The sequence below is a fragment of the Burkholderia sp. PvR073 genome, assembly GCF_054055695.1.
The window spans coordinates 224,383-282,053 of record NZ_JBSRXO010000009.1; the positions used below are offsets into that span (position 1 = coordinate 224,383).

General features: G+C 67.3%; 43 protein-coding genes and 1 pseudogene (2 of these 44 only partly in view). 22 read left to right on the top strand and 22 right to left on the bottom strand.

Going from position 1 to position 57,671, the window contains the following annotated elements:
- Positions 1 to 1,133, bottom strand: the 5' portion of a protein-coding gene (locus ACVK00_RS25175; RefSeq protein WP_284898679.1) for a phosphatidylserine decarboxylase family protein. It extends 118 nt beyond the left edge of the window; the window shows 1,133 of its 1,251 coding nt (coding positions 1-1,133); it begins with the start codon at positions 1,131 to 1,133; the stop codon falls past the left edge of the window.
- Between the two features lie 128 nt (positions 1,134 to 1,261).
- Between ACVK00_RS25175 and ACVK00_RS25180 the strand changes: the two genes are divergently transcribed.
- The 6 genes from ACVK00_RS25180 (at position 1,262) to arsN2 (ending at position 5,103) form a co-directional block, all read left to right on the top strand.
- Positions 1,262 to 1,513: a hypothetical protein gene (locus ACVK00_RS25180; protein ID WP_284898676.1), complete on the top strand. Its 252-nt coding sequence runs from the start codon at positions 1,262 to 1,264 to the stop codon at positions 1,511 to 1,513.
- Positions 1,514 to 1,903: 390 nt separating this feature from the next.
- Entirely contained in the window at positions 1,904 to 2,239 is a 336-nt protein-coding gene (locus tag ACVK00_RS25185) for an ArsR/SmtB family transcription factor (RefSeq protein WP_354123318.1), read from the top strand.
- 22 nt (positions 2,240 to 2,261) lie between these two features.
- Entirely contained in the window at positions 2,262 to 2,756 is a 495-nt protein-coding gene (locus ACVK00_RS25190) for an arsenate reductase ArsC (protein WP_284896024.1), read from the top strand.
- Between the two features lie 66 nt (positions 2,757 to 2,822).
- The gene (gene arsB / locus ACVK00_RS25195; protein ID WP_284896021.1) at positions 2,823 to 3,893 is read left to right on the top strand and encodes an ACR3 family arsenite efflux transporter; all 1,071 of its coding nucleotides are present in this window, start codon (positions 2,823 to 2,825) and stop codon (positions 3,891 to 3,893) included.
- A gap of 20 nt (positions 3,894 to 3,913) precedes the next feature.
- Positions 3,914 to 4,636, top strand: a complete 723-nt coding sequence (arsH, locus tag ACVK00_RS25200) for an arsenical resistance protein ArsH (protein ID WP_354123319.1) — start codon at positions 3,914 to 3,916, stop codon at positions 4,634 to 4,636.
- Positions 4,637 to 4,674: 38 nt separating this feature from the next.
- Positions 4,675 to 5,103, top strand: coding sequence for an arsenic resistance N-acetyltransferase ArsN2 (arsN2, locus tag ACVK00_RS25205; protein ID WP_284896016.1), 429 nt, complete (start codon positions 4,675 to 4,677; stop codon positions 5,101 to 5,103).
- A gap of 65 nt (positions 5,104 to 5,168) precedes the next feature.
- Here the strand turns inward: arsN2 and treY are convergent, their stop codons facing one another.
- From treY to ACVK00_RS25240, 7 genes are read right to left on the bottom strand one after another with little or no spacing between them, the layout of a single operon-like run.
- Complete coding sequence (gene treY, locus ACVK00_RS25210; protein WP_284896013.1) at positions 5,169 to 7,943, bottom strand: malto-oligosyltrehalose synthase; 2,775 nt, start codon at positions 7,941 to 7,943, stop codon at positions 5,169 to 5,171.
- A complete protein-coding gene (malQ, locus tag ACVK00_RS25215) occupies positions 7,940 to 10,171 on the bottom strand; it encodes a 4-alpha-glucanotransferase (protein ID WP_284896010.1) in 2,232 nt (743 codons plus the stop codon). The genes treY and malQ overlap by 4 nt, the downstream gene beginning before the upstream one ends.
- On the bottom strand, positions 10,168 to 12,051 hold the full coding sequence (gene treZ / locus ACVK00_RS25220; RefSeq protein ID WP_284896007.1) for a malto-oligosyltrehalose trehalohydrolase: 1,884 nt from the start codon (positions 12,049 to 12,051) through the stop codon (positions 10,168 to 10,170). Before treZ ends, malQ begins: the two co-directional genes overlap by 4 nt.
- Before the next feature lie 9 nt (positions 12,052 to 12,060).
- Complete coding sequence (gene glgX / locus ACVK00_RS25225) at positions 12,061 to 14,175, bottom strand: glycogen debranching protein GlgX (RefSeq protein WP_284896004.1); 2,115 nt, start codon at positions 14,173 to 14,175, stop codon at positions 12,061 to 12,063.
- Positions 14,176 to 14,209: 34 nt separating this feature from the next.
- Positions 14,210 to 16,411: a 1,4-alpha-glucan branching protein GlgB gene (glgB, locus tag ACVK00_RS25230; RefSeq protein ID WP_284896002.1), complete on the bottom strand. Its 2,202-nt coding sequence runs from the start codon at positions 16,409 to 16,411 to the stop codon at positions 14,210 to 14,212.
- The gene (gene treS / locus ACVK00_RS25235; RefSeq protein ID WP_284896031.1) at positions 16,408 to 19,818 is read right to left on the bottom strand and encodes a maltose alpha-D-glucosyltransferase; all 3,411 of its coding nucleotides are present in this window, start codon (positions 19,816 to 19,818) and stop codon (positions 16,408 to 16,410) included. Before treS ends, glgB begins: the two co-directional genes overlap by 4 nt.
- Positions 19,818 to 23,210: a maltotransferase domain-containing protein gene (locus ACVK00_RS25240; RefSeq protein ID WP_284896000.1), complete on the bottom strand. Its 3,393-nt coding sequence runs from the start codon at positions 23,208 to 23,210 to the stop codon at positions 19,818 to 19,820. The genes treS and ACVK00_RS25240 overlap by 1 nt, the downstream gene beginning before the upstream one ends.
- A 410-nt stretch (positions 23,211 to 23,620) precedes the next feature.
- On the opposite strand from ACVK00_RS25240, the gene ACVK00_RS25245 reads away from it, so the two are divergent.
- From ACVK00_RS25245 to ACVK00_RS25260, 4 genes are all read left to right on the top strand, one after another.
- Positions 23,621 to 27,226: a type VI secretion system Vgr family protein gene (locus ACVK00_RS25245; protein WP_284895997.1), complete on the top strand. Its 3,606-nt coding sequence runs from the start codon at positions 23,621 to 23,623 to the stop codon at positions 27,224 to 27,226.
- 94 nt (positions 27,227 to 27,320) lie between these two features.
- Entirely contained in the window at positions 27,321 to 28,634 is a 1,314-nt protein-coding gene (locus ACVK00_RS25250; protein WP_284895994.1) for a hypothetical protein, read from the top strand.
- A 1-nt stretch (position 28,635) separates the two neighbouring features.
- On the top strand, positions 28,636 to 28,923 hold the full coding sequence (locus tag ACVK00_RS25255; protein ID WP_284895992.1) for a PAAR domain-containing protein: 288 nt from the start codon (positions 28,636 to 28,638) through the stop codon (positions 28,921 to 28,923).
- 26 nt (positions 28,924 to 28,949) lie between these two features.
- Positions 28,950 to 30,389: a hypothetical protein gene (locus ACVK00_RS25260; protein WP_284895989.1), complete on the top strand. Its 1,440-nt coding sequence runs from the start codon at positions 28,950 to 28,952 to the stop codon at positions 30,387 to 30,389.
- A gap of 94 nt (positions 30,390 to 30,483) precedes the next feature.
- Here ACVK00_RS25260 and ACVK00_RS25265 read toward each other — a convergent pair whose 3' ends face one another.
- From ACVK00_RS25265 to ACVK00_RS25285, 5 genes are read right to left on the bottom strand one after another with little or no spacing between them, the layout of a single operon-like run.
- Positions 30,484 to 30,972, bottom strand: coding sequence for a phage protein NinX family protein (locus ACVK00_RS25265; RefSeq protein ID WP_284895987.1), 489 nt, complete (start codon positions 30,970 to 30,972; stop codon positions 30,484 to 30,486).
- Between the two features lie 22 nt (positions 30,973 to 30,994).
- Positions 30,995 to 31,795, bottom strand: coding sequence for an endonuclease/exonuclease/phosphatase family protein (locus ACVK00_RS25270; protein ID WP_284895984.1), 801 nt, complete (start codon positions 31,793 to 31,795; stop codon positions 30,995 to 30,997).
- Positions 31,786 to 34,011 carry a VTT domain-containing protein gene (locus ACVK00_RS25275; protein ID WP_284895982.1) on the bottom strand — a complete coding sequence of 742 codons (2,226 nt, stop codon included), beginning with the start codon at positions 34,009 to 34,011 and terminating at the stop codon, positions 31,786 to 31,788. The genes ACVK00_RS25270 and ACVK00_RS25275 overlap by 10 nt, the downstream gene beginning before the upstream one ends.
- Positions 34,008 to 34,346: a hypothetical protein gene (locus ACVK00_RS25280; RefSeq protein WP_284895979.1), complete on the bottom strand. Its 339-nt coding sequence runs from the start codon at positions 34,344 to 34,346 to the stop codon at positions 34,008 to 34,010. The genes ACVK00_RS25275 and ACVK00_RS25280 overlap by 4 nt, the downstream gene beginning before the upstream one ends.
- Entirely contained in the window at positions 34,343 to 34,558 is a 216-nt protein-coding gene (locus ACVK00_RS25285) for a hypothetical protein (RefSeq protein WP_284895976.1), read from the bottom strand. The genes ACVK00_RS25280 and ACVK00_RS25285 overlap by 4 nt, the downstream gene beginning before the upstream one ends.
- 213 nt (positions 34,559 to 34,771) lie before the next feature.
- Between ACVK00_RS25285 and ACVK00_RS25290 the strand changes: the two genes are divergently transcribed.
- A complete protein-coding gene (locus ACVK00_RS25290) occupies positions 34,772 to 35,014 on the top strand; it encodes a DUF6566 family protein (protein WP_228910763.1) in 243 nt (80 codons plus the stop codon).
- A 119-nt stretch (positions 35,015 to 35,133) separates the two neighbouring features.
- Here the strand turns inward: ACVK00_RS25290 and ACVK00_RS25295 are convergent, their stop codons facing one another.
- Positions 35,134 to 35,808, bottom strand: coding sequence for an HAD family hydrolase (locus ACVK00_RS25295; protein WP_284895972.1), 675 nt, complete (start codon positions 35,806 to 35,808; stop codon positions 35,134 to 35,136).
- A gap of 193 nt (positions 35,809 to 36,001) precedes the next feature.
- Between ACVK00_RS25295 and ACVK00_RS25300 the strand changes: the two genes are divergently transcribed.
- Entirely contained in the window at positions 36,002 to 37,186 is a 1,185-nt protein-coding gene (locus ACVK00_RS25300; RefSeq protein ID WP_126223715.1) for a sugar transporter, read from the top strand.
- Between the two features lie 53 nt (positions 37,187 to 37,239).
- On the opposite strand, the gene ACVK00_RS25305 is transcribed toward ACVK00_RS25300, so the two are convergent.
- The gene (locus tag ACVK00_RS25305) at positions 37,240 to 38,361 is read right to left on the bottom strand and encodes an AraC family transcriptional regulator (protein WP_456826963.1); all 1,122 of its coding nucleotides are present in this window, start codon (positions 38,359 to 38,361) and stop codon (positions 37,240 to 37,242) included.
- A gap of 260 nt (positions 38,362 to 38,621) precedes the next feature.
- Here ACVK00_RS25305 and ACVK00_RS25310 point away from each other — a divergent pair, with 260 nt between their 5' ends.
- A complete protein-coding gene (locus ACVK00_RS25310; protein ID WP_354123320.1) occupies positions 38,622 to 39,344 on the top strand; it encodes an OmpW/AlkL family protein in 723 nt (240 codons plus the stop codon).
- Positions 39,345 to 39,480: 136 nt separating this feature from the next.
- Here the strand turns inward: ACVK00_RS25310 and ACVK00_RS25315 are convergent, their stop codons facing one another.
- Genes ACVK00_RS25315 through ACVK00_RS25325 form a run of 3 tightly spaced genes read right to left on the bottom strand, consistent with a single transcriptional unit; the run spans position 39,481 to position 43,439 of the window.
- Complete coding sequence (locus tag ACVK00_RS25315; RefSeq protein WP_284895963.1) at positions 39,481 to 40,791, bottom strand: helix-turn-helix domain-containing protein; 1,311 nt, start codon at positions 40,789 to 40,791, stop codon at positions 39,481 to 39,483.
- 27 nt (positions 40,792 to 40,818) lie between these two features.
- Complete coding sequence (locus ACVK00_RS25320; protein ID WP_284895960.1) at positions 40,819 to 41,946, bottom strand: NAD(P)-dependent alcohol dehydrogenase; 1,128 nt, start codon at positions 41,944 to 41,946, stop codon at positions 40,819 to 40,821.
- A 14-nt stretch (positions 41,947 to 41,960) separates the two neighbouring features.
- Positions 41,961 to 43,439 (bottom strand): benzaldehyde dehydrogenase, encoded by a 1,479-nt coding sequence (locus ACVK00_RS25325; protein ID WP_284895957.1) that lies wholly within the window; start codon positions 43,437 to 43,439, stop codon positions 41,961 to 41,963.
- Positions 43,440 to 44,797: 1,358 nt separating this feature from the next.
- Between ACVK00_RS25325 and ACVK00_RS25330 the strand changes: the two genes are divergently transcribed.
- From ACVK00_RS25330 to ACVK00_RS25370, 9 genes are all read left to right on the top strand, one after another.
- A complete protein-coding gene (locus tag ACVK00_RS25330) occupies positions 44,798 to 45,790 on the top strand; it encodes a hypothetical protein (protein ID WP_354123321.1) in 993 nt (330 codons plus the stop codon).
- A 517-nt stretch (positions 45,791 to 46,307) separates the two neighbouring features.
- Complete coding sequence (locus ACVK00_RS25335; RefSeq protein ID WP_212119717.1) at positions 46,308 to 47,444, top strand: muconate/chloromuconate family cycloisomerase; 1,137 nt, start codon at positions 46,308 to 46,310, stop codon at positions 47,442 to 47,444.
- A gap of 34 nt (positions 47,445 to 47,478) precedes the next feature.
- Positions 47,479 to 47,769, top strand: coding sequence for a muconolactone Delta-isomerase (catC, locus tag ACVK00_RS25340; RefSeq protein ID WP_105830632.1), 291 nt, complete (start codon positions 47,479 to 47,481; stop codon positions 47,767 to 47,769).
- Between the two features lie 75 nt (positions 47,770 to 47,844).
- Entirely contained in the window at positions 47,845 to 48,789 is a 945-nt protein-coding gene (gene catA / locus ACVK00_RS25345; protein ID WP_284895952.1) for a catechol 1,2-dioxygenase, read from the top strand.
- A gap of 119 nt (positions 48,790 to 48,908) precedes the next feature.
- On the top strand, positions 48,909 to 50,267 hold the full coding sequence (locus ACVK00_RS25350; RefSeq protein WP_228910772.1) for a Rieske 2Fe-2S domain-containing protein: 1,359 nt from the start codon (positions 48,909 to 48,911) through the stop codon (positions 50,265 to 50,267).
- Positions 50,264 to 50,752, top strand: a complete 489-nt coding sequence (gene benB / locus ACVK00_RS25355; protein WP_105786849.1) for a benzoate 1,2-dioxygenase small subunit — start codon at positions 50,264 to 50,266, stop codon at positions 50,750 to 50,752. Before ACVK00_RS25350 ends, benB begins: the two co-directional genes overlap by 4 nt.
- 38 nt (positions 50,753 to 50,790) lie before the next feature.
- The gene (benC, locus tag ACVK00_RS25360; protein ID WP_166723856.1) at positions 50,791 to 51,813 is read left to right on the top strand and encodes a benzoate 1,2-dioxygenase electron transfer component BenC; all 1,023 of its coding nucleotides are present in this window, start codon (positions 50,791 to 50,793) and stop codon (positions 51,811 to 51,813) included.
- Complete coding sequence (gene benD / locus ACVK00_RS25365; protein WP_166723857.1) at positions 51,810 to 52,586, top strand: benzoate diol dehydrogenase BenD; 777 nt, start codon at positions 51,810 to 51,812, stop codon at positions 52,584 to 52,586. Before benC ends, benD begins: the two co-directional genes overlap by 4 nt.
- Before the next feature lie 116 nt (positions 52,587 to 52,702).
- On the top strand, positions 52,703 to 53,095 hold the full coding sequence (locus tag ACVK00_RS25370) for a RidA family protein (protein ID WP_284895949.1): 393 nt from the start codon (positions 52,703 to 52,705) through the stop codon (positions 53,093 to 53,095).
- On the opposite strand, the pseudogene ACVK00_RS25375 reads toward ACVK00_RS25370, so the two are convergent.
- From ACVK00_RS25375 to ACVK00_RS25390, 4 genes and pseudogenes are all read right to left on the bottom strand, one after another.
- Positions 53,095 to 53,193 (bottom strand): annotated as a pseudogene (locus tag ACVK00_RS25375) (SDR family NAD(P)-dependent oxidoreductase); the annotation flags it as partial. The gene ACVK00_RS25370 and the pseudogene ACVK00_RS25375 sit on opposite strands and share 1 nt — an antisense overlap.
- A gap of 34 nt (positions 53,194 to 53,227) precedes the next feature.
- The gene (locus ACVK00_RS25380) at positions 53,228 to 56,365 is read right to left on the bottom strand and encodes an efflux RND transporter permease subunit (protein WP_284895947.1); all 3,138 of its coding nucleotides are present in this window, start codon (positions 56,363 to 56,365) and stop codon (positions 53,228 to 53,230) included.
- Positions 56,362 to 57,471 (bottom strand): efflux RND transporter periplasmic adaptor subunit, encoded by a 1,110-nt coding sequence (locus tag ACVK00_RS25385; RefSeq protein ID WP_284895945.1) that lies wholly within the window; start codon positions 57,469 to 57,471, stop codon positions 56,362 to 56,364. The genes ACVK00_RS25380 and ACVK00_RS25385 overlap by 4 nt, the downstream gene beginning before the upstream one ends.
- A gap of 82 nt (positions 57,472 to 57,553) precedes the next feature.
- Positions 57,554 to 57,671 carry the 3' portion of a TetR/AcrR family transcriptional regulator gene (locus ACVK00_RS25390; RefSeq protein WP_166723862.1) on the bottom strand. Its footprint extends 500 nt past the window's final position, so 118 of the gene's 618 nt are visible here — the last part of the coding sequence; the start codon falls outside the window, past its right edge; its stop codon occupies positions 57,554 to 57,556.

Genomic DNA, 57,671 nt, shown 5'->3' on the forward strand with positions numbered 1-57,671 from the left:
CCGCCGTACTGGAAATAGCCGATCTCGTCGCCCTTGTCGATGCGCTGCCCCGGCACGACCTCGATCACGCACGATGACACGTCGCCCATCCCGACGAACACGCCCACCACGGTGCCGATCCCCGGATCGTCGCAGTCGATCGCGATCACCGCGCGCGCGGCGACCGCCGTCATGTAGCCCTGCGAGTCGTTGAGCCCGGCCGGATCCGGGCCTTCGGCTTCCGCGACCGAATAGTAGGTGCCGTCGACCCGGTACGCATGCGTGACGGTGCCGCGCACCGGCGCGTGCCAGCGGTGATAGTTGTACGCGCTCAGATACGCCTGATAGAGGTCGCCGCCGACGAAGCGTTCGGCGAGCGGCAGCCGCGCCGGCGTGAAGATGTCGCGCAGCGAATACGGCTGCCCCTTGATCCAGAACGTGTCGCGGATCTTCAGGTTGGACGCGGTGTGATACGGCGCGGCCTCGCACGCGCTGACGATCACGTGCGGATCGCCCGGCGCCGCGACGGGCCGCGCATCCGCGCGAAACCGGCGCGTGAAGAAGTCGTTCCACGAAGCGAAGCCCCAGTGCGGCTGATCTTCCTGGTACTGGAACTGCGACAGGCCCAGCCGTTCGCGCGCTTCGTCGCAGAACCAGCCGTCGGGCGCCGACGTGTCGAGATGCGTGCACGAATGCGGGCCGCCGAGGAAGTCGCACCACACGTTCAATACCTGCTTCAGGTGCGCATTGACCGCCGCGTCGCGAAACACCGCGTGGCCCGACGGCATGCACATCGGCCAGTCGAGGAACGCGTTCAGCGGGCACACGATCAGGCTCGATTCGCTGAACGGCGGCGTGTAGGTCATCAGGTGGTCGATCACGGTCATCAACTCGCCGATCGACGCGTACCCGAGCTTGCGACCCGATTCCAGCGCCTCGTCGATCGCGCGCGTGAGGCTCATGCGCAGCACGGCATTGTCGTCGAACAGCCGCGCGAGTTCCTGCACGGCAGGCGTGCGCAACCGTTCGCCGGCATGCGCGCGCGCTTCGCCCGCAATTTTTTCGCGATACGCGGCCATGTGCGCTTCCTCGCGGGTCATCCATCCGCCCAGGCGATGGCGTGTGGCCGGTGGCGTGCTGTGGTCTGTCGGCATGGTCAACTCCGGCGCGGGTTGGGGTACGAAACGGATAGCAACGAATAGCAAGGCGCTTGCCCGATGCGCGGCACCGAAATTGCGGCGCTCGGCCGACGGTTTCTTTCGATGCCAATAGGAGGGCAAACATGAGTGCGGATTCGAATGGACGACAGACCAACGACGCGGCTTCGACCGGCGAGCGCCGCGACGGCGAGCAGCGGACCGTGGCGCCGACCCGCACGCGGGCGCGGGTGCGCGCGGCGACGTCGCGTGACGTCAAGCGGCGCAGCGAGCGCGGCGGCGGAAACGGGCCGATGGCGACGAGCGGGAATGACGCGACGGCCAAGCCGCTTTGGGAAGACGACCGCGGAGAGATGCCGCCGGAAGAATGGTCGTGATGATGTAACGGGCGCCGGGCGGGCCGGCGCGGTGCCGCCCGATTCAACCGCTCGGTTCCGGCACGCCCCATGTTTTTTGCGATGCATGGGTGTGTGCCTTTCCCGCGCGTGCAAGGAATCACGAGCGGTATGTCTTCGTCCCGACACGCCCGACGCGCCCGACGCGCCCGACGCGCCCGACGCGCCCGACGCGCCCGACGCGCCCGACGCGCCCGACACGCCCGACACGCCCGACACGCCCGACGCGCCCGACGCGCCCGACGCGCCCGACGCGCCCGACGCGCCCGACACGCCCGACACGCCCGACACGCCCGACACGCCCGACACGCCCGACGCGATTAGCCCTCGACGGAAGTTCCATCATTTCCACATTTCGAGTATTATCGAAACATGGAAACGAACCAGACCATCGCCGCGCTCTCGGCGCTCGCGCACGAATCCCGCTTCGCCATCTTCCGCGCGCTCGTGCAGGCCGGCCCGTCGGGCTTGGCGGCCGGACAAATCGCGACGCTGCTCGACGTGCCGCCGTCGTCGCTGTCGTTTCATCTGAAGGAACTGGCCCACGCGCAACTCGTCACGAGCCGCCAGGAAGGCCGCTTCGTGTTCTATTGCGCGAACTTCGCGACGATGAACGGGCTCGTCGGCTACCTCACCGAGAACTGCTGCGGCGGCAATCCGTGCACGCCGGTGTCCGCCTGTTCTCCCGCCTGCCCCGACCCGACGTAAGTCCACCTTCACGCCCCCGCCGATGACCACCAACGTCCTGATCCTCTGTACCCACAACTCCGCGCGCAGCGTGCTCGCGGAGGGCATGCTCAATCACTGGGCCGCGAAGCTCGGCCGCGACGTGCGCGCCTACAGCGCCGGCAGTGCGCCGAGCGGCCGCCTCAATCCGTTCGCGCTGGACGCGCTGACGCGCGCCGGCGTCGACGTCAGCGGATACCGGAGCAAGAGCTGGGACGAATTCGTCGGCGACGGCGCGCCGGAAATGCGCATCGTCATCACGGTATGCGACAGCGCGGCCGCGGAGGCTTGCCCGTACTGGCCCGGCAGCCCGGTGAAAGTGCATTGGGGCTACGCCGATCCGTCGAACGCGGCGGGCGGCGATGCGGGCAAGCAGCTCGCGTTCGAACTGACGCGCGAGGCGCTCGGCTACCGGATGCTGCAACTGCTGGCGCTGCCGCTCGAACGCATGAGCAACGCCGAACTCCAGGCGGCATTGACCGCCATCGCGCGAAACTGAGCGGTCGTCCGGCGGCATGCGCGAACCTGCATGCCGCGCGCCTTTCTCCATCCCGAGTCCCGTCCGATGAACACGTCCAACGTCGTCCCGCCTCGCAATGCCGTCGCCAGGCCCGCGATCAACTTCTTCGAACGCTACCTGACGCTCTGGGTCGCGCTGTGCATCGTCGCCGGCATCGCGCTCGGCCAGATGCTGCCCGGCCTGTTCCAGCGGATCGGCAGCATCGAGTATGCGCAGGTCAACCTGCCGGTCGGGCTGCTGATCTGGGTGATGATCGTGCCGATGCTCGTGAAGGTGGACTTCGGCGCGCTGCATGAAGTGCGCCGGCACGTGAAGGGGATCGGCGTCACACTCGCCGTGAACTGGCTCGTCAAGCCGTTCTCGATGGCTTTCCTCGGCTGGCTGTTCGTGCGGCAGTTGTTCGCGCCGATGCTGCCGGCGGACCAGCTCGACAGCTACATCGCCGGCCTGATCCTGCTGGCCGCCGCGCCGTGCACGGCGATGGTGTTCGTGTGGAGCCGGCTCACGGGCGGCGATCCGCTGTTCACGCTGTCGCAGGTCGCGCTCAACGACAGCATCATGGTGATCGCGTTCGCGCCGCTGGTCGGGCTGCTGCTGGGGATGTCCGCGATTACCGTGCCGTGGGCGACGCTGCTCACGTCGGTGGTGCTCTATATCGTGATTCCGGTGATCCTCGCGCAGCTTTGGCGCAGGCGGCTGCTGAGGAACGGGCAGGCCGCGTTCGATGCCGCGATGGCGAGGATCGGCCCGTGGTCGATCGCCGCGCTGCTCGCGACGCTCGTGCTGCTGTTCGCGTTCCAGGGCGAAGCGATCCTCAAGCAGCCGCTGGTGATCGCGTTGCTCGCGGTGCCGATCCTGATCCAGGTGTTCTTCAATGCGGCGCTCGCGTACTGGCTCAACCGCGCGGTGGGCGAGAAGCACGACATCGCGTGCCCGTCCGCGCTGATCGGCGCATCCAATTTCTTCGAGCTCGCCGTCGCGGCCGCGATCAGCCTGTTCGGTTTTCACTCCGGGGCGGCGCTCGCGACCGTCGTCGGCGTGTTGATCGAGGTGCCGGTCATGCTGCTGGTGGTGCGCATCGTGAACCGGTCGAAGGGCTGGTACGAGCGCGTTTGAGCCAACCCGGGAATCCATCCATGACCGACCGACTGACCGACCTGCCGCAACTCGATCCCGCTTTGTTCCAGGTGCCGGACGCGGGCCGCTTGCGGCCGGCGTCGCCGTCCACCCATCCGCCGCGTTTCCTGCTGCTGTACGGTTCGTTGCGCGAGCGTTCGTTCAGCCGCCTGCTGGTCGAGGAAGCCGAGCGCCTGCTCACCGCGATGGGCGCGGAGGTGCGCGTGTTCAATCCGAGCGGCCTGCCGTTGCCCGACGATGCGCCGGAGAGCCATCCGAAAGTCGTCGAACTTCGCGAAGTTGTGATGTGGTCGGAAGGGATGGTGTGGTGCTCGCCGGAACGACACGGCGCGATGACGGGCATCATGAAGTCGCAGATCGACTGGATTCCGCTGTCGGTCGGCGCCGTGCGGCCGACGCAGGGCAAGACGCTCGCGGTGATGCAGGTCAGCGGCGGCTCGCAGTCGTTCAACGCGGTGAACCAGATGCGCGTGCTGGGGCGCTGGATGCGCATGCTGACGATCCCGAACCAGTCGTCGGTGGCCAAGGCGTTCATGGAATTCGACGAAGCGGGGCGGATGAAGCCGTCGGCCTATTACGATCGGGTCGTCGACGTGCTGGAGGAGCTGGTCAAGTTCACGCTGCTGACGCGCGACATCGGTCCGTATCTGGTCGACCGGTACAGCGAGCGGAAGGAAAGCGCGGAGGAATTGTCGAAGCGGGTGAATCAGCGCGCGATCTGACGCGCACGGTGCCGTCAATCCAATCGGGAGTCGATGTCATGCAACTTCGCTCGGCAGCGTTATCCGACCTGGCCTCGATCGAGGCATTGCTGCGCGCTTCGAACCTGCCGACTGCCGGCGTCGCGGAGCATCTGGAAAACTTCGTCGTGCTTGCCAATCCGCCCGACTTGATGGGATGCGGCGGTATTGAATACCACGAAGACTGCGCGTTGATCCGGTCGGTTGCCATCGTGTCGCACGTGCACGGAAACGGCCTCGGTAGCGCGATCGTGGAGCGGCTGATCGCGGCGTGTCGAGCACGCTCCGTCCGGTCGATCGGACTGCTGACGACGACCGCGGAAGACTATTTCGCCGGCTTTGGTTTCGTGCCCGTTGCCCGTCAGGATGTGCCGGCGCCGCTGCTGGCGTCCAGCCAGTTTCGTGGTGTGTGTCCGCAGACGGCCACGGCGATGTTGTTGGCGTGTTGAGCGGGTAGGCGGGACCGCCGTGTGAAGGTTGAGCTCGGGCGCCGGCCGCCTTTGCACGAAACCGATTACGGCTCGCGGCGCTTCGTATCGACTGCCACCAGCACCGCAACCGGTAACGCCGCCAGACAGCGAGCGAGCCGCATCACGCCGTCCGGCGCCTCGACTTCGCTCCCGTCATTCAACCAGTCGATCCATCGCTCGCTGGCGCCGCGCGGCAGCACCACGACCGTATCCCCCCATTCATGAGGCTCGACGCGCGGCAATTCCGGCGCTTCGCCCAGCCATCCGCACGCGAGCCGCGTGGCGATCACCACGATCGTCGCGCTTTCGTCGCACCGGGCGAACGCCACCGCATGCCGTCCGAGCCTGCCGCGCACGCGCAGCGGCACATAGGCGCCCTCCGCGAACGTCGCGGGCCAGCGCGTGCGCAGCGCGAGCATCCGCTCGACGAGCGCGCGCTTCACGCGCGCATCGGGCCAGTGCCGCAGATACGCGGCGACCGGTTCGTCGACCCGTTCGGCCGCGAGCGCGGCAAACGGCACGTCGCGCCGGTTGTCCGGATCGACGAGCGAGTGATCCCATGACTCGGTCCCCTGGTACAGATCGGGCACGCCCGGCGACGCCATTCGCAGCGCCGCCTGCGCGAGACTGTTGACGACGCCGGCCGGCGCGATCCGCGCGACGAACGCATGCAGCCGATGCACGAAATCGCCGGCGCCGTGCGGCGTCAGGATCGCGCGCACGAACTGCTCGCAAGCGCGTTCGTAGTCCGCGTCCGGCGCGAGCCAGTCCGTGTGCTGTTTCGCTTCGCGCAATGCCTTGGTCTGCCAGCGCACCACGCGCTCCGCCACTGCGGCAAGCCCGGTCGCGTCGTCGGGCGCGAGCCCCGGCGGCCAGCAGCCGACGAGCGTCTGGTACAGCATCGCTTCCGCGGCCGGCCCCGGCGCCCACGCGAGATCGCGATGCGCGCCGCCGCGGTGCGGCTGGTTCAGCGCGGACCAGTCGAGCGACACCGCGCGCCAGGCGTCGGGCATTTCGCTGAGCACCGCGAGCCGCACACGCGCATCCTCGCCGCGCTTGTGATCATGCGTCGCGGTCGCGATGAGCGTATGGGGAACGGTGCGCCCGCGACGCCGGTTGCGCGCATGGAACGCGCCGCGCGACAGGCTGAAGTCGCCCGCGTCGGCGCCGACCTCGTTGCGCGACAGCAATCGCCCGTACCGGTAGTTGGCCGTGTCCTCGACGCCCTTCGCGGCGAGCGGCGCGGTGAGCTGCGCGAACGCGACACGCGCCGCGTGCAGCAGCGCGGCATCCGCGCGCGGCACGCGCATGCCCGGCAGCCCGAGCCAGCCGGCGACGCGATCGAGCGCATAGCGGTCGGACGGATCGATCGCGGCGCACGCCGCGTCGTACGCGAGTGCCAGCACGCGACCATCGGCGCCGGCGGGCTCATCGCCTAGCGTCGGGTACATCCGGTATATGGGCAGGTGCACGACAAGTTCGCCCAGCACGCGATGGATCGCGATCCGGCTGACGTCGCGCGTCGCGGGCGCCGCGCGCGCGATGCGGTGCAAGGCTCGCGCGACGTGCGCGTGTTCGCCGGCGAGTTGCCGCTTCAGCACCCGCCGCTTGCCGGCCACCGCTTCCTGCGCGAACGACCGCGCGGACCCCGACACGGCTACCCAGTGCGCGGCGAGCGGCGCGGCGCCGGCCGGATCGTGCAGCAGCGCGGCGACGTCGTTCATGAAGTCGTAGCCGGTCGTGCCGTCGACGCGCCAGTCTTCGCGCAGCGTCTCGCCCGGCGCGAGGATCTTCTCGACGACGACATACGGCCGCTCGTCGCGCTGCGCGGCGAGCCGCGCATGCAGGCGCCGGCAATACGCGCGCGGATCGGCGAGGCCGTCGACGTGATCGACGCGCAGGCCGTCGATGTAGCCGGCCGCATGAAGCCCCAATGGCAGCGCGTGCACCGCGTCGAACACCGCGTCGTCCTCGACGCGCACGGCCGCGAGCGTCGCGATGTCGAAGAAGCGCCGCCAGTTCAATTCGTCGGCGGCCGTGCGCCACCACGCGAGCCGGTAGTGCTGGCGTTCGAGCAAGCGGTGCAGGCACGCGCGCGAGCGTGCGCGGCGCGGGTCGGCGCCGCGCAATATCGCGTCGAACGCATGCGGACCCTGTGCGGCGGCGTAGTCGCGCAGCGCCGTGTGCGCGGCCGCGACGTGCGGGCCGCCGCGCGCCGACGCGGCGGCGAAACGCTCGGCGAGCGCGTTCAGGTCCGCGCGGTTCGCGATGCGCAGGATCTCCGCGTAGGTCGCGATGGCGACCGGCAGCCGCCTGCCCGGGCAGGTGATGAAGAAGCGCCCGGCCGCTGGATCGGCACCGAGCGTGATGTCGCCGGACGCGAGCGCGTCGCCGTAGGGCGCGCCGAGGCAGGGCAGCAGCACCTTGCCGTCGAGCGCCGCATCGGGCGGGTGCCAGTCGATGTCGAAGTAGCGTGCGTACGGGCTCGCCTGGCCCCATTCGAGCACGTCGTTCCACCAGCCGTTCGACGCGCCGCCGACACCCATGTGGTTCGGCACGATGTCGACGATCACGCCGAGGCCGCGCGCACGCAGCGCATCGACGAGGCGCCGGAAGCCGGCTTCGCCGCCGAGTTCCGTGCTGATCGCGTGATGGTCGACGGTATCGTAGCCGTGCAGCGAACCGGGCTCGGCCGTCGTGATCGGCGACAGGTACAGGTGGCTCACGCCGAGGCGCGCGAAATAGTCGGCGTGCGCGGCCGCATCGTCGAACGTGAAGCCCGCGTGCAACTGCAATCGCAGGGTCGCGCGCGGCGTCATGCGTCGTCCTCCGGGGCTTGGCGCGCGTGCTCGATCGCCGCGATGCGTGTGCGCACGTCGGCATCGAACAGCGCGTCGACCGCGCGCGGCAGCCGGCGCAGCCAGTTCGGATGGCCGCACGGCGGGCCGGGGAGATTCGGTTGTTCGTCCAGCGCGAGCAGATCCTCGAGCGGCACGATCGCGAGCGGCGACGGGCTGCGCGCGACGTACGCGAGGACTGCGCCGACGGGCGGCCTGTCGGCGGGCGGGAGCGGATCGCCGGCCGGTGCGCAGCCCGCGTGCTGCAACGCGCGCCACAGCGCCGCGCGGTCGGTGGTGCGCTCGTCCTGGGCGGCGCGGAGGTCGAAAGAAGCGGGGGGCGGCGCGTCGCGGCCGTCATCCTGGGCGGGAGCATCGCTACGCAGGACCGGATCGATCCGTGCGTCGTGGCCGGTGTCGTGCGCGGCCGCGGCGCGGCCGACGTCGTCACCCGCATGGTGCGGCTTGGCCGGCGCCGCAGCGGCCTCAGCCGCCACCCGCCGCCATTCGAGATCGACACCCCGCCACCAGCCGGCCACGGTCGGCAGGTCATGCGTCGACGTCATCGCGATCGTGTCGCGATCCCACGCGGACGGCGGCCGAAACGCGCCCTCCGCGTCACGTTCGAACCACAGCACGCGCATTCCGGCGATGCCCTGCGCGCCGAGCCGCTCGCGAAAACCCGCCGGCACCGTGCCCAGATCCTCGCCGATCGCCACCGCCCGGTGCCGCGCGGCCTCCAGCGCGACGAGCCGCACCAGATCGTCGAGCGGATAGCGCAGGTACGCGCCGTCGCGCGCCGATCCGCCTTCCGGCACGATCCACATCCGCGCGAAGCCGAGCGCATGATCGATGCGAATCCCGCCGGCATGGGCGAAGGCCGCGCGCAACAGGTCGATGAACGGCGTGAAGCCGTTCGCGCGCAGCGCGGCGGGCGTCCACGTCGTCACGCCCCACGCCTGGCCGTCCGCATTGAACAGGTCGGGCGGGGCGCCGACCGACACGCCGCGCAACAGCGTCGTGCCGTGCGCCCACGCGTCGCTGCCCGCGCGATCGGATCCGACCGCGAGATCGGCGATCAGCCCGATCGCCATCCCGGCGTCGCGCGCCGCCTGCTGCGCGTCGCCGAGCGCGCGCGACGCGCACCATTGCAGGAATGTGTGGAACGCAATCGCGTCGGCATGGGCGTGCGCGAATGCGTCGACCTCGGCTGTGGCCGGCATCCGCCACTGCGCGGGCCATTGGCGCCAGTCCGCGCCGATCCCGTGATCGATGCAGAACGCCTGCAGCGCGTCGAAGCGCGCATGCGCGTCGAGTGCCGCACCGCCCGCCGCGCGAAACTGCTCGAACGCGTCGCGCGAGGGCTCGCCGTTCGCACGCCACGCATCGAAGCACGCGCGCAGGCGTCGCAGTTTCAACGGCAGCACCTGCGGCCAGTCGATCAGCGGCGTATCCGGCGCGGGTGCGACGTCCGCCGCCGCGCCGTTCGTGCGCCGCACGACATCGGCCCACGGTACGGCATCGCAGTCGAGATACGCGACGTTGTGCCAGCGCCGCGACGACGGCGAATACGGGCTGTCGTGCTCGGGCAGCGCCGGATAGCCGGCATGCGTCGGGCTGATCGCGACCGCGTCGGCGCCGTGCCGCGCCGCCTGCGCGGCGAGGCCCGCGAGCGCGGTGTAGTCGCCCGCGCCGTCGTCGCCCGTGCGCCGCAGGCCGTAGAGCTGGGCCGAGACGCCCCAGCGGCGCGGCGCTTGCGGCAGGCCGTCGCCGGCAGCGAACGGCCGCGCGCGCGGCGGCGCGATCGCGAGCCCGATGCGGTGCTCGCCGATGTCGAGCGCGTGATAGCCGGGCAGCGCGAGTGGCGGCAGCGTGCCGTTTTCGCCCGCGCCGGCCACGCGCCCGTCGACGTGCTCGCCCGATTCGAGCGTGATCCGCAAGCGCGCGCCAGGCGGCGCGACGGTGCGCGGCAGCGTCAGCGGCACGCCCGCATCGCCCGTGACGACCGGCGGCGTGGCGTCGTGCGCGTCGGCGAGCGCGGCCGCGCTGTCGACCCGCTCGATCGGTGTGCCGCAGGGCCAGCCGAGCGCATCGACGAGCGCGACGAGCGAATCGTCGGCCACCCGCCGCGCGACGCCGCCCGCGTCGATCCAGTCGGGTTCGAGCCCGGCCGCGCGCGCAAGCTCGGCGATCGGTACGTCGGTCGTCATGGTCGCGTGTGCCCGTTCGCGCGGTGTTTCAGCGCATCGTGGTTGACCGCGCCGTCGCGCCACGCGATGCAGCAGTGTGAGGGCAGCCGCTGGTCGGCGAGCCGGTCGCGCGCGCGCGGCGGCGTCTCGAACACGATCTTGCCGACCGGCAGCGCGGGCAGCACCGCGTCATGCGAGCCGGGATTGAACGCGATCGTGAGCGTGCTGCCGTCGCCGAGCCGCCAGCGCGCGACGAGCGCCGCCGCGTCGCCGTTGTCGTTTCCGCTTCTGTTCCTCGTTAGCAACTCGACGCCGAGCGCGCGCGCGCCGGGCAGGTGCGGCGTCACCAGCGCCGCGCGCACCGTCAGCGCGCTGCGGTAGAAGTGCCGCCATGCGTCGGCGTCGGGCCACGCATCGTCGTCCGCGTGGGTCGGCGACGAACGCACGAACGTGCCGACGTCGTTCGGATCGGGGATCGCATCGCGATGCGCGGCGTCGGCGAACGCGGAAAACGCGGCGAACTCGCGGCGACGGCCTTCGCGCACCGCATCGGCGAGTTCGCCGCGATAGTCGGTGAAGAACTGGAACGGTTGCGTGCTGCCGTCTTCCTCGCCCATGAACAGCAGCGGGATCTGCGGCGCGAGCAGCATCAACGCGGTCGCGGCGCGCACCGCGTCGTCGTTCGCGAGCGCGCGCAGCCGTTCGCCGAACGCGCGGTTGCCGATCTGGTCGTGGTTCTGCAGGAACGTGACGAACGCGGTCGGCGGCAGGTGCGCGCTCGACTCGCCGCGCGCCGCGCCGCCGTGCAGCGGCGACGGCTCGCCCTGATACGCGAAGCCTTCGCCGAGCGTGCGCGCGAGACGGCGCAGCGGCGCATCGGCGTACGCGCGGTAGTAGCCTTCGTGCTCGCCGGTCAGCAGCACGTGTGCGCTGTTGTGGAAGTCGTCGTTCCACTGCGCATCGAAGCCGTCGGGCCCGAGCAGGCTCGCCGTATTGCGTTCGTTCTCGAGCACCAGATGCACGTGGCGCGCCTCGCCGAAATGGGTGCGCACGCGCCGTGCCAGCTCGCGCAGCCACGCATCGTCGTCGATCGCATGCGCGGCGTCGATGCGCAGGCCGTCGAAACGGAATTCGTCGAGCCAGTACAGCGCGTTGTCGAGGAAGAACGCGCTCGTCTGCGCCCGCGAGAAATCGATCGCCGGGCCCCACGCGGTCTGCCGGTCCGCCCGGAAAAATTCGGGCGCATAGCGTGGCAGCAGGTTGCCGTCGGGGCCGAAGTGGTTGTACACGACGTCGAGAAACACCTGCAGTCCGAGCCCGTGCGCGGCGTCGACGAGCGCCTTCAGCTCCTCGGGCCGGCCATATGACGCATCGGGCGCGAACGGCAGCACCCCGTCGTAGCCCCAGTTGCGCGCACCGGGGAACGCGTTGACGGGCATCAGCTCGAGCGCGGTCACGCCGAGCGCGGCGATGTCGGGCAGGCGCCGCTCGACGCTCGCATAGCCGCCGCAGGCACCGACGTGCAGCTCGTACAGCACCGTCTCGTGCCACGGCCGGCCGCGCCATGCGTCGTTGCGCCAGCGGTACGCGGCCGGATCGACGACCTGGCTCGGGCCGTGCACGTCGGACGGCTGGAAGCGCGACGCGGGATCGGGCACCGCGAGACCGTCGTCGAGCAGGAAGCGGTACAGCGTGCCGGGGCCGCAGCGCGCGACGACCTCGAACCAGCCGTCGCCGGCGGCCCGCATCGCGATGCGCTCGTCGCCGTGCAGTTCGACCGCGGCCGTGCGGCTCGCGGGCGCCCATAACCGGAAGCGCGTGTGCTCCGCGTCGAGGCAGGCCGCGCCGAACGACGACGCGAACGCGTGCGTGCCGGGCGGATGAGCGGTACGTGACGACATGGCGGTTCCTCACGAAGGCAGGTCGGGTGGCACGGCCGCGACCGCGATCACGGCCGTGTGCGCGGCGACGTCGAGGCCGGCCTCCGGCCACGAGCGCGGGCCGGAGTCGGGCGTCGCGGTGTCGAGCAGCACGCGGTAGTCGAGCACCGGTGCGGGCGGCTTGAACTTGATGGTGCCGGCCGACGCGTTCAGCATCACGAGCAACGCCTCGGTGCGCCCGGTGCGGCCGGCGCCGACGCGCCGCATCGTCAGCGCGCGGCGCTCGCCGTCTTCCCACGCGGGCACGCTCAGCTCGAGGCCGTGTTCGTCGAACCAGCCGATCTCGCGCATGCCCGGCGCGCCGTCGCGGTCGCCCGACGGATAGCGCGGCGCGGACATCACCGGGTACATGCGCCGCAGCGCGGCGAGCCGCGACACGAAACGGATCATCTGGACGCCTGCCTCGCTGTGCGCGAGGTCCCAGTCGAGCCACGATATTTCGTTATCCTGGCAATACGCGTTGTTGTTGCCGTGCTGCGTGCGGCCGAATTCGTCGCCGGCGACGAGCATCGGCGTGCCGAGCGCGGTAAACAGCGTCGCGAGCATCGAGCGCGCGACACGCGCGCGCAGGTCGAGGATCGACGCATCGTCGGTGGCGCCTTCAGCGCCCCAGTTCGCGCTGCAGTTGTCGTCGCGGCCGTCGCGGTCGTCCTCGCCGTTGGCCTCGTTGTGCTTGTGCGCATACGACACCAGATCGGCGAGCGTGAAGCCGTCGTGCGCGGTGACGAAATTGACCGACGCCCAGGTTCGGCGCCTTTGATGGTTGAACAGGTCGGCCGAGCCCGCGAGCCGCGCGGCGAGCTCCGGGCGCTGGCCCGCATCGCCGCGCCAGAAGCGCCGCACCGTGTCGCGAAAGCGGTCGTTCCATTCGGCGAAGCCGGGCGGATGACGGCCCAGCTGATAGCCGCCGGGGCCGAGATCCCACGGTTCGGTGATCAGCTTGCGCTGTGCGAGCACCGGATCCTGCCGCAACGCGTCGAAAAAACCCGCGCCCGGCTCGAAGCCGTGATCCTCGCGGCCGAGCGTCACGCCGAGATCGAAACGAAAGCCGTCGATGTTGAACGCGGTGGCCCAGTAGCGCAGCGAATCCATGACCATCTGCACGACGCGCGGATGCGACAGGTTCAGCGTGTTGCCGCAGCCGGTCTCGTCGACGTGGTAACGCCGGTCGTCCTGCCGCAGCCGGTAGTAGCTCGCGTTGTCCAGGCCGCGCCACGACAGCGTCGGGCCGAGCTCGTTGCCTTCGCACGTGTGGTTGTAGACGACGTCGAGCACGACCTCGATGCCGGCCGCGTGCAGCTGCCGGATCGCGATGCGCATTTCGTCGAGCCGCCGCGTCGTCAGGTACGACGGTTCCGGCGCGAAGAACGCGGCCGTGTCGTAGCCCCAGTAGTTGCGCAGCCCGCGGTTCACCAGCGCCCGCTGCTGCAGGAACGCATGTACCGGCAGCAGTTCGATCGTCGTCACGCCGATCGACAGCAGGTGATCGATGAACGCCGGATGCGACAGCGACGCGAACGTGCCGCGCTCCGGCACGCGCAGCCCGGCGCGGCGCATCGACGCGCCGCGCACGTGCGTCTCGTAGATCACGGTGCTGCGCCACGGCACGTCCGGGCGCCGGTCGTTGCGCCAGTCGAACGCCTCGTCGACGACCACGGCCTTCGGCATCGCGGGCGCCGAGTCGCGGCGGTCCATCGACAAGTCCGCGCGGTTCGAATGCACGCGATAGCCGAACAGCGCGTCGGACCAGCGGAACTGGCCGACCAGCTTGCGCGCGTACGGGTCGAGCAGCAGCTTGGTCGGGTTGAAGCGATGGCCGTGCTGCGGCTGGTACGGGCCATCCGCACGAAAGCCGTACACGGTGCCCGGATGCGCGTTCGGCAGGTAGCCGTGCCACACCTCGTCGGTGCATTCGGGCAGGTCGAGGCGCGCGAGTTCCTTGCGGCCGGTCGGGTCGAACACGCACAGCTGGATGCGCTGCGCATGCGCGGAAAACACCGCGAAGTTGGTGCCAAGGCCGTCCCACGTGGCGCCGAGCGGATAGCTGCGGCCGGGTTCGAGACGGGAAGGCAGGGCGGTCGGCATGGGGGGATTGTCTCCGTGTCGAGGGCGCCGGGCGTCAGGCCGGGCTCAGCCAGAGGGTCGCGAGCGGCGGCAGGCGCAAGGTGGCCGACCACGACTCGCCGTGCGAGGGCACCTCCTCCGTCCAGACGGCGCCGTCGTTGCCGGCATTCGTGCCGCCGTACACGGCGGCATCGGTGTTCATCAGTTCGCGCCAGTGCCCGGGCGCGGGCAGTCCGACGCGATAGCCGGGGCGCGGCACGGGCGTGAAGTTGCTGATCGCGACGACGAGGCGCCCGGTATCGTCGCGGCGCGCGAACGCGAACACGCTGTTGTCGCGATCGTCGCCGATCAGCCACGAGAAGCCGGCCGCGTGACAATCGAGCGCGTGCAGCGCCGGTTCGGCTGCATAGGCGCGGTTCAGGTCGCGCACGAGCCGCTGCACGCCGCGATGCGCGGGGGCGTCGAGCAGGTCCCAGTGCGGCGTCGCATCGTGCGCGAACTCGGCCCATTGCGCGAACTCGCTGCCCATGAACAGCAGTTTCTTGCCCGGATGCGCCCACATGAAGCCGAAGTACGCGCGCAGCGTCGCGAGCCGCTGCCAGGCGTCGCCCGGCATCTTCACGGCCAGCGAGCCCTTGCCGTGCACGACCTCGTCGTGCGACAGCGGCAGCACGAAGCGTTCGGAGAACGCATAGACGAGCCCGAACGTCATCCGGTCGTGGTGATAGCGGCGATGGATCGGATCCTCGCGCACATACGACAGCGTATCGTGCATCCACCCCATGTTCCATTTGAAGTCGAAGCCGAGCCCACCGTCGCCGGTCGACGCCGTGACGCCCGGCCACGCGGTCGATTCCTCCGCGAAGGTGACGACGCCGGGCGGCGCGAGCGCACCGTGCAGCGTGTCGTTGAGCGTGCGCAGGAACGCGACGGATTCGAGGTTCTCGCGCCCGCCGTGGATGTTCGGCACCCATTCGCCTTCGTTGCGCGAATAGTCGCGGTACAGCATCGACGCGACCGCGTCGACGCGGATGCCGTCGACGTGAAAGCGGCGCGCCCACGCGAGCGCCGACGCGACGAGGAACGCACTGACCTCGTTGCGCCCGAGGTTGAACACGCAGGTGTTCCAGTCCGGGTGCATGCCTTCGCGCGGGTCGGCGTGCTCGTACAGCGCGCTGCCGTCGAATTGCGCGAGGCCGTGTGGATCGTTGGGGAAGTGCGCGGGCACCCAGTCGACGATCACGCCGATGCCGGCCGCATGCGCGCGGTCGACGAAGCGCGCGAAGCCGTCGACCGGCCCGAAGCGCGCGGAAGGCGCGAACTGCGCGAGCGGCTGGTAGCCCCACGAGCCGCCGAACGGGTATTCGGAAATCGGCATGAATTCGACATGCGTGAAGCCCATGCCGCGCACGTACGGGATCAGCCGCTCGGCGAGTTCGTCCCAGGTCGCGCTGCGGTCCATCTCCTCGGGCACGCGTTGCCACGATTCCGGATGTACCTCGTAGATCGACCACGGCACGCGAAAGCGGCGCTCCGCGGGCGGGCGCGCGTGCAGCCAGCCGTCGTCGTGCCACGCGAACGCGTCGAGCGCCTCGGTGTCGGCGACGACGGATGCGGTGCGCGGCGGCGCTTCGGTCGCGCGCGCGCAGGGGTCGGCCTTGTGCGGCAGCACGCGTCCGTCGGCCGCGCGCAGCTCGTACTTGTAGTGTTCGCCGGCGCCGATGCCCGGCACGAACAGCTCCCAGACGCCCCACGGCCGGCGCAGCCGCATCGGGTGCCGGCGGCCGTCCCAGGTGTTGAAGTCGCCGACGACCGACACGCGCTGCGCGTTCGGCGCCCACACCGCGAAGCGCACGCCGCCGACGCCGTCGACGCACGTGGGCGTCGCGCCCAGGCAGTCGAGCACGGCGGCCGGGTCGCCGGCCGCGAAACGCGCGAGCGCCGCGTCGTCGAGCAGCGTGCCGAACGCATACGCGTCCTCGGTGATCTGGCGCGTGTCCGGCCAGTCGATGGCCAGCCGGTAGCGGCCGTCGTGCGCGAGCGTCCCCGCGAAGCAGCCGGCGTCGTCGACGCACGCGAGCGCGCCGAGTTCGTCGCCGTCGGGCGTCACCGCGCGCACGCGCTGTGCACCGGGCAGCAGGGCGCGCACGACGACCCGGCCGGCGTCCGCGTGCGGACCGAGGCACGCGAACGGGTCCGGATGGCGGCCGGCGAGCAGCGCGTCGATGTCGGAGCGGTCGAACAGCATGTCGGTCATCGGTTGCCTCCGTGGTCGGGCGCGCGGTCGGTATCGAGCAGGCGTTCGATCAGCGCGGCGAGGCCGCCAACCGGCACGCCGAGCCAGTCGGGGCGGTTCGCGGCTTCGTAGCACAGCTCGTACGACGCCTTGTCGATCAGGAACAGCGCGAGCAGGCGGTCCGCGTAACGCGGGTCGACGAAGCGCTCGGGCGCCTGATCGGCGGCCGCGCGATAGCATTCGACGAAGCGGTCGGCGGCGGCCTGCCCGAAGCGGTCGAACAGCGCACGCTTGCGGCCGGCCGTCTGCGGCGGCGCCTTCTCGATCGCAAACTGCGCGGTTGCGCTCACGTACGACAGCGAACGCAGCAGGCCGGCCACGTCGCGCAGCGGATGCGATTTCGCGCGGCGCCGGTCGAGCGGGCGCGCCGGTTCGCCTTCGAAGTCGATCAGCAGCGCGTCGCCTTGCACGTCGAGCACCTGGCCGAGATGGAAATCGCCGTGAATGCGCGTGCATTGCGCGTCGAGCGTGCGCGGCACGAGTTCGCCGATCGCCTGGACGGCCGCGTCGCGCGACGCGAGCAGCACGTCCGCCGCCGCGCGGTTGACCGGATCGAGCTTGTCGAGCTGCGTGCGCAGCACGTCGAGCGCGCGCTCGAACGATGCGATCGCATCCACGCACCAGCCGTCGACGTGCTCGGACGTCGCGGCTTCAGGCGCGAACGCGGGATCGTCGGACGGTTGCGCGAGCGCGACGTGCAACTGGCCGAGCCGCGTGCCGATGATGCCCGCGAACGCCGCGTAGCCGAGCAGCGCATCGGGTTCGTCGTCGACATCGGTCGCGTCGCCGTCGCCCGCGGCCGGCAGCGCGAGCTCGTCGATCGCGCGCCGCAGGAAGTCGAACGAACGCGTCCACGCGTCGCCCTGGTTGTCGACGTAGCGCTGCAGGATCGCGACCGTATGCGGCGTGCCGTCCGGATCGACGTGCACGACTTCGCCGGCGAGCGTCGCGGTGTTCGCGTAGCCGATCCGCGTCAGGTGTCGGCTCATCTCCGCTTCCGGATGGATGCCGTGCGCGACCTTGCGCACGAGCTTCAGCACGATCGCGTCGCCGATCACGAGCGAGCTGTTGCTCTGCTCGGCCGCGAGCCAGCGCACCTCCGCCTCGTCACCGGGATCGAGCCCGGCGAGCGCGTGTTCGGGCAGGAAGTCGAGGCGGCCGCCGTCGGACGTCGGCACCGTCGCGCCGTCGCGCAGCTTGCGCAGCATCCCGCGCGCGAACGCCGGCAGCGCGAACGCGTCGGTCAGGTAGCCGACCGTATGGCCGCGCCGCACGCGGGCGAGCGCGAGCTGCGTGAACAGCGGATGCGACGTCTCGCCGCCCCACGCGGTGGCGAGCGGCACGACATAGCGCTCGACGCGGCCGTCGCTCGCGGACACCCAGGCCTCCGCGTACTGGAACGGTTCGTCGGGCATCGGCGTGACGACGTTCAGCCACGCGTCGCCGATCTTGCGGTCCTTCGACGCGAACCAGCGTCGCCGCGTGAGCCACGACGCGAGCGCATCGTGCGCGAGCGTGTGCAGTTGCCCGACGTCGGGCCGCGCGTCGCCGCGCCGCATCACGATCGTCACGTATTCGGGCAGCGGCTCCGCGTGCGGCTGTCGCCACGACGGCTCGCGGCCGTGCTCGGACAGCACGAACCACAGGAACCCGTACGGCGGAAAGGTGAGCAGGTACGTGAGCTGCCCGATCGGCGGAAACGGCGAGTCCGACGTCATCTCGATCGGCACGCGGCCCGCGAATTCGGACAGGTCGAGCTCGACCGCCTGCGACGCGCGCGACAGGTTCGCCACGCACAGCACCGTCTCGTGGCCTTCGAGCTCGCGCAGGTACGCGAGCACCTTGCGGTTCTCCGGGCGCAGGAAGCGGATCGAGCCGCGGCCGAACGACTGCGTCGCGCGGCGCGTCGACAGGATCCGGCGGGTCCAGTTCAGCAGCGAATGCGGGTCGCGCGTCTGCGCCTCGACGTTGACCGCGTCATAGCCGTACAGCGAGCCCATCACGGGCGGCAGCACCAGCAGTTCCGGGTCCGCGCGCGAGAAGCCGCCGTTGCGGTCGGACGACCATTGCATCGGCGTACGCACGCCGTCGCGGTCGCCGAGGTGGATGTTGTCGCCCATGCCGAGCTCGTCGCCGTAGTAGATCACCGGCGTGCCGGGCATCGACAGCAGCAGCGAGTTGATCAGCTCGATGCGGCGCCGGTCGCGCTCCATCAGCGGCGCGAGGCGGCGCCGGATCCCCAAGTTGATCCGCGCCCGGCGGTCGCTCGCATAGGTCTGCCACAGCAGGTCGCGCTCCGAGTCGGTCACCATCTCGAGCGTCAGCTCGTCGTGGTTGCGCAGGAACACGGCCCACTGGTTGCTCGGCGCGAGCGCCGGTGTCTGCCGCATGATGTCGATGATAGGGAAGCGGTCCTCGCTCGCGATCGACATGTAGATGCGCGGCATCAGCGGGAAGTGGAACGCCATGTGGCATTCGTTTTCTTCGCCGAAATATTCCTGCACGTCCTCCGGCCACTGGTTCGCTTCGGCGAGCAGCATCCGGTTCGGATACTCGGCGTCGATCGTCGCGCGGATCCGCTTCAGGATCGCATGCGTTTCCGGCAGGTTCTCGTTGTTGGTGCCTTCGCGCTCGACCAGGTACGGCACCGCGTCGAGCCGCAGCCCGTCGATGCCGAGATCGAGCCAGAAGCGCATCACCTGGATCACCTCGCGCACGACGGCCGGGTTGTCGAAGTTCAGGTCCGGCTGGTGCGAGTAGAAGCGGTGCCAGTAGTACTGGCCGGCCACCGGGTCGTGCGTCCAGTTGGAGGTTTCGGTATCGAGGAAGATGATCCGCGTGCCCGCGTATTTCGTGTCGGTGTCGGACCACACGTAGTAGTCGCGATGCATCGAGCCGGGCTTCGCGCGCCGCGCGCGCTGGAACCACGGATGCTGGTCCGACGTGTGGTTGATCACGAGTTCGGTGATCACGCGGATGCCGCGCGCGTGCGCTTCGCGAATGAAGCGCCGCACGTCGGCGAGCGTGCCGTAGTCGGGATGCACGTCGCGGTAGTCGGCGATGTCGTAGCCGTCGTCGCGGCGCGGCGACGGGTAGAACGGCAGCAGCCAGATCGTGTCGACGCCGAGCTCGGCGATGTAGTCGAGCTTCATGATCAGGCCCGGGAAGTCGCCGATCCCGTCGTTGTTCGAGTCGTAGAACGACTTCACGTGCACCTGGTAGATGATCGCGTCCTTGTACCACAGCGGATCGTCCGCGCAGAGCGCGGGCGCGCGGCGCCGCGAACGGCGCCGGCGCGGCGTGCCGGCCGGTGCGAGGGACGGGAACTGCGCGCGACGCACGTCGTCGAGGGGATCTTCGCGTTTCATCATCCGTGTGCTCCGGAATGGCCCCGGGCATCGGCCGGGTCGGGCGCCTCCGCTCGCGCGGCGCCGGGAGACGGTGCGAGCCGCCAGATCGCGTACGGCCGCACATGCGGGTCGAGCGATACGTACTGGCGATGCCCGCGCCAGGTTTCGGCATGCGCGGCGTCCTGTTCGAGCACGTCGAGCGGTTCGCCGTCGACGAGCCCGAAGCCGCGCCACAGCGCCGCGTCGAGCGTGAAATTCGCGGCCTGCGGATGCCACGGGTCGAGGCTGATCGCGACCGCGACGACGCTGTCGTGCGCGGGCGTCGCCTTCACGAACACCAGCACCTGATCGTTGTCCGCATCGACGAAGGTGAGGCCGAGATGGGTCTGCAGCGCCGGATGATCGCGCCGCGCGCGGTTCAGCCGCGCGATTTCGGCGCCGATGTGCGCGGCCTTGCGCCAGTCGCGAACGCGCAGCTCGTATTTCTCCGCGTCCGCGTATTCCTCGCTGTCGGGCAGCGGCGCCGATTCGCCGATCTCGAAGCCCGAGTACAGGCCCCATGACCCGGCGAGCGTGGCCGCCAGCGCCGCGCGGATCACGAACTGCGAGCGCGGGGCGTTCTGCAGGTGGCGCGGATTGATGTCGGGCGTGTTCACGAAGAAGTTCGGCCGGAAGAACTCGCGCGCGGGGCCGGCCGTCAGCTCGGTCAGGTAGTCGATGAATTCGCGCTTCGTCTCGCGCCACGTGAAATACGTGTACGACTGCGAGAAGCCGATCTTCGCGAGCCGGTACATCATCCCCGGCCGCGTGAACGCCTCCGACAGGAACACGACGTCCGGATGCTTGCCGCGCACGTCCGCGATCATCCAGGCCCAGAACGGCAGCGGCTTCGTGTGCGGATTGTCGACGCGGAAGATCCGCACGCCGGCGTCGACCCAGAACAGCACCGCGTCGCGCAGCGCGAGCCACAGGTCGGGCAGCGCATCCGGCGCGTAGAAATCGGGGTTCACGATGTCCTGGTAGCGCTTCGGCGGATTCTCCGCATAGCGCAGCGAGCCGTCGGGCCGCCACGCGAACCAGCCCGGATGCGCGGCGAGCCACGGATGATCGGGCGAGCACTGGATCGCGAAATCCAGCGCGATCTCGAGCCCTTGCGCATGCGCTGCATCGACCAGCGTGCGGAACGACGCGAGCGTGCCGAGCTGCGGATGCACGGCCGTGTGGCCGCCTTCGGACGAGCCGATCGCATACGGGCTGCCGACGTCGTCGGGGCCGGCCTTCAGGGTGTTGTTGCGGCCCTTGCGCGCGGTCGTGCCGATCGGATGGATCGGTGGGAAATACAGCACGTCGAAACCCATGTCGCGGATGCGCGGCAATTGCGCGATCACGTCGTCGAACGTGCCGTGCCGGTGCGGGTCGTTGCTCGCCGAGCGCGGGAACATCTCGTACCAGCTCGAGAAGCGCGCGGCGCGGCGTTCGACCTCGACCGGGTAGACGGCGTCGTCGTGCGTGACGAACGGCCGGTAGCGCAGCGCCGCGTATGCGTCGGCGAGCGCGGGCGCGTCGAGCAGCGCGAGGCGCGCGTCGGGCGACGCGTCCTTGAAATCGGCGGTGAGCTGTTCCATCCGCTTGAGCGCGTGCCGATCGGCCGGATCGGCGTGCTTCAACGCGGTCGCGAGCAGCAGTTGCGCCTCGCGTACCTCCAGCGTCACGTCCTGGCCGGCCGCGCGCTTCTTCGCGATGTCGGTGACGAGCGACGCCCAGTCGTCGCGCCATGCGATCACGCGGAACACGTGGCGGCCGATCCGGTCGAGCGCGACGCGCGCGTGCCAGCGATCGTTCGGCTCCGCGACGAACGGCACTTCGCGCCACGTGTCTTCGTCGTCCGCCCGCCATTGCAGCGCGGCCGCGAGATGCGCGTGGCCGTCCGTGAAGATCGATGCGTGCACAACCAGCGTCTCGCCGATCACGCGCTTGATCGCGAAGCGGCCGCCGTCGACCGTCGGCTCGACGCGTTCGATCGCGATCCGGTCGGCCGCGAGCGCGGCCGACAGCGCGGTGCGCTCGCCCGCGGCATCGGCGCGAGCGAGCGCGGGCGGCGCGCGCCGCGCTTCGAGCAGCGCATAGCCGCCGGGCTCGAGCGTGAAGGCGTGCAGCGCGACCGGCGCGTGCGGGTGCGCGCCGTCCGGTGGCGAGACATGCGTGAAGCCGCCCGGCACGCCGGGCAGGATCGTCGCGGGATCGACGTGCGTCGGCGAATCCAGATCGGGATTCAGCGCGATCAGCAGTGCCGTGTCGTCGTATTCGAGCGACGGGCCCATGCCGCGCAGCAGCGCCGTCGCGCGCGCGCCCGGTGCGCTCAGTTGCGCGATTTCGCCGCGCTCGGCTGCGAGCGGTGTTGCGCGGCGCCATGCATTCGCGTCGGCGATTGCGCCGGACAGGTCGAAGCGCGCGTCGTCCAGCGCGGCGCGGTAGCGTGCGGCGTCCGCGTCGCGCGCCATCAGCGGCAACGCGACGCCGCGCTCGAAGCCCATCGGCACGAGCCAGCCGGTGCCGACCGCGGCGGAGGTCCACAACGCGCGGTGGTACGCGCGGGCGACCGTCTCGTCCGGGGCTGTATTCCAGTTGTCGGCGAGGCGCGGGCCGTCGATTGCGTCGGGAAACGCGATCGGCGAGCCGATGCGCCGTAGCAGCCGGTGTTCGTCGACGAACCACGGCGCGTGCAGGTCCCACCAGCGTACCGACGAGAACACCGCATCGAAGCCGGCCGCCTCGAGCTGGGCGAGCGCGTCGCGCGCATGGCCGGGTACGCCGGCCAGCACCGCGACGTCCGGGCGCGCGCGGCGCAGCGCCGCGCGCCAGCCGGGCCACCACGCGGCCGGCAGGCGATGCGGCGCGTCGAGCAGGAAACCCGACGCACCGGCGTCCGCGAACGTGGCGAGGTGCGTGCACCACCACGCGGACAGCGCGTCATGCGCGGCGTCTTCGCCGACCTGGGCATGCGCGATATCCATTTCATGGGCGGCGCTGCGCGGATCGATCAACGCGTCGTCGTGCGCCCGCTCGACGTACCAGTCCGGATGCTCGGTGCGCAGCGGGTTGTCGCGCGCGATGCGGTCCGGCACCACTTCGAGCAGCACGCGCAGCCCGTGGCCGTGCGCGAGCTGGGCGAGCCGCGAGAACGTCTCGAGCGCGCCGGCGCGCGTCGCGAACGTCGCGGCCGGTCGATGGAAATCGGCGACGTGGCGCGGGAAACCCGCGACGCTGGCGGCCCAGAAGCCGCCGATCAGCACGTGGTCGAAACCCATGCCGGCGATGTGCTGGAACGTGTCGGGCCATGCGTCGAGCGGGCCGACGAGGCGGGCGTCGCAGAAGTAGATGTGAGGCGCGAAGGGCGGTGTGGCGTTCATGGGGAGCATGTGCGGGCGGCGGCCGGATCGGCAACAGGTGTGCTCGCCGCAATGCGTGTTCCTGCCGAGATGGGTCAGGTGCGGCAAGCGCCGGCGCGAGTCGCGGCGGCTCAGGACGATCGTTTTTTGCATCCCCGGTGCACGATCTCGGCACTTTTATGCGGATTCGCGTGGTCGAGGAGGGGGGCCGACTCGTGAAATTTTTGCCAATGACGTCGAGGTATCGGTGAAAAACTCGGCACACGGGGTGGACGAGGCGTGCGTCCCTGGAAGTCCGGTGTGCAAGATCCGGGCCCGATGAAACGTTCGTGTCGCCCCTCGCGGCAAAATCATACTGGTCCTATGGCCGCACCGGCACCAGGACGGTTAGGATCGCTCGCGATATTCCAACAAAGTCAGACGGGGGCGCCTTGACCGCGAGCACGGCCATTTCCGATACACCCGCGCGCGCGGGCATCGACATCCACCAGTTCTACAGCCTCGATATCAAGGGAGCGCCGGCCGCCGCGCTCGCTGACGTGTACGAGTTCGAAGGCACACGCGGCATCGGCGAGCCGACGAAGTACACGATCCGGTTCACGCATCCCCGTCACGACCTGTCGCGCAGCGAATTCCTGAAACGGATGGGCGCGTTCGTGATTCAGCCGCCGCCGCAGGACCGATGGAGTCAGCCGGACGAGGCGCGGCGCGTGCAAGGCGTCGTGACGGGCTTTGCGTTGAAGGCTGCGAACCGCGATCAGTCGCTGTACGAAATCGTGCTGGAGTCGCGACTGGCGCTGTTGCGCAATGCGCCGAAGTGTCGGTTCTTCCTCGAAATGAGCATTCCCGAGATCATCGAGATGATTCTGCGGGAGCACGAGTTCAACAAGATCTTCGCCGCCTTCGAATTCAGGTTGAATCGAACCTACCGCAAGCGCAGCTTCGTGATGCAATGGGGCGAGGACGATCTGGCGTTCATTACGCGCTTGTGCCGGCGCTCCGGTATCTGGTTCGTGTGCGACGAAGGCGAGCGGTGCGAGCGGGTGCGCTTCGGCGACGACTATGCGCACTACCGCCGCGATCCTGAGCGCCTGACGGTTGCGTATCGGCCGCACAGCGGACTGGATGCTTGCGGTATCGAGTCGGTCAGCGCGCTCGAAATGCACGCGAAGACCTTGCCGGCGGCCTACGCGGTACGCACGTTCAACACGGAAACGGCGATATCGGATCCGATCGAGGCGGTCAGTCCCGTCCGCGACGACCGCACGACGTATGGTGAAGCGTATACCTGGGGAGCACCGGATCGGAGCGAGGACGAGGCGAGGGAAGAGGCGCAACTGCGCCGCGAGGCAGCGCTGGCCGGCCAGGTCGAGTATCGCGGCGAGTGCGACATGCTGGACCTCGCGCCCGGCTCCGTGCTGAAACTGTCGAACCGGGAATTGCCCGATGCAAAGCACGGGCTCGTTGTCGTGCGGATCACGTGCGGCGCGAGCCGGAAGAAGGGCTATCACGTGACGTTCGACGCGATTCCATCTGATCGCCAGTATCGGATGCCGTTGAAGGAAGAAACGTGGCCGAGGATCGATGGAGTCATCACCGGGACGGTCGCGTCGTCCGGCGGCGAGAAAGATCCCTATCTCGATAGCCAGGGCAAATACATCGTTGATCTTCATCTGGACCGCGACACGCGGACGCCCGGTCTGCAAAGTTGCCCGATGAGGCTCGCGAAACCGTTCGCGGGGCCGAACCAGACCGGCTTTCACTTCGGGCTCGTTGAAGGAACGGTGGTCGGCGTGAGCTTCCTGTGGGGCTGCGTGGATTTGCCGTTCATCAGCCACGTGCTGCATACCGCCCAACACACGGACCCGATCGTCGCGGGCGTCCCTTGGGGCACGCGGAACACCCTCCGCACGCGTTCGAACAACACGCTGGAGATGGACGACCGGCAGGGGCGCGAGCACATCAAGGTTGCGACGGAGCATGGCAAGTCGCAACTCAATCTTGGGCATATGGTCGATCGCGGCCAGAGCGAGCGGGGCAGCGGTGCCGAATTGAGGTCGGACGGGGCTGCCGCGCTGCGCGGCGGTAGTGGCGTGATGGTGTCGGCCTATGCGCGAAACGGTGCGTCCGGCACGCAACTCGACATGCAGGAAGCCGTTGCACAGCTCGAGGACGCGTTGGCGCTGGCGAAAGCACTCGCGTCCTCGGCTCAGGCGTCGAAGGCAGAAGCGGCCGATATCGACAGTCAGCGGGCGGCGAACAAGGCGCTCGACCAGCTTCAGCAGCCTGGTGTGCTGGTGACCGCGCCGGCATCGGCGGGCGTGGTGGCTGGCAAGAGCGTGCAAGTCGTCGCTGGCGAAAACATCATGAGCATCGCGAAGGGCGATGCGAGCTGGAGTGTCTGGAAGCGCTTTACGGTAGCCGCGCACGACATGGTGTCTCTGTTCACGCAAAAAGGCATGAGCCTGATTGCGGCAGCGGGCGCAGTCGTCGTGCAGGCACAGCGCGGGCGCATGCAGCTTGCCTCCCAGGAAGACATGACTGTCGAGACGGTGAACGGTGTGCTCCACGTCAAGTCGCCGAAGGAAATCGTGATGAACGTAGGCGGCTCGTATTTCCGGATGACGCCCGGGGGCATCGAGATGGGTACGCGAGGCGGCGTGCTGTTCAAGACCAGCAGCCTGAAAAAGACCGGGCCCGCGCAGATGGATCTGGGGGGCGCGGCATTCGCGCCGGTGTTTGTGCCGTATACGACGGGCTGCGACGTCTGGCGCACCAATCCGGCGTTCGTGCCGCCGCACGCGCCCGCGACCGAGATGGTCGCGCCGGAGAACGCGGGAACGGTGGCGCCCGTACCTGATGCGGCCGGGGTCGCGCCGTCGCCGCTTGGCGACTTTTTCTCGCGCCTTTCCGGCAGCGCCGTGCCGCCGGGGGCGTCTGCCTTTTCTCCGTTTGATGGCAAGCCGTCAAACGTGGATACCGACATCCCCAAAGCCAAGGTCACACTGAACAGTCCGGATGATCAGAAGCAAACCCTGGTGACGCCCGATCCGATCAAGCTGGCGAATGCGGTGCCCTGCGATTGGAAAATATCGGACCTGAAGGCCGACGTGAAGGGGCGTATTGAATCCGTTTCGTATTGGGGTGTGCTGAACGACCGGACACCTTGGCGGGACCCTAAGACAGGTGCTCAATATAGGGGCGGCGGTTCGAGAGCCTCGCATTTCGAATTTTCCTATAGCGAACACGACAAGGCGATTACCTGTACGGTTCGCGCCCTGCTGATTCCGATGGATCTTTTTCCGGTCGATCTGAAAGGCGAGCGTGATACGTCGGTGCCGGACGATCAAGCGTCGATTCCTTACGAGTATTCGCACCATTCGATGATGATGCCTGGTTCCACAGTTGACGGCGTAAGAATGGATTATCGCGATGCGGTCGGGCCGGGATTTGATGTCATGGCACTGATAAACCGCATCGAGGCCGTGTTGAATCAGGGGAACTACAAGCTGATCCTGGACGGGTGCCCCAAGGGGGCAGCGTGCGGCTGTCGAGTGAAAGTCAAATTCAGGGTCGATCTTCGCGTGTCGATCAAGGGTGCTCCGATTAACGGATTCAAGCCGCATGTCACGCTCAAGCTGTTTCCGCAGGTGCTTCGGGCGGATACGGGGGCTTGGGGGGAGAAGCATAAATGGAAGGATGAATCAAAGAAAATACAGGACTACCCGGACGCAAATGTTGAGGCGCATGAGTGTGGGCATTATTTCAATTTCCCGGACGAATATTACGGTCAGGGCGGGTGGCTACACGAATCGTATATCAAGAACGAGGAGATCGATTTTTCGCTTGTTGACGCGAACGCAGGAACTGGGTTCTGGCAGGGCCATTCAGTCGCCAATGTTATGGGCGACGGTGCCAATTCCCCTTTGCAGCGGGGCCGAAGTACGGCAAGTATCGAGCCTTATTATCTTGAATATGTGCGACGCCAGTTTTCGCTTGCGACCAATAAATTATGGAGGGTTGGCTATGATGCGTAGTTCGTGGATTCCTTACTTGTGCGGAGCGGTGCTCTGCTCATTCGCACTTGGGAACGTCGCCCAAGCGGAGACTGTGAGCCAGGAGAATCAAACAATGCAATTCAGCTACACGACAAATGGCGGTGCTGATGGAAGCATCAACATCTATGGAAACAATTCGGTGTCGGTGTCCGGAACCGTACTGCAGGTTCAGATTGGTGATTCAGAAGGAAGCAGGAATATCAATGGAGTCGGCATATATGAGATGAAGTTGAGTAATGAACATCTGGAATCAGCTAGACAGATGGCGGAACTGCTGTGTTCCCCCAATGACCCAAACAGTGATGTGACAACACCAGATCTATATACTGCAAGGTGCGGCGGACAGACGCGGAGCGGTTTCGTCAGGGATTTTAGTCGTCCTATTGCAACAAAAATATTCAACTTGATGAACCTGTTGAGGAGTGTGGGTATTCAGGATGGGCGTAAACTCGTCAAGCTGGATCTCTCTCTTGTTTCGATTGATCGTGTGGTTGACGGATTTCTGGTGTCTCTGAGATTTGAAAACAGCGGCGACTACCCAATCCAGTTCAAGACGCCGGATGGGTGGGAAACAAAAATGGGAAAATATATGGATATTTTGGCGGTATATGATTCAAAGACTGGCGCGGGAGGGAAAGTCGGTTTTTCATTGGCCGGTCAGCCACTTGCTGATCCGGCTCAATTTCCCAACGGCGAAGTGCTCCTTGCGCCACATAGTGCCGTAGTTGTGAAAATCAAAAGTTCGCGAGTTGGAAAGTTCACCGCTGGTACCTACGATTTGTATGCGGGCGCCTTCATGAACATCAAGGTCACAGGAATCGAGTCCAGCCTGCTGCGTGTCGATTTCCATTCGGACTACAAGAAACCCACCCGTATTACCTTTGACCGTGACTATCCGTCGACCCCGCGAGAGCGCGAGCAGTGGGAGGCATACCAGCGGACTCGCCTGTCGTATTTCCCGGTGAAACCCGGCGAGACATTCGCGGAAGACGGCCTTTACCGAGCCGTACGCACGAACTCCAGCGCTCATCGAAGCCTCCAGCTCGTGCCATTCAAGGCAGGAGACGTTGCTACGGCCGACAACGTGAAGATGCTGATGGACGACGGTAACGGCATCAGTTTTGACGGTCCGGTGCAGTGGCAGTGGGAAGGCAGCGCGCCAGCGCCGGTCAAGCAGTATTCGTTCGACATCGTCGAAGAGACTCGACAGTTCTGCAAATCGGGCGCGGTATGTCCGCGTAGTGGCCGGTGGCTTCCGCGCATGCGCGAGGGCTGGAATTCCACTCGTTACGACCTGGCGGGTATCGTCACCTTGCGGTACGGGCACGCGATGCCAGCAGTGAAAGGTGCCGGCGATGACGCCGACTGGGAATGGATCGGCGTGTGACATGACCGAACGCGCCTGCATCTTCCAGCATGACCGGACCACTGCGAATGGCGTCGTGCTCGATGGTCTGGACGACATCGGCCTCGACGACCGAAAGCTGAGCTACCTGGGTGCGAGGGTTCGATGCCCGGCGTGCAACACCGTTGGTCATATCGAATCTGACGGCTTGACCCCACGAGCGGATGATCTCGGCGGCAAGCAGCATGCGCTGGAAGGCGACCTCTGCCGGTGTGCCTGCACGCCGCCGCCCCGATTGGTCGCGTCGCGGCGCGACTGGACTGTTGAATAACGTAACGTGCTCTTGATGGAGGCGCGATGAAATTTCACTGGGCACCGCCTGTTCGCGACGAGTGGTCGGCGGGCGAACCGCCTCCCGTCTGGCTATATGTCGCACTGTTTTTCCTGATCGAATTCGCGTTCGTGGCCGGCACGGTCGCGACGTCGCCAAACGCAAAGCCGATTGTCTCGGACGACTTCTTGCGAACCGCACTGGTGGCTCCGTTCGTGCTCTGGATTGCGGTCAGCTGTGTGCTCTATGCGTCGATGTACGACAGTCGTGTGTTTGAAGCGGCGGTCAAGAACACAGTGCGCTGGCATCTGCTCACGCGATGGAAACGAAAGGTCCGGTCGGGCGTGGCCGTTCTCGACAGCGTGATTCTTGCGCCGGAACCGGATCTTGCGGAACGCATGTTGAAGCTCGAGGGCAGCCCGCCGGAAAATCCCGGCAAGGTGATGCGGCTTGATGGTATCGAAGGAGCCGATGGCGTGCCCCGCGAGCGGGTGGTGATCGAAAGGCTGCTGAGGCCACTGGCGGCGCGGCTGGCCCACGCGATTCGCGGCGGCTCGTTCGACATCGTGATGCAATGCGAACACGCCGAATCGTATGTGGACGTGCAGGCGGTATGGGCGCAACTGCAATTACCGGGGAAACCGCGCATCAGGTGGTTGAGCAACGATAAGGATCCCGGATTCGCGGACACCTGGTTCGAGGGTGACACCGACCCGGCGTATGCGGACTCATTCGCACCCGCCACGAGCCCCAAATACCGGTTGGTGCTGGCCTGGCATCTCAACTGCGCGGCGCCTGAGGTTCAGCCGGACACTTCCGAGGCGGCAGTCGCGTTGCTGCTCGGTTCCCCTGCGCTCATTCAGGAAAAACCGCAACTGAAATGCCAGGCGTGGCTGTTGCGCCAGATCGTCGCGGATGCCGACGAAGTGGACAAGGCGCTTGCACTGCTGCTCGCGGCGGAACAGGTGCCGCATGAGCGGATCCGTCATTTCTGGTATGGACGCCTCAAGGGGCTGGCGCTGCACGCGACACTGGGAGCCGTGAAGGACACCGAGCTGAAAGTGGAGAAACATGCGCTCGATTCGGCAGTCGGTCCGCAGGCACCCGTCGCACGGTGGTTCCTTCAGGCGCTGGCGGCGAAGATGGCGCATTTTGGTCAAGGCGCGCAACTCGTCGCACTACCGAGGCCGAACGGCGCTGCGCTGAATGTCGTCGTCAAGGATAAACCGGCGGTGGACGTACCGTGGAAATCCGCCTATGACTATTCGTTGTTTCCGCGGACCGAATTGGTCGGCTGCATGGGCGTGTGGACGTTCACGATCCTGATGTCACCCCACGAGAGGTGGGACACCTTTGAGACGGTGCTTACGATTGTGATCGGTATCTTAGCGTTGCTGAGTTTTGCGTGGCGCATCTATTTGGGGCCGCGCCTCTATACGAACGAGGTTTTGCGCGACTACGGGTAACTCGCGCCCCGGGCGCTGTCGGTTTTACAAACGCGTGGCATCGTCGCGATACTTCGCCCCCCGCAAGCAGCCGATACCCCCCGCAACACACCCCTCACATGCGCGGAATCGACCGAATATCCGAACTGTCTCCCGTCGCCGCATCATCATCCGCTTCCGGAATCGGCACCCCAGGGTCATAGCGCACCGCCGCCCCGTGCTCGATCCGATGCGCGAACGACGGCGGAGCGTCGACCTCGTCGCCGAAGCGCGCACGCACGAACGCACGCAGCAGCGCGGTGCGCGCGTCCGGCGCGCGTGCCGCACAGGTCGACGGGCCGTCGATGAAGCAGGCGTCGCATTCGACACCGTCGTCGCGCCGCGCGATGCGCAGGTCGCCCACGCGTTCCAGCACCGCACCGGCATCGGCCCACGACGCCGACGGCGCGAAATGCGCGTCGAGGCGGCGCAACGCGTCGCACGCGCTGGTCAAAATCACTCGCGGGTCGATGGCCGTGAAGTACAGCGTGCCTTCGTCATCCGCGCACAACGCGCGCGCGCACCAGTAATCGAGGGCGGTTCCGGCGAGTTCGTCGGTTCGCATTGGCAAGCTCCGTCAATTTTCATCAGGAGGGGGGCGCTCGGCACGCAAGCGGCGTGCCCGGCGTGGCACGCATGCGTGCGACGAGCGGGTAGTGATCGGACGCGCGCCGCGCGCGCATGCTGCGATGCACGTTCACGTCGACCAGCCACTCGCCGGGATGGATCCAGATCCGGTCGAGCGAGAACACCGGGTAAAGCGTCGGGAACGTGCGCGGCGCCGGCGCGCGCCGGAACCGCGTGACGAGCGCCTGCAGCGCGCGGCCGCGCACGAACCATTCGTTGATGTCGCCCATCAGGATCACCGGCATCGCGCCGGTGTCGAATGCGGCGAGCAGCCGCTGCACCTGCGCGCTGCGCTCGCGCGCCGACAGCCCGAGATGGGTCGCGACCACGCGGATCGTGCCCGCGCCGCAGTCGATGTCCGCATCGAGCGCGCCGCGCGGCTCGCGCTGGTGAAACGACAGGTCCAGCGTGCGCGCCGCGCGAATCGGGCAGCGCGACAGCACCGCGTTGCCGTAGCGGCGCTCGGGCGTATCGATGGTCGGGCCGGCTACCGCATGCATGCCGGTGGCGTCGCGCAGGTGCGCGAGCACGTCGGGCGCGTGCGTGCCGCCGAGCGGCACTTCCTGCAGCGCGATCACGTCCGCGTCGAGTTCGTGGATCACCTGCGCGATCCGGTCGGCCGCGCGCGTGTGCCAAGCGCCGTAGCCGCCGCGGATGTTGTACGTCGCGATCCGCAGGTCGCGCCCGCCCGGCGCGGCGGCGGGCGGGCCGTCCGACGTGACGATGTCCGGCGGCGGGGCCGGCTGCGCGCTCAGCGCCATCGTCGCAGCATCCTGACGAGCAGCACCGACACGCCGACCAGCACGGCGCCGATCGCCGCGAGCCACGCGAACGCGCCGGGCCCCGGATGGCTGAACGCGGCGGTCAGGTGGTGCGCGAACGTGACGGTCAGCACGATACCGGGCAGCATCCCGATCGCGGTGCCGACCAGATAGTCGCGCAGGCCGATGTGCGATGCGCCGGCGACCAGGTTCACGATCGTGAACGGTGCGATCGGCAGCAGCCGCAGCACGGCCATCGCGACCACGCCGCGCCGGCCGATGTGTTCGCTGAGCCGGTTTGCGCGCGTGCCGGCGAGCCGGCGCACCGCGTCGTGCCCGAGCCAGCGTCCGATCCCGTAGGTCGCGGCGGCGGCCCCCATCGTGCCGAGCGCCGCATACGCGAAGCCCGGCCACGCGCCGAACACCAGGCCCGTCACCGTGATCAGCAGCGTGATCGGCACCGACAGCGTCGCCGCGACCACGTAGCCGGCCAGCAGCAGCGCGGGCGCACCGGGCAACTGCGCGGCGTGAGCGGCCGCTCGCGCGAGCGACGCGATGTTCAGTTCCTTGCCGAGCGGCGAGAAGCGCCACGCGAGCGCGAGCGCCGCGACCAGCAGCACGGCGGCGCCGAGCACGAAGAAGCGCGCGGTCAGCGAGCGGTGCTGCTCGTGCGGCACGAACTCGCGGACAAAGCGGTCCGGCTCGATCGGCTGCTCGGGGTCGAGTCGCGCGCTGACCGGCACCAGCGCGTCGAGTTGCGGCGTCACGGCCGGCTCGAGCGTGCGCAGCGTGCGGCCGGGCTTCTCGCGCAATCGGTCGAGCACGGTGTTCGGACGTTCGTCATGCGTGAACGCAGCGGCGACCGCGGCCGGCGTCGTGTCGAGATGTTCGGCCAGCAGGCGCTCGCGCAGGCCGGCAATCGAGGTGCGGATGCGCGGCTCGCCGGCCGCGACGAGCGCGATGCAGCATTCGGTGTCGAGCACCATCGACCGGTTGTTCAGGTTCGCGCTGCCGATCACGATGCATTCGTCGTCGACGATCGCGAGCTTGCTGTGCACGTTCACGCACGCGTCGCCGAGGCCGTCGACATGCGGATACAGCAACCGGTAGCGGTCGAAGCGGTCGGCGGCCTTGAGCGTGCCATGCAGCCGCGCGCGCAGCACGCCCATCGTCGCTTCCTGCAGCCAGCCGCTCTGCACGCGCGGCGCGACGACCGTCACGTCGGGCCCATCCGGATCGGCGAGCCGCTCGGACAGCGTTTCGCGCACCACCGCCGCAGTGAAATACTGGTTCTCGATATACACGTGCCGGCGCGCGGCGCGAATCGTGTCCTCGACGAGCGCGGACACCTGTCGCACCGGCTCGCGGTCGCGGTGGCGCGGCGCCGTGTAGGCGATGCCGAGCCGCACGTCACGCAGGTCGACGCGCGCGTCGGGCGGCCACGGATCGACGTCTTCCTCACGATCGAGATGCCGCTGCGCGCGGATCGCGATCGGACGCCCGCATGCATTGAACCAGCGCACGCGCGCCTGCTCGCCGATCGCGGCGGCCGCGTCGCCGTCGAACATCGCCTGCACGTCGTGAAACGGCCCATACGGCATCCCCTGCGCGTCGCGGCGACGCGGATCGTCGGCCGCGTGCGCGGGCGTATCCCAGCGTGCGCGCGTCAGGTCGAGCCCGCCGACGAACGCGAGCCGGTCGTCGATCACGACGAGTTTCTGGTGATGCGATGCGCCGCGCGGATGCGTGTCGTCGAGCCGGAACCGGATGCCGCGATGCGCGCGCCACGCGGCGCGATAGACGGGCGGCCAGTCGCGCTCGAGCGCGTAGATCATCGCGAAGTCCCACGCGAGCACGTAGATGCGCAGGTTGTGCCGCGTGGATGCAAGCGCATGCAGAAATGCGGCGAGCGTGTCGGGCAGGCCGTCGCTGGCGTCGGCGTCGGCAGGCGGGAGGTGCATCCGGCTGTCGACGTCCCAGCCGACGATGAACACCGTATGACGCGCCCGCCGCAGCGCGGCACGCAGCGTCGCGAAATAGGCGTCGCCGTCCACCAGCATCGCGAAGCGGTCCGCATGGCGGATCGTGTCGCAGTTGCGCCCGCGTTCGAGCAGCCCGTGCCGCACCGGCTCGTCCAGGCGCGACGGGTCGGCTGTCGCGTCGTCCGCGCCCGCCGTCGCGACTGCGGCGCGGGTCATGCGTCCCGGCACGATCATCGGACGTTGACGTCCCGGTGGCCGTCGATGCGTTGCAGCAGCACGTCGCAACGTGCGCGCAGCGCCTGCAGTTGCGGCGAATCGGCGTCGAGCCGGATCCGTTCGCCGCTGTCCGGATCGCCGTACGCGCACGCGATCTCGTAGATGCCTTGCGCAATCGTCACGGACGCGTCCACGATCCTGATTCGGTCGAGCCAGCCGCATTCGGCGTGATGGCACTCGAGCCATGCACGCAGCGCGCCGACCGCCTGGCTGGTCGACAGCCAGGCGCCGCCGCGCATGCGCGCCGTCAGCTGGCTCGTCACGAGGTAGGAGAGCAAGTCGGTCTGGGTCACGCGAAACTCCTTGAAGAGGTATCCGGGAGACAGGTCCACATGCCGGTGACGCTTTGCAGCGGTTCGCAGATCGCCGCAAATTCCGCGCCGCTCGTGCGCGAGAGCGACACCGGGATGTGACCCGTGTCCGAATCGTCGTTCAACTGCGGGACGATGAATCGCTTCACGCCCACGCGGCCGGTGCCGAGCGTGTCGTGCCGCGTGTCGATCATCGTGGCCTCCTTTTGTTTGGCGTACTAGAGTGGTTTGATACCGGGTTTGATATCCGGTTGGGTGTCCGGTTCGATGCTCAATAGGGACGCAAGGCCCGTGCCGGATCGGCCGATACCGGGCACGCCGCGTGCGCGCGGGGCCGACGCCGCGCGCGGCGATCATGCGGCGCGCATTTTTTGCATCTTCATCGCAGATAAGTACAGGGGGCCAGGATGCAACATCAACAGGACGCACAGGTTCGCGACCCATATCGGGGCCACGAGATTCGCGTATGGGCGCGACGCAACGCGCGCGGCGCGTGGGACGACGAGGTGCAGGTGTATGTCGACGGCGCGCGCATCGAGTTGTATGTACCCGAGCCGTCCGGCCCCGAATGGCTGACCGAGGACGAGGCGCTGCGTGCGGGCGTCGAGCGCGGGCGCTATCTGGTCGACAAGCGCGTCGACGACGACTGACCCACCAGCACCGGGTTGGCACGCGCCGCCGGCATGGAGACGCGTGCCCGAGGGGACCGAAGCCGGCGAAGGCGATCGCGGAGAGCCGGACGATGTGGGTCAGGCGGACGGTTCAGGCATTACGGCCGCGCCGCGATCTCGTCCAGATGCCACAGCAGATCCGCCGGATCGTCATACACGCGCAGCGCCCCCGCGCGTTCCAGCTCGTCGCTGCCGTAACCCCCGGACAGCAGCCCGACGCCGAGCGCCCGGCAGCGGCTCGCGGCGAGCATGTCCCAGATGCTGTCGCCGACCACGACCGTATGTTCGATCGGCACGTTCAGTTTCGCGGCGGCGGTCAGGAACAGGTCGGGATCCGGCTTCGCATACTTGACCTGGTCGCGCGTGACGACCACGTTCTTCGCCGGATCGACACCGAGCGCCTCCAGATTGATCGCGGCGGTTTCTATCCGCCCGCTGGTCGCGATCGCCCAGCGAATGCCGGCATTCGACAGCGCGGCCAGCAGCTCGCGCGCACCCGGCAGCGGCCGGACCTGCGCGCGCAGCCGCTGGTACGCGGCCGCATGCAGCCGCGCGAGCCGCTCGACGCGCTCGGCGTCGATGTCGCCGGCCGTCTCGCGCAGCAGCTGGTTCAGGAACAGGCCACCGCTCATCCCGATCTTGCGGTGGATCCGCCACACCGACAGTTCGATGCCCTCGGCATCGAGCGCTTCCTTCCACGCGAGCACGTGCTGATAGACGCTGTCGACGAGCGTGCCGTCGAGATCGAACAGAAATGACGTTTCAATGCGCATGTAAATCTCCTGGCCCGATGGCGTTCGGGCGATTCGTTCGGGGAAAGCGGTTTCGACACATTATCGGCGCACGGCCGTGTCATCGTCGTGTTCGTGCACCGCGGCCGGCAGCGGCGTGTCAAGCGCCGCTGGTACAATCGCGCCGATGCGACGGGCCGGCTGCCCGCGCCGCCAACCTTCGTCGACTTCCCGTATGGCAACCCCGGACGCCGTCAGTTCCGAACAGTCGTGGTGGGGCGTTCTGGCCCTGGCACTCACTGCCTTCATCTTCAATACCACCGAATTCGTGCCCGTCGCGCTGCTGAGCGCGATCGGCGACAGCCTGCAGATGCAGCCGACCGCCGTCGGCCTGATGCTGACGATCTACGCGTGGGCCGTCGCCGTCGTGTCGCTGCCGCTGACGTTCGTCACGCGTCACGTCGAGCGCCGCAAGCTGCTGAGCTGCGCGCTGCTGGTGTTCATCGGCAGCCATGTCGTCACCGGCGTCGCGTGGAATTTCACGGTGCTGATGCTCGGCCGGCTCGGCATCGCGTGCGCGCACGCGGTGTTCTGGTCGATTTCCGTCCCGCTGGCCGTGCGGCTCGCGCCGAGCGACCGGAAAAGCCGCGCGCTCGGCCTGCTCGCGATGGGCACGGCGACCGCGATGGTCGCTGGCATTCCGCTCGGGCGCGTGATCGGCGAGGCGCTCGGCTGGCGCGTCACGTTCCTCGTGATCGGCGGCGCGGCGGCCGTCGCGTTGCTGGCGCTGCGCATGACGCTGCCGACGCTCCCCAGCCAGGGCGCCGGCTCGCTCGCGAGCATCGGCACGTTCCTGCGCAAGCCGGCGCTGGTATCGCTGTACGCGATCACCGTGCTGGTGATCTCCGCGCACTTCACGTCGTATACGTACATCGAGCCGTTCGTGCAGAGCGTCAATCATGCAAGCAGCAGCCGGATTACCTACGTGCTGATCCTGTTCGGCGTCGCCGGCGTGCCGGCCGCGCTCTGCTTCAATCGCGTGTTTCCGGAGCGGCCGGCCGACTTCCTGCTCGCGTCGATCATCGCGTTGTCGGCCTGCCTGCTGATCCTGTTCCCGAGCGCGCTGAACATCGTCACGCTGTCCGTTCACACGCTGGTCTGGGGCGGCGCGATCGTCTGCTTCGGTCTCGCGATGCAGGCGTGGGTGCTGAAGCTGGCGCCCGAGGCGACCGATCTCGCCGTGTCGATCTTTTCCGGGCTGTACAACGTCGGGATCGGCGCTGGCGCGCTGCTCGGCAACCATATCGCCGGGGCGTTCGGGCTGCCGTGGATCGGCACGTTCGGCGGGGTGGTCGGGATCTTCTCGGCCGGGATCGCGTGGGCCGCGTTGCGGCTGCATGAGCGGCGGGCGGTGGCGTAGCGCGCCGATTCACTGTCGCGCCGACGATCGACGATCACGCCGCAATGGCGGCATCAACCTGTCATGCTCGACGATCGCGGCGCCGGGTCCGCGTTGCTGCGCACCTCGTTCGGCGTCATGCCGGTCCAGCGCTTGAACGCATGCCGGAAACTCGCGGCATCGCTGAATCCCAATACCAGCGCGATGTCTTCGATGCTCAATGCGGTCGTGCCGAGATAGTCGATCGCCAGCGCCCTGCGCACGCCTGTCAGCAGTTCGTTGTACGACGTGCCCGCGGCGTCGAGCTTGCGGCGCAACGTCCTTGAAGTCATGTGCAGCGTCCCGGCGATCGCGTCGATGTCCGGGAATCTGCCGGGCATGCGCATCAGTTCGTCGTAGACGCGCAGCGTGATCCCGGAGCGATCCTGGAGTTCGTCGAGCAACTCCGCGCAGTGCCGCGAGACCTGGGCCGCCGTGATCGGGTGGGCAAGCTGAGGCGCCCGCGACATCCAGGCGGCGGGATAGCTCAATGCATGACAGTCCTGATCGAATTGGACCGGACAGTCGAGCGTTTCGGCAAGCAGCGCCGCATGGGCCGGTTGCCCGCATGCAAATCGTGCGTGGACTGGCACGCACCACGGTCCCATCACGTCCTTGACGAAGGTCGCGTGGAGCACGAACTGCATGTCGAGCAGGAAGCCATACAACCGCGCGTCGAGCTCGGGCAGCGCGACGTCTTCCCGGGCGGGGAAATACCAGGTCGCCAGATCGTCTTCCATGACCCAGCGAATGCCGAGCAAGCCGTTCGCGAGCCGGTGGAACCGGACCGCCGCATCGAACGCCTCCCCCAGCGTTTCGGCGCACAGCGTCGCGTACCCGTACATCCCGTAGCTCGACGCATGCAGCAACCTGCCGACCCGCACGCCCAGATCGGCGCCCGGATAGTGCCGGAGCGCGTTGCGCACGGCCGTCAGGAATTGTTGCGCCGACGTCAGCGTGAAGGGGTTCGCTACGTCGTTCGAGTCGAGATCGGTCCCGGCGAGCACCGTGGACGTTTCAAGCTCCAGATGCGCTGCGACTTCCATCAGCGCCGCGAGTTTCGACGGGGACGAGCGTTTTTCGGACAGGGTCGCCAGATCGACCGGCAACGACGGCAGGCCGGCGCCAGGGCCGGCTTGCGTCGGGTTCAATCGCATGTTGCTGCTGCTCATCTCTGAATCAGGTCGTCGGTTCTCGTCGCGGCCCGGAAGCGGGTCATCCGGTGCATCGATGTGCCGCGGGCTCGGTCCGCAGTGACCACGTTACGTCAATCAGCGGGTTCCGTGTGGTAGCGAACACGGACAATTTTCGCGTCCGTTTCAAACATTTCCAAAGCCCCGGTCGCCGGCCATAGTGGCGGCACGCCACGGCCGACCTGCGCGCTCGTGGCGAAAAATAAATATGGAGATTCCGTTCAATGAAGTCGATGAAACTGGCGGCGGCTGCCGCCATGCTGGTCGCGAGCGCGGCAGCGCACGCGCAGTCCGCGGGAAACAACGTGGTCGGAACGGGCTGGTTGAGAATCGCCCCGCAAACCTCGAGCGATCCGCTCGAAATCGGGGGACACGCCGTGCCCGATACGGGCGCGAACGTCGATCACGCCGACACACTCGGCATCACCTTCACGCACTTCCTGACCGACAACATCGCGGTGGAGAAGGTCGCCGGCATTCCGCCGAAATTCAAGCTCTCGGGTACCGGTGTGCTGTCTTCCGCGGCGATCAATCCGCTCGGGGACGTCCGCCAGTGGAGTCCGGCGCTGCTGCTGAAATACTATTTTGGCCGCGCGGATGCCCGATGGAGACCCTATCTCGGCATCGGCGTCAGCTATATCTGGTTTACGAACGTGCATGTCGGTCCCGCGTTCCAGCAGGCGTTGAGCGCGCAATTGACGCACGGCGCGACGACGGGCCTGTCGACGAGCGCGGACGTCGACAGCGCATGGTCGCCGGTCTTCAATGGCGGGTTGAATTACCAGTTCGACAAGCATTGGTCGGCCGGGCTTTCCGTTTCCTACCTGCCATTCGGGACGAAAGCCAATTTGACCACCCGGCTGCCGAACGGTGCCGTGGTCAAGAGCGTCGCGAAGATCACGCTGGATCCGCTCGTCACGCTGGTGTCGGTCAATTACGCATTCTGACCGGGGGATGCGACGGCGGCGATCGGGTTCGCAAGGAATCGGGCAGGGCGATGGCGTGGCCGACATCGTTTCATGTCCATCGCCGCACGCCGCACGCCGCACGTTGCACGCCGCACGCCGCTCGTTGCACGCCGCGTCAATGCAGCCCGTCAGTCCCGATCCCCGCAGCATCGAGCCGCCTGAGCTTCGCGTACAGCGTCGTGCGTGAAATGCCGAGTTGCCGCGCGGCCGCCGACACATTGCCGTCGTGTTCGTCGAGCGCGCGGCGGATTGCTTCGAGCGACTGTTCGTGCAGGCTTGCCTGCGGGCTGGCGGCCGGTGCTGCGGTGCACACATCGGCGGCGTCTTCGAGCCCATCGGCGTGGCGCGCCATCGTCACCCGATCGAGCGGCGCGCGCAGCGTGCGCACCCATAGGTGGCTACCATCGTCGCGCGCGATTCGCTGCGGCGTGCGCGCCGGTGTCAGCAAACGACGCTGTTGCGCGGGCGTCGCACCGGGAAACAATTGCCGGAGGTCGTACGGCGCGACCGGCCCTGCGGGCGCGAGATCGAGCATCTGCCTGGCAAGCCGGCTCACCGCGCGCACGCGGCCCGCTCCGTCGAGCGCAATGACGCCGGCGAGCGGCGTGCCGAGCCAGCGCGGATCGTGCTGGACCTGCAGCAGATGGCAGTCGCGCAACATCGCATACAGCCGCTGCTCGGCGGACAGCGCCGCGTGCCGGAACTGCTCGCGCAGCTGCACGACGTTGCGCCGGCCGATGCCGGTGATGTCGAGCGCGCCGATCACTTCGCCGTCGAGGCCGACCAGCGGCACCGCGAGGCAGAATACCCGCGAGAACTCGTCGAGATAGTGCTGGGCGCCCGCGACGACGGCCTCGGCGCCGTCGTGAATCACGCAGCTCGGCGCGGTCGTGCCGATGTTCGGTTCGACGATCCGGCGGCCGGCGACGATCGGTGTCAGCAGCGCGTCGTCGCATTGCGGGCTGCGCCGCGCATGCACGATCGTGCCGCGCGGATTGACGCAGAAGATCGTCCACTCGCGGCCGCCGAACGCGGCCCACAGCGGCTCGATCTCCTGCGCGACGCAACGGTAGAGCCGCCGGTCCGCGCGCGATTCGTCGAGCTCGCGCTGCATTTCATAGCGGGCGTTTTGCCATGGCCGCAGTCCGGCGTCGCGCGAACGCAGCCACGAGCGCGCGACGCTGGCCGGCAAAGCCGTTTCGGGCAGCGGCTCGCCCGCCGCGAACCGGGCGCGGAGCCGGTCGAGGTCGACCGGCCGTGCAGGAGATTCAGGGACTGTGTTCACACATGCGCTCCATGTGGGGTCGAACGTCCGGGCCGGGCATGCCGGCCGGCGTGTCGCGCGAATGCGTAATATAGCCCGGTGCCCGAAGCGGGGTATCGTCGTGCCGTGAAAGGGCGCACGCAGCGTGCCGCCGATTTGCATCGGGATGCCGCCGGCGGCACCCCGCGCTCAATGCGGCAACCGCAGGATCGGTTTGAGCGTTATGCCGCTGCTGCTGTCCTCGGCGGCTTGATTGATCTGCTCGAGCGGATAGAACTTCACCAGCCGGTCGAATGGGAACCGGCCTTGCAGATGCAGCTGCACGAGTTGCGGAATGAAGGTCTGCGGCACGCTGTCGCCTTCGACGATGCCGCGGATCGTGTGGCCGCCGAGCAGCAGGCTGTTCACGTCGAATTCGGCCTTCGTGCCGAGCTTCGGCGCGCCGACCACGCCCATCGTGCCGCGCGAGCCGAGCGCGTCGATCCCTTGCGACAGCACGGCTGGCAGCCCGGTCGATTCGAGTGCGTAGTCGACGCCGCCGCCGGTGATCTCGCGGATCGCGTCGACGACGTCGACTTCCTTGCTGTTGATCGCGTGCGTCGCGCCGAGCTTCAGCGCCAGCGCGAGCCGCGACGGCACGATGTCGACGGCGATGATGGTCGTCGCGCCGGCGATACGCGCGGCCATCACGGCGCTCATGCCGACCGCGCCGGCGCCGAAGCTCGCGAAGCTGCTGCCCGTGCGTACCGCGAGCGAATTGATCACCGCGCCCGCGCCGGTCTGGATGCCGCAGCCGAGCGGGCCGAGCAGTTCGAGCGGCGCTTCCTTTGGCACCTTGATCGCGTTGTTCTCGCGCGCGAGCGCGTAGCTCGCGAACGACGACTGCGCGAAGAAATGATCGTGCAGCGGTTGGCCGGCTGCGTCGCGGATGGCCGTCTGTCCGTCGGCATCGGCGCCGCCGAAGTTCAGCGCGAAGAACTGCCGGCAATACGCGCCGTGACCGCCGACGCACGACGCGCAGTGGCCGCACGCGCCGTAGGTCAGCACGACATGATCGCCGGCAGCGAGTGTCGTCACGTTCGGGCCGACCGCCTCGACCACGCCGGCGCCTTCATGACCGAGCACGGCCGGCAGCGGCACCGGATAGTACTGGTCGCGCACGATCAGGTCGGTGTGGCACAGGCCCGTCGCGACGACGCGTACCAGCACCTCGTCGCCGCGCGGCGCGCGGATCCGGGCCGGTTCGATCGAGAAGGGCGCGCCGGCGGCGCGGGCGACGGCCGCGGTGACGGCGCGCGTATCGTTTTCGGTGTACATGGTCGGTCTCCTCGTCAAATCGGATACAGCGGCGCTTCGCCCTTGATCGTCAGCCACTGCCACTGCGTGAATTCTTCCCAGTTTGCCGCACCGCCGATGCTCGAGCCATTGCCCGATGCGCCGACGCCGCCGAACGGGTTGATCACTTCGTCGTTGACCGTCTGGTCGTTGATGTGCAGCAGCCCGGTATTCAGCCGCTCGCCGATCCTCAGCGCGCGGCCGACGTCGGCGGACAGGATCGCCATCGACAGCCCGTATTCGGTGCGGTTTGCGAGCGCGATCGCGTCTTCGTCGGTATCGAACGGCACGACGATCGCGACCGGCCCGAAGATTTCCTCGTCGAACGCCGGATTGCCCGGCGCGACGCCGCTCAGCACGGTCGGCTCGAAGAATAGGTCGCGATGGCCGCCGCCCGTCTCGACGCGTGCGCCGGCGCGACGAGCCGCGTCGACCACGCTCGCCGCATGGTCGCGTTGCGCCGCGTTGATCAGCGGGCCGAGGCCGACGTCGCCGCTGGCCGGGTCGCCGACGCGCAGACTTTGCGCCTTCTCGACGAGCTTCGCGACGAAGCGGTCGTGAATCGCGCGCTGCACGAGCACGCGGCCGGTTGCCATGCAGATCTGGCCTTGATGCAGATACGCGCCCCATGCGGTGTTCGCGACCGCGCGGTCGAGATCGGCATCGTCGAGCACGATCAGAGAATTCTTGCCGCCGAGTTCCAGCGACACCTTCTTCAGATGGCGGCCGGCCGCTTCGCCGACCTTGCGCCCGGCCGCGGTGGAGCCGGTGAACTGGATCATTGCGACATGCGGATCGGCGACCAGCGCGGCACCGGCCGCGCCGTCGCCGGGCAGCACGTGCAACACGCCTGCCGGCAAGCCGGCGAGCTCGAACACGCGCGCGATCGCGACGCCGCCGCACACGGCGGTGCGCGGATCGGGCTTCAGCACGACCGCGTTGCCGAGCGCCAGCGCCGGCGCGACCGCGCGCATCGCGAGGTACAGCGGGAAGTTGAACGGCGAGATCACACCGACCACGCCGCGCGGGCGGCGACGCGCGAGCGAGAGCCGGCCGGCCGCCGACGGCAGCACCTCGCCGGCCGCGCGTGACGGCAGCCCGGCCGCTTCGTGCAGTGCCTTGATCGTGACCGACGTTTCGAACGACGCCTTCGCGCGCGTCGAGCCGCTTTCGCGCACGAGCCAGTCGACGATTGCGTCGAAGTGCGTTTCGGCGACGGCCGCCGCGCGACGCAGGACCGCCGCGCGCTCGTCGTACGGCAGGCCGAACCATGCGGGCTGCGCGCGATGCGCGGCGGCCGACGCGTCGGCGATGGCCGCGCCGTCGGCGAGGCCGATGCGGCCGAGCGTGTTGCCGGTCGCCGGTTCGATCACGTCGGCGGCGTGCGCGCTCGCGTGCCAGCGTCCGTTGAAAGTCTTGCCGCGCCAGACGTCGGCGTCGAACAGTGCGGTGTTGGTGCTGGTGCTGCTATCCATTTACGCTCCTAAGGACATTCGGATCGGCCGGATCGGGTGTTGCTTGGGGGGCTTGGGTGTCGACCGGCATGCGGGCGAGGGTAGGCAGGGGCGGCGAAACGGGGCTATACGGGTTTGTTCCCACCCGCTGGGGCTGCGCGGAGCGGGATGCGGTTGCGGTTATGTGTGCGGAAACTGAACAGTCGTTGCGTGGGTTGTTGCGGCATGCCGGCTGATGATGCGGTGGGGATTGATGGTGCCGCGGTACCTGGGTCGTGTCCGGAAGCGGCCACTTGGGCCAGCATTGCTTCATCGAGAACTTCCACGTGTCACATCCAACCGCCAACGAATGCCTCCGATATTAGTTGTCAGCTCTACGTCATTACGCCCGAAGCCACGCAAGCAGCAGGAAACGAATCACATTTGCAACACTTTGTGCAGATGTAAAAAAACGATCCGCACTTCTCCCCGTGTCCGCGCCATCGAACTCGGTGACTCTTTGACCGCTGCAGAGCCATTCCTGCAAACGTTCTCTGTCGGTCGAACATGATTCGATAGTGAAACCTTTCCTGCTCTTTCATCAGAGGCGAACAAGCGACGGCATTCATGTCACTTGGCGTACGCCGAATGGGGCGAAGTGGCCTGCAACTTGCTTGCCTTCCTACCTGTAAATCGGCCGAGCGAGTAGAGCTTATCCGGCATACGTCGAAAATCTAGGTGAAATTATTCGTGACTTTCTCTAGCACTCATTGGGGGATATAGTGAAAAAAACCATGATTATCGTGCGCGCTGTGTTATTGGCAACGTGCGCTGCGGGTTTTTCAGGTTGCGCATCGACGGTTATTGAATCGAAATCCTATAGGTCATACGCGGTAGGGGTGCAACAAACTGCCACAATCGGACAGTCGTTTCTTGTGAATCAGAACGGCTCGATCTCTACCGTTAGGCATTGGGTTGGGATATTGAATTCACCCGATGGATGGCGGGAATCCAAAGAATATTCACAAGATTACGTACGTCAAGAACTCGTCTACGGAGGGCGATCTGGAAATACCATCGACGTATCTTACAGAGAGTTCCGCGGAGGGTATGCCGCGCCAGCGTTCTACCAAAGCGTCAAATATGACCTCAGCTCATCATCGAGAATTCGGTTTCAAAATTTCTCAATCGACGTGTTGCAGGCCGACAATCAAACAATCGTGTATAAAATTGTTTCTGATAGGTGAATATAAACAGCATCGAGGCTAGCTAGAATCTTGCCCCGTCAAATGAGGCGTGATGCGCCAGAAACGGATTGAAATGACCTGCGAACACATTACTGTCGCGCGTAGCAAAAGGTCCGGAGCGCCCGTGGATTGAACGAATAAATCGGGGGGTATATGGTCAAAAGCAAAGAGGAGCAACTCGACAGTTGCATCGAGCAGGCGTTCCAATCGAACCGGGCGTTTACCAACTGGTTTCTCTCTCGGACAAAATTCGCCAATGACGGGGGCGTGTACCAATGGTCGCGCAGCGACAACCCTTGGGGTACTCATCCACATGTAACTATTGATCTGGCGAGTGGCAAGCCGGTCGTCAAATATGTACAGAGCGAAACCGACGTGTTGGTCGTGTTCTCGCGCCCGAATGGCGGGCCGTTTGCTTTGCATATCGAGAATAAGCTCAAAAATGGTTCATTTATGCCGGATCAGCCAGAACGATACCAGTCACGAGCAGCGCATTGGCTCAATAATCCGAAGTACGGGATGTATGTAGACTTTGAGACGGTCCTGATTGCGCCTCAAGTTTTCTTTGATCAACATCGCGTCGATGCCGAAGCGTTTGATCGATATATTTCGCATGAGGAAATCGCCAATTATCTTCCTGAATTTCTCGAGAATTATCAACAAATCAATGACGATCACATGGATGCGAGACTCGTCGCGCAAACCGTTTTGCGTGCTGGCATCTGGTTAATTCGAAATGGATACGGTCGACTGATAATCCTGCCGTATGTGGCGCCGTCTGGAATGCACTGGCGCTGTGCGTTTCATCCGCCAGGAAAATTCAATGACGAGATCTATCGATACACCGCCGGCAGTGAAGGAACAGTTCTTCCTGGTGAACCGGATATCGTTATGTCGTCGACCATGACCGCGCAGACGCTCGCTGAATTAATTGTCGCGCGAGCGCCTCGCGACGCGCTGGCTTTGTGTGAAGGTGAAGCGGGTCAAGCGGTACTCGATTGGCTTCGGCGATTTGAGAAGGCGCTTGATGCAGGCTACATTCCTGAAGCGTTCAATAATGATGATCCTGTCACTGATCGATGGGCATTGCTAGGCGATGGAGGCTCAAGCGACATGGATCCTCAGCCGGGCTACCGTGCCTCATAGCAGCGCATTTCTCATGGCGGCCGATTTGATGCTATTGCGCGTGCGTAACCGCCGATCGACCAGCGCGTCACGAGCAAAGGGGACCGGGTGCTTCTGGCCCCTAGCTACCATCAGCGTCTGACAGAAGGACCATCACCAACGAGCGTCGATATCCCCTCCCGTCGTTCGCAGAAACCGACGCCGAAGCCGAAGCCCGCCGGCCAACCTCACCGTTTTTCCCTCAGGAAAACCCTGATCGATTCAGCCAGGCCACCCGTTTCAGCCGTTTTCCCCCTGCCGAAAGCATCCGCATCGCACCTCCGCCCAAGCGATACCCCGCCCACGCCCAACCCCGCTCCAGCAAGCCTCTCAGCCCACATACCCAGCAAAAAAGGTATGGTGCCCCGCAATATTCCGAGTCCCAAACCGAATTTCAATACCTCCCAGGTATCAAAAAGCACGCCCAAAAGTATTGGACGCTCCATTTCCCCGCCGCGTATAAATCCGTTCCATGAACTCCCCACACGCAGCGCACCCCATGTCCCCGATCACCATCGAACGCATTGAAACCCGCCTCGTCGACCTGCCGACGATCCGTCCGCACAAGCTGTCGGTCGCCACGATGCACGGCCAGACGCTGATGCTGGTGAAGGTGCTCTGCAGCGATGGCGTGACCGGCCTCGGCGAAGGCACGACGATCGCCGGGATGGCCTACGGCCCGGAAAGCCCCGAAGCGATGAAGCTCGCGATCGACGCGTACCTCGCGCCGGCGATCATCGGCCGGGATGCGACGCGCATCCAGACGCTGATGGCGTTCCTCGGCAAGCTCGCGAAGGTCAATCACTTCGCGAAGAGCGCGCTCGAAACCGCGCTGCTCGACGCGCACGGCAAGCGTCTAGGCGTACCGGTCAGCGAACTGCTCGGCGGTCGCCGGCGTGATCGCTTGCCGGTCGCCTGGACACTCGCATCGGGCAACACGGCGACCGATATCGCCGAGGCCGAGCGGATGCTGGACCTGCGCCGCCACAACGTGTTCAAGCTGAAGATCGGCGCGAAGGCGCTCGCCGATGACATCCGGCACGTGGCCGAGATCAAGCGGGCGCTCGGCGAGCGCGCCTCGGTGCGCGTCGACGTGAACATGGCCTGGAGCGAAACACAGGCGGCGCGCGCGATTCCGGCGCTGGCCGATGCCGGTTGCGAACTGGTCGAGCAGCCGGTGGCGTCGGCCGCGGCGCTCGCGCGGCTGATGCGCCGCTTCCCGGTCGCGCTGATGGCCGATGAAATCCTGCAGGGCCCGGACAGCGCGTTCGAGATCGCGAAGCATCACGGCGCGGACGTGTTCGCGATCAAGATCGAGCAGAGCGGCGGCCTCTTTGCCGCGCAGCGCGTCGCGGCGATCGCGGATGCGGCCGGCATCGAGCTGTATGGTGGCACGATGCTCGAAGGCGCGTTCAGCACGGTCGCGTCCGCGCATCTGTTCGCGAGCTTCGCGAACCTGCAGTGGGGCACCGAACTGTTCGGGCCGCTACTGATCACCGAAGAAATTCTCACGACCCCGCTCGACTACAGCGATTTCGAATTGACCGTGCCGAGCGGCCCGGGCCTCGGCATCGAACTCGACGAAGCGAAGGTCGCGCGCTTCACCCGCGACGGGCTGACGAAAGTCTCCCGCTAACCCGCGCTAACCGATTACGTATCAGGACATCACGATGCTTTTCCACGTACGCATGGACGTCAACCTGCCGGCAGACCTGCCGGCCGGGGTCGCCGACGAGATCAAGGCCCGCGAGAAGGCGTACTCGCACGAGTTGCAGCGCAGCGGCAAGTGGCGCCACATCTGGCGCATCGCAGGCGAATACGCAAACTACAGCGTGTTCGACGTGTCGGGCAACGCCGAGCTGCACGACATCCTGACCGGCCTGCCGCTGTTCCCGTACATGAAGATTTCGGTGACGCCGTTGTGTCGCCACCCGTCGTCGATACACGACGACGACGTTTGAGCCACGGAGTCGCTCGTTCTCCGACAGCGAGCACCCCGGGTCACGATTCCCCCAAATACACGTGGAGACACCATCATGAGCGTCAAAGTTTTCGATACGAAGGAAGTGCAGGATCTGCTGAAGGCCGCGTCGAACGCGGGTGCGAACGGCGCGAACGCCGGCAACGCGCGCACGCAGCAGATCGTCCAGCGGCTGCTCGGCGACCTGTTCAAGGCGATCGACGATCTCGACATCACGCCCGACGAAGTGTGGGCCGGCGTGAACTACCTGAACAAGCTCGGCCAGGACGGCGAAGCGGCGCTGCTCGCGGCCGGCCTCGGCCTCGAGAAGTATCTCGACATCCGGATGGACGCCGAGGACGAGGCGATCGGCCTGGACGGCGGCACGCCGCGCACGATCGAAGGCCCGCTGTACGTCGCCGGCGCACCGGTGCGCGACGGCGTCGCGAAGATCGACCTCGACGCGGACGAAGGCGCGGGCCCGCTCGTGATCCACGGCACGGTCACGGGGCTCGACGGCAAGCCGGTGGCCGGCGCGCTGGTCGAATGCTGGCACGCGAACTCGCACGGCTTCTATTCGCACTTCGACCCGACCGGCAAGCAGAGCGATTTCAACCTGCGCGGCGCGGTGAAGACGGGCGCGGACGGCAAGTACGAATTCCGCACGCTGATGCCGGTCGGCTACGGCTGCCCGCCGCAGGGCGCGACGCAGCAGCTGCTGGATCGCCTCGGCCGTCACGGCAACCGCCCGGCGCACGTGCACTTCTTCGTGACCAGCGACGGTCACCGCAAGCTGACGACGCAGTTCAACATCGACGGCGACCCGCTGATCTGGGACGACTTCGCGTATGCGACGCGCGAGGAGCTGATTCCGCCCGTCACCACCAAGGCCGGCGGCGCCGCGCTCGGGCTGAAGGCCGACGCGTACCAGGACATCGAGTTCAACTTCGTCCTGACGCCGCGCGTCGAGGGCAAGGACAACCAGATCGTCGAACGCCTGCGCGCTTCCGCCACGGCATAACCGCCCGACGGCGCGGCGGCGCGCATGCGCCGCCGCCGCCGGCCGGGCTCCCGCGAGATTCAATCGATACCGATGCGAGCGTGCTTGCAGGACCCGGCACGCGCACAGGAGGAACCAACATGTCCGCCACGATCGACCCCACCACCGAACTGGACCACCTGCTCGCCACCGCCGTGCAGGACGACAAGGAAGCCGGCGTGTTCCGCTGCCGCCGCGACATCTTCACGAACGAGGCGCTGTACGAGCTCGAGATGAAGCACATCTTCGAGCGCAACTGGGTGTACCTCGCGCACGAGAGCCAGATCCCGAACAACAACGATTACTACACGACGTGGATCGGCCGCCAGCCGGTCGTCATCACGCGCGACAAGGCCGGCGAGCTGCACGCGGTGATCAATGCCTGCGCGCACAAGGGCGCGATGCTGTGCCGCCGCAAGCACGGCAACAAGGGCAGCTTCACGTGCCCGTTCCACGGCTGGACCTTCTCGAACACCGGCAAGCTGCTGAAGGTGAAGGACGAGAAGACGACCGAGTATCCGGTGCAGTTCAACACGCACGGCTCGCACGACCTGAAGAAGGTCGCGCGCTTCCAGAGCTATCGCGGCTTCCTGTTCGGCAGCCTCAGCGACGACGTGCTGCCGCTCGAGGACTACCTCGGCGAGGCGCGCGTGATCATCGACCAGATCGTCGACCAGGCGCCGAACGGGCTCGAAGTGCTGCGCGGCAACTCCTCCTACATCTACGAAGGCAACTGGAAGATGCAGATGGAGAACGGCTGCGACGGCTATCACGTGAGCACCGTGCACTGGAACTACGCGGCGACGATGGGCCGCCGCAAGGAAGACGGCACCAAGGCCGTCGATGCGAACAGCTGGAGCAAGTCGGTCGCGGGCGTGTATGGCTTCGACAACGGCCACATCCTGCTGTGGACCAAGACGATGAACCCGGAAGTGCGGCCCGTGTACCAGCACCGCGACGAGATCGAGGCGCGCGTGGGCGCAGTGCAGGCCGACTTCATCGTGAACCAGACGCGCAACCTGTGCGTGTACCCGAACGTGTTCCTGATGGACCAGTTCAGCACGCAGATCCGCGTGGTGCGTCCGCTCGGCGTCGACAAGACCGAAGTCAGTATCTTCTGCTTCGCGCCGAAGGGCGAGAGCGAAGCCGACCGCACGACGCGGATCCGCCAGTACGAGGATTTCTTCAACGTGACCGGGATGGGCACGGCCGACGATCTCGAGGAATTCCGCGCATGCCAGGCCGGCTACGCGGGCATCACGGCGATGTGGAACGACCTGTCGCGCGGCGCGCCGCTGTGGGTCCATGGGCCGGACGAGAACGCGAAAAAGATGGGGCTGAACCCGCGCATTTCGGGCGAGCGCAGCGAGGACGAAGGGCTGTTCGTGTGCCAGCACGAGCACTGGGTGCACGTGATGCGCGATGCGCTGAAGAAGGAACGCGGGGAGGTGGCGGCATGAACATCGATTACCGGACCATTTGCGCGGCGCTGTATCGCGAAGCGCGCCTGCTCGACGATCGCGAGTGGGACGAGTGGCTGACCTGCTACACCGAGGACGTCACGTACTGGATGCCCGCGTGGGACGACGACGACCGGCCGACCGACGATCCGCAAAGCGAGATCTCGCTGATGTACTACGCGGATCGCGGCGGCCTCGAGGATCGCGTGTTCCGCATCAAGACCGAGCGCAGCGGCGCGTCGACGCCCGAGCCGCGCACCAGCCACAACGTGACGAACGTCGAGGTGCTGGCCGAGCGCGACGGCGAGGTGGACGTGCGCTACAACTTCGACACGCTCAACCATCGCTACCGCGTGACCGATCACTACTTCGGCACGATGTTCGTCACGCTGCGCAAGGTGAACGACGCGCTGCTGATCTCGAACAAGAAGATCGTGCTGAAGAACGACTATATCCGGCAGGTGCTCGACGTGTATCACGTCTGACGCCGATTGTTTCGACAGTAACCGAGGGAGACGAGGTCATGTCCACCTACAAGATTGCACTGAACTTCGAGGACGGGGTCACCCGCTTCATCGACTGCAAGGCCGGCGAGAAGGTGCTCGACGCCGCGTTTCGCGCGAAGATCAACCTGCCGATGGACTGCTCCGACGGCGTGTGCGGCACCTGCAAGTGCCGCGCGGAAAGCGGCAGCTACGACCTCGGCGACGACTACATCGACGACGCGCTCACCGAGGACGAGAAGGACGGCGGCCTCGTGCTGACGTGCCAGATGGTGCCGCAAAGCGATTGCGTGATCGCGGTGCCGACCTCGTCGGTCGCGTGCAAGACCGGCCACAGCGCGTTTGCCGCGACCGTGACGCGGGTCGAGCCGCACAACGACGCGGCGATCGTGCTCGAGCTCGACGTCGACGCGGCCGCGCCGGTGTTCCTGCCGGGCCAGTACGTGAACATCGGCGTGCCGGGCAGCGGCCAGCACCGGTCATACTCGTTCTCGTCCGCGCCGGGCGACACGAAGGTCGGATTCCTGATCAAGAAGATTCCCGGCGGCGTGATGAGCACGTGGCTCGAATCGGCGGCGCCCGGCGACACGCTCGAGCTGAACGGGCCGCTCGGCAGCTTCTACCTGCGCGACGTCGCGCGGCCGCTGCTGTTCCTCGCGGGCGGCACGGGCCTCGCGCCGTTCCTGTCGATGCTGGAGGCGCTCGCGCGCAGCGGCTCGCAGCAGAAGGTGCACCTGATCTACGGCGTGACGCGCGATCTCGACCTGGTGCTGGTCGACGCGATCGAAGCGTATGCGGCGAAGCTGCCGAATTTCAGCTTCGCGACCGTCGTCGCCGATGCGGCGTCGAACCATGCGCGCAAGGGCTGGGTCACGCAGCACATTCCGGCCGATGCGCTGAACGACGGCGACGTGGACGTCTATCTGTGCGGGCCGCCGCCGATGGTCGATGCGGTGCGCCAGTACTTCGACGACCAGGGCGTGAAGCCCAACAGCTTCCACTACGAGAAGTTCACCCCGAACGTGACGGCAAAGGCGGCATGACCATGCAACGATTCTCCGGAAAGGTCGTCGTCGTCACCGGCGCGGCGCAGGGCATCGGCCGCGGCGTCGCGCTGCGCGCGGCGGCCGAGGGCGGCCGCGTGCTGTTTGTCGATCGCGCGGAATTCGTGGCCGAGGTGGCCGCCGAAGCGCCGGGCGGCAACACGGCCGGCTTCGTCGCCGATCTCGAGACCTACGACGGCGCGCACGCGGCGATGGCGTGCGCGGTCGCGACGTTCGGCCGGATCGACGTGCTGATCAACGGCGTCGGCGGCGCGATCCGGATGCGGCCGTTCGCCGAGTTCGAGCCCGCGCAGATCGACGCGGAAATCCGCCGCTCGCTGATGCCGACGCTCTACAGCTGCCACGCGGTGCTGCCGCATCTGCTGGCCGGGGGCGGCGGCACGATCGTCAACGTGTCGTCGAACGCGACGCGCGGAATTCGCCGCGTGCCGTACTCGGCCGCGAAGGGCGGCGTCAATGCGCTGACGGCGGCGCTTGCGATGGAATACGCGGAGCACGGCATCCGCGTGGTCGCGACCGCACCCGGCGGCACCGCGGCGCCGCCGCGCCGCGTGCCGCGCAATGCGGCCGGCGACAGCGAGCAGGAACAGGCGTGGATGGCCGAAGCGGTGCGGCAGGTGACCGACTCGACGTTCTTCAAGCGCTACGGCAGCCTCGACGAACAGATCGCGCCGATCCTGTTCCTCGCGTCCGACGAGGCGAGCTACATCACCGGCACGGTGCTGCCGGTCGCGGGCGGCGACACGGGTTGAGCAGCGGCCGCTTGCCGAACCGATGCTTCACGCGTGCACGTGCCGCAGCCGCGCGGGCACGCTATCCGACATTCACATAATCGGCCGGCGCCGCGAGCCCGGCCACGGAGACACTCATGCGCGAACGCGAAGCGATCATTCCGGCCGGAATGGAAGCCGTGTACGAAAAAATCGGCTATGCACCGGCGATCAAGGTCGGCGATACCGTCTACGTGTCCGGCCAGATCGGCCGTGATGCCGCGATGCAGCTGGTGGAAGGGCGCGAAGGGCAGATCGTGCAGGCGTTCGAGAACCTGAAGCGCGTGCTGGAGGCCGGCGGCGCTTCGCTCGACGACGTGGTCGACCTCACGACCTTCCATACCGACATGCGCGACCTGCCGCTGTTCATGCAGGTGCGCGACCGCTATTTCCATTCTCATCCGCGGCCGGCGTGGACGGCTGTCGGCGCGCACATGCTGGGCGGTTCGCCAGGCTATATCGTCGAGATCAAGGCGGTCGCGGTGCTGTAACCGAACACGCGGCACCCGCGTTTCGCGAACTTCTCTGCGGCGGCGCGCCCGATGCCCGACGACACGCCGGTCACGACGACAACGGTGGGGTTCGACATGGTTGTTTCTCTCGATACGTGAACGGGGTGGGTATCAATCGCGCACGTCGAGCGCGGGTGCAAGCGTAGGTGCGGCAGGCGACGCCTCGTGTCCGCCACGGCGCGAACCGGCGGCATGACCGGGCCGGATTCGATACCAGATCGCATACATCGCGGGCAGGAACACCAGCGTGAGGATCGTGCCGGCGAACGTGCCGCCGATCAGCGTGTACGCGAGCGTTCCCCAGAACACCGAATGGGTAAGCGGAATGAACGCGAGCACGGCCGCCATCGCAGTCAGGATGACCGGGCGGGCCCGCTGCACGGTGGCTTCGACGACCGCATGGAACGGATCCAGCCCCGCGAGTTCGTTCTGATGGATCTGCCCGATCAGGATCAGCGTGTTGCGCATCAGGATCCCCGACAGCGCAATGAGCCCGACCAGCGCGTTGATGCCGAACGGCTGCCCGAACAGGATCAGCGTCGGCACCACGCCGATCAACCCGAGCGGGCTCGTCAGGAACACCATCACCATCGCGGAGATCGAGCGCACCTGGAAGATGATGATGACGAGTGTGATCGCCAGCATGATCGGGAACAGCGGCAGCATCGCCGTCGTCGCCTTGCCCGACTCCTCGATGGAGCCGGCCTGCTCGATTCGATAACCGCTCGGCAGCTTGTCGACGATCGGTTGCAGCGCCTTCGTGATCGCGGCCGATACGTCAGGCGGCTGCAAACCATCGGCGATGTCGCCGCGCACGGTGACGGTCGGCACGCGATCGCGCCAGCGCATGATCGGCTCCTCCATTCGTACGTCGACCTTGCCGACCTGCGACAGCGGAATGTGCTGGCCGTTCGCGCCGACGAGCGTGAAGTCGTCGAGCCGCGCCGGGTCGAGCCGCGTATCGCCGCCCGACCGCGCGATCACCTGCACGGTACGAATATCCTCGCGCACCGCCGTGACGGGTACGCCCGTGAGCAGGAACTGCAGCTGCTGCGCGACCGCGCCCGACGTCAAGCCGACCGCCTGCAGGCGATCCTGCTGCAACGTGAAATGCATCGTCGGCGCGCGCGTGCCCCAGTCGGCATTGACCGTGCGCATCATCGGGCTGCCGGTCATGACGTGGCGAACCTCGGCCGCGATGCCGCGCAGCGTGTCCGGATCGGGGCCCGTGATCCGGTAGGCCACCGGGAACGGCGAATACGGACCGAACACGAGTTGCGTGACGCGCACGCGCGCTTCGGGCGCGAGGCCGTCGGCAACGGCGCGGCGCAGCCGGGCCTTCAACGCGTCGCGCTCGTCCTGACTGTCGGTGCGCACCACGATCTTCGCGAACGACGGATCGGGCAACTCCGGCCCCATCGCCAGATAAAAACGCGGCGCACCCTGGCCGACGTACGCGGTGACGATCCGCGCTTCCTTCTGTCTGGCGAGCCACGCCTCGACCTTCGACGTGGTGGCGCTGGTTTGCGAAATCGACGTGCCGTACGGCATCTGCACCTCGATCAGCACCTCGGGGCGATCGGAGATGGGGAAAAACTGCTTCTTGACGATCGCCATGCCGAGAATCGCGAGCACGAACAGGCCGACGACCGAACCGGCGACCAGCCATTTGCGGGCGATCACGCGCGTCAGCAGTTGGCGGAAGCGGTTGTAGCGGGGCGTGTCGTAGATCGCATCGTGACCGCCTTCGAACTTCTTGAAGTTCGGCAGCATCTTCACGCCGAGGTACGGCGTGAAGGCCACCGCGATGACCCACGACGCGATCAGCGCGATCCCGACGATCCAGAACATGTTGCTGGTGTATTCGCCCGCGGTGGAGCGCGCGAAGCCGTTCGGCATGAAGCCGACCGCCGTCACCAGCGTGCCGGCCAGCATCGGCGCGGCCGTATGGCTCCACGCGTAGGCCGACGCGGCCACGCGGTCGTAGCCTTCCTCCATCTTCACGACCATCATCTCGATCGCGATGATCGCGTCGTCGACCAGCAGGCCGAGCGCGAGGATCAGCGAGCCGAGCGTGATGCGGTCGAAGTTCTTGCCGGTCGCGGCCATCACGACGAACACCACGGCGAGCGTCAGCGGCACGGCCGCGGCGACGACGAGGCCCACGCGCCAGCCCATGCTGACGAAGCTCACCAGCATCACCACGAGCAGCGCGGCGAAGAACTTCACCATGAACTCGTCGACGGCGGAGCTGATGTTCACGGACTGGTCGGTCACCTTGGTCAGGCTCATGCCGAGCGGCAGCCCGCTATTGATCGCGCCGACCTCGTGGTCGAGCGCACGGCCGAGGTCGAGGCCGTTCCAGCCGTCGCGCATCACGATGCCCAGCAGCAGCGCGGGTTCGCCGTTGTTGCGGATCAGGAACGTCGACGGGTCTTCGTAACCGCGCTCGACGGTGGCGATGTCCGACAGTTTCAGCGTGCGACCCTGCGCGACGATCGGCGTGTCGCGAATCTTCTGCAGCTTGTCGAACGCGCCGTCCACGCGAATGAAGATCTCCGGGCCGCGCGTTTCCACGGAGCCGGCCGGCGTCAGCGCGTTCTGGCCGTTGAGCGCGGCGAACACGTCCTGCGGGCTCACGCCGAGCGTCGCGAGCCGGTCGTGCGACAGCTGGATATAGATGCGCTCCGCCTGCTCGCCGATGATGTCGACCTTCTTCACGCCGGGCACGTGCAGCAGCCGCTGGCGCAGCGTCTCCGCATCGCGCACCAGCAGGCGCTGCGGCTCGCCCTTGGCCTTCAGCGCGAAGAGGGCGAACGTGACGTCCGCATACTCGTCGTTGACCATCGGGCCGATCACGCCCGACGGAAGATCGTTCGCCACGTCGCCGATCTTCTTGCGCGCCTGATAAAACTGCTCCTGCACCTCGGACGGCGGCGTGCTGTCGAGCAACGTCAGCGTCGTGAAGGCCAGGCCGGGGCGCGTGTAGGTTTCGGTGCGGTCGTACCAGCGCAGCTCCTGCATGCGCTTTTCGATCTTTTCGGCGACCTGGTCGTGCATTTCCTGCGCGGTCGCGCCGGGCCATGCGGTGACGATGGTCATCACCTTGACCGTGAAGGCCGGGTCTTCCGCGCGGCCCAGCTTGAAGAACGACACGAGCCCGGCGAGCGAAATCAGGCAGATCAGGAACAGCGTGACCGCGCGCTCGCGCACCGCGAGCGCCGACAGGTTGAATCGGCGCTCGCTCACGGTCGTGCTCCTTCGCTTGCGAGCGCGACGGCCTGCGGCGACACGCGGACCGTTTCGCCTTCGCGCAGCAAGTGGGCGCCGAGTGCGACGACGCGCTCGCCTTGCTTCAGCGTGCCGGACACGCGGGCGTTGTCGTCGTCCAGATGCTCGAGCTTGACCGGCCGCCACGCCACCTTGGCCGGATCGCCGGCGACGACCCACACGCCGGGCCCCTTGCCTGCGTCCAGCAGCGCGCCGATCGGCACCTGCAGGCCGGTTTGTTGCGCGCCGTCCGCGATCCGGATCGTTACGGTCGCACCCAGCGGGGCGCCGGCCAATGCACCCTGCAGCACATAGCGCGCTTCGAACGTGCGCGTTCTGGTATCCGCGGTATCGGAGAGCTGGCGCAGCGTCGCGGGAACGCTCACGTCCTGCTTGCCGAACAGCTCGGCCTGCGCGCTCGATCCGATCGCCGGGCGCAGGGTTTCAGGCAACTGGATCACGGCCTCGCGGCTGCCGGCGTGCGCGAGCCGTACCACCGGCTGGCCCGCGCTGACCACCTGACCGGGCTCGGCGAGGGTTTCCATCACGACGCCGTCGCCGTCCGCGACGAGTTCCGCATAGCCTGTCGCATTGCGCGACACGTTCGCGTCGGCCTCGGCGGCACTCAGTTGCGCCTTGGCGGCATCGGCCGCCGCCTTGATCTGGTCATAGGCCGATGCCGATATCGCTCCGGTGCCGCGCAGGTCGCGGTAGCGGGCTTCGTCTTCGGCGGTCTGCCGCGCGCGGGCCCGCGCGGCGGCCACGGCCTCGTCGCGTGCGCGGGCCGCGAGCTTCAGGTCGACCGGGTCGAGCCGCATGAGCGGCTGGCCGCGCCGGACGGTTTGACCGGCGTCGACGAGCCGCTCCTGCACCTTGCCGGACACCCGGAACCCGAGGTCGCTCTGCACGCGGGCGGCGACGGTGCCGGTAAACGCGCGGGACGCGGGAACGGCCGCCTGCACGACGGCGGTGCGCACGAGCGGCGCTTCCGTGCGCGGATCGGAAGGCGCTTTTCCGCTGCACGCGGCTAGCGCGAGCGGCAGGGCGGAAGCGGCTGCGAAGAGAGCGAGGCGACGCCTGACCATGAAAGACCCAGTGACGAAGTGTTCGGGGCTTTCATTGTGGATCTAGTGACTAAAATAGTCAATGGTCACAAACGGCGACGCATCATGGGGCGAGGCTGCGCAGAACGAGGCTGGACAACTGGGCGGGCGCGGCGTCGGTCGTGTCGAGGTTGTATTGCAGCAGCAGCGGATTCAGGTACGGGCGCATCACCAGGTAGATC

Bases quoted from the DNA above. Each gene is read 5' to 3' on its own strand.
- ACVK00_RS25180 (WP_284898676.1), top strand. From the start codon at position 1,262: ATGAGTGCGGATTCGAATGGACGACAGACCAACGACGCGGCTTCGACC.
- ACVK00_RS25185 (WP_354123318.1), top strand. From the start codon at position 1,904: ATGGAAACGAACCAGACCATCGCCGCGCTCTCGGCGCTCGCGCACGAA.
- ACVK00_RS25190 (WP_284896024.1), top strand. From the start codon at position 2,262: ATGACCACCAACGTCCTGATCCTCTGTACCCACAACTCCGCGCGCAGC.
- arsB (WP_284896021.1), top strand. From the start codon at position 2,823: ATGAACACGTCCAACGTCGTCCCGCCTCGCAATGCCGTCGCCAGGCCC.
- arsH (WP_354123319.1), top strand. From the start codon at position 3,914: ATGACCGACCGACTGACCGACCTGCCGCAACTCGATCCCGCTTTGTTC.
- arsN2 (WP_284896016.1), top strand. From the start codon at position 4,675: ATGCAACTTCGCTCGGCAGCGTTATCCGACCTGGCCTCGATCGAGGCA.
- treY (WP_284896013.1), bottom strand. From the start codon at position 7,943: ATGACGCCGCGCGCGACCCTGCGATTGCAGTTGCACGCGGGCTTCACG.
- malQ (WP_284896010.1), bottom strand. From the start codon at position 10,171: ATGACGACCGACGTACCGATCGCCGAGCTTGCGCGCGCGGCCGGGCTC.
- treZ (WP_284896007.1), bottom strand. From the start codon at position 12,051: ATGTCGTCACGTACCGCTCATCCGCCCGGCACGCACGCGTTCGCGTCG.
- glgX (WP_284896004.1), bottom strand. From the start codon at position 14,175: ATGCCGACCGCCCTGCCTTCCCGTCTCGAACCCGGCCGCAGCTATCCG.
- glgB (WP_284896002.1), bottom strand. From the start codon at position 16,411: ATGACCGACATGCTGTTCGACCGCTCCGACATCGACGCGCTGCTCGCC.
- treS (WP_284896031.1), bottom strand. From the start codon at position 19,818: ATGAAACGCGAAGATCCCCTCGACGACGTGCGTCGCGCGCAGTTCCCG.
- ACVK00_RS25240 (WP_284896000.1), bottom strand. From the start codon at position 23,210: ATGAACGCCACACCGCCCTTCGCGCCTCACATCTACTTCTGCGACGCC.
- ACVK00_RS25250 (WP_284895994.1), top strand. From the start codon at position 27,321: ATGCAATTCAGCTACACGACAAATGGCGGTGCTGATGGAAGCATCAAC.
- ACVK00_RS25255 (WP_284895992.1), top strand. From the start codon at position 28,636: ATGACCGAACGCGCCTGCATCTTCCAGCATGACCGGACCACTGCGAAT.
- ACVK00_RS25260 (WP_284895989.1), top strand. From the start codon at position 28,950: ATGAAATTTCACTGGGCACCGCCTGTTCGCGACGAGTGGTCGGCGGGC.
- ACVK00_RS25265 (WP_284895987.1), bottom strand. From the start codon at position 30,972: ATGCGAACCGACGAACTCGCCGGAACCGCCCTCGATTACTGGTGCGCG.
- ACVK00_RS25270 (WP_284895984.1), bottom strand. From the start codon at position 31,795: ATGGCGCTGAGCGCGCAGCCGGCCCCGCCGCCGGACATCGTCACGTCG.
- ACVK00_RS25275 (WP_284895982.1), bottom strand. From the start codon at position 34,011: ATGATCGTGCCGGGACGCATGACCCGCGCCGCAGTCGCGACGGCGGGC.
- ACVK00_RS25285 (WP_284895976.1), bottom strand. From the start codon at position 34,558: ATGATCGACACGCGGCACGACACGCTCGGCACCGGCCGCGTGGGCGTG.
- ACVK00_RS25290 (WP_228910763.1), top strand. From the start codon at position 34,772: ATGCAACATCAACAGGACGCACAGGTTCGCGACCCATATCGGGGCCAC.
- ACVK00_RS25295 (WP_284895972.1), bottom strand. From the start codon at position 35,808: ATGCGCATTGAAACGTCATTTCTGTTCGATCTCGACGGCACGCTCGTC.
- ACVK00_RS25300 (WP_126223715.1), top strand. From the start codon at position 36,002: ATGGCAACCCCGGACGCCGTCAGTTCCGAACAGTCGTGGTGGGGCGTT.
- ACVK00_RS25305 (WP_456826963.1), bottom strand. From the start codon at position 38,361: ATGCGATTGAACCCGACGCAAGCCGGCCCTGGCGCCGGCCTGCCGTCG.
- ACVK00_RS25310 (WP_354123320.1), top strand. From the start codon at position 38,622: ATGAAGTCGATGAAACTGGCGGCGGCTGCCGCCATGCTGGTCGCGAGC.
- ACVK00_RS25315 (WP_284895963.1), bottom strand. From the start codon at position 40,791: ATGCAAATCGGCGGCACGCTGCGTGCGCCCTTTCACGGCACGACGATA.
- ACVK00_RS25320 (WP_284895960.1), bottom strand. From the start codon at position 41,946: ATGTACACCGAAAACGATACGCGCGCCGTCACCGCGGCCGTCGCCCGC.
- ACVK00_RS25325 (WP_284895957.1), bottom strand. From the start codon at position 43,439: ATGGATAGCAGCACCAGCACCAACACCGCACTGTTCGACGCCGACGTC.
- ACVK00_RS25330 (WP_354123321.1), top strand. From the start codon at position 44,798: ATGGTCAAAAGCAAAGAGGAGCAACTCGACAGTTGCATCGAGCAGGCG.
- ACVK00_RS25335 (WP_212119717.1), top strand. From the start codon at position 46,308: ATGTCCCCGATCACCATCGAACGCATTGAAACCCGCCTCGTCGACCTG.
- catC (WP_105830632.1), top strand. From the start codon at position 47,479: ATGCTTTTCCACGTACGCATGGACGTCAACCTGCCGGCAGACCTGCCG.
- catA (WP_284895952.1), top strand. From the start codon at position 47,845: ATGAGCGTCAAAGTTTTCGATACGAAGGAAGTGCAGGATCTGCTGAAG.
- ACVK00_RS25350 (WP_228910772.1), top strand. From the start codon at position 48,909: ATGTCCGCCACGATCGACCCCACCACCGAACTGGACCACCTGCTCGCC.
- benB (WP_105786849.1), top strand. From the start codon at position 50,264: ATGAACATCGATTACCGGACCATTTGCGCGGCGCTGTATCGCGAAGCG.
- benC (WP_166723856.1), top strand. From the start codon at position 50,791: ATGTCCACCTACAAGATTGCACTGAACTTCGAGGACGGGGTCACCCGC.
- benD (WP_166723857.1), top strand. From the start codon at position 51,810: ATGACCATGCAACGATTCTCCGGAAAGGTCGTCGTCGTCACCGGCGCG.
- ACVK00_RS25370 (WP_284895949.1), top strand. From the start codon at position 52,703: ATGCGCGAACGCGAAGCGATCATTCCGGCCGGAATGGAAGCCGTGTAC.
- ACVK00_RS25385 (WP_284895945.1), bottom strand. From the start codon at position 57,471: ATGGTCAGGCGTCGCCTCGCTCTCTTCGCAGCCGCTTCCGCCCTGCCG.